The sequence below is a fragment of the Caballeronia sp. ATUFL_F1_KS39 genome (assembly GCF_023630985.1).
Classification (GTDB): Bacteria; Pseudomonadota; Gammaproteobacteria; order Burkholderiales; family Burkholderiaceae; genus Caballeronia; species Caballeronia zhejiangensis.
In genome coordinates this window covers 1-55,785 of sequence record NZ_JALQDZ010000022.1, presented here as the reverse complement: position 1 = coordinate 55,785, position 55,785 = coordinate 1, and the positions used below count along the sequence as shown (strand labels likewise).

Annotated in this window: 58 protein-coding genes, 1 tRNA gene and 1 riboswitch (1 of these 60 only partly in view); of the genes, 52 read left to right on the top strand and 7 right to left on the bottom strand. The window is 63.1% G+C overall.

Translation table 11 applies throughout. The features are described from left to right. Both lysA and lptM read right to left on the bottom strand, forming a co-directional pair. Positions 1-1,038, bottom strand: the 5' portion of a protein-coding gene (lysA, locus tag NCR93_RS12510; protein ID WP_008344066.1) for a diaminopimelate decarboxylase. Its footprint begins 225 nt before the window's first position; only the first 1,038 of its 1,263 coding nucleotides appear in the window; it begins with the start codon at positions 1,036-1,038; its stop codon lies off the left edge, out of view. Between the two features lie 44 nt (positions 1,039-1,082). Further along, complete coding sequence (gene lptM, locus NCR93_RS12505; RefSeq protein ID WP_008344068.1) at positions 1,083-1,364, bottom strand: LPS translocon maturation chaperone LptM; 282 nt, start codon at positions 1,362-1,364, stop codon at positions 1,083-1,085. Between the two features lie 35 nt (positions 1,365-1,399). Here lptM and cyaY point away from each other — a divergent pair, with 35 nt between their 5' ends. Beyond that, positions 1,400-1,717, top strand: coding sequence for an iron donor protein CyaY (cyaY, locus tag NCR93_RS12500; RefSeq protein WP_008344070.1), 318 nt, complete (start codon positions 1,400-1,402; stop codon positions 1,715-1,717). Between the two features lie 62 nt (positions 1,718-1,779). Here cyaY and NCR93_RS12495 read toward each other — a convergent pair whose 3' ends face one another. Further along, positions 1,780-4,188, bottom strand: coding sequence for a penicillin-binding protein 1A (locus NCR93_RS12495; protein WP_034473115.1), 2,409 nt, complete (start codon positions 4,186-4,188; stop codon positions 1,780-1,782). Positions 4,189-4,450: 262 nt separating this feature from the next. Here NCR93_RS12495 and pilM point away from each other — a divergent pair, with 262 nt between their 5' ends. From pilM to ugpQ, 12 genes are all read left to right on the top strand, one after another. Next, positions 4,451-5,452 (top strand): type IV pilus biogenesis protein PilM, encoded by a 1,002-nt coding sequence (gene pilM / locus NCR93_RS12490; protein WP_250478888.1) that lies wholly within the window; start codon positions 4,451-4,453, stop codon positions 5,450-5,452. Next, positions 5,449-6,129, top strand: a complete 681-nt coding sequence (locus tag NCR93_RS12485; RefSeq protein ID WP_033536969.1) for a PilN family protein — start codon at positions 5,449-5,451, stop codon at positions 6,127-6,129. The genes pilM and NCR93_RS12485 overlap by 4 nt, the downstream gene beginning before the upstream one ends. Then, positions 6,126-6,995: a type IV pilus inner membrane component PilO gene (locus NCR93_RS12480; protein WP_008344077.1), complete on the top strand. Its 870-nt coding sequence runs from the start codon at positions 6,126-6,128 to the stop codon at positions 6,993-6,995. Before NCR93_RS12485 ends, NCR93_RS12480 begins: the two co-directional genes overlap by 4 nt. A gap of 53 nt (positions 6,996-7,048) precedes the next feature. Then, positions 7,049-8,503: a type IV pilus secretin PilQ gene (locus NCR93_RS12475; RefSeq protein WP_241484882.1), complete on the top strand. Its 1,455-nt coding sequence runs from the start codon at positions 7,049-7,051 to the stop codon at positions 8,501-8,503. Between the two features lie 93 nt (positions 8,504-8,596). Continuing rightward, positions 8,597-9,142 (top strand): shikimate kinase, encoded by a 546-nt coding sequence (locus NCR93_RS12470; RefSeq protein ID WP_008344080.1) that lies wholly within the window; start codon positions 8,597-8,599, stop codon positions 9,140-9,142. Between the two features lie 16 nt (positions 9,143-9,158). Then, positions 9,159-10,235 carry a 3-dehydroquinate synthase gene (gene aroB / locus NCR93_RS12465; protein WP_034473117.1) on the top strand — a complete coding sequence of 359 codons (1,077 nt, stop codon included), beginning with the start codon at positions 9,159-9,161 and terminating at the stop codon, positions 10,233-10,235. A gap of 44 nt (positions 10,236-10,279) precedes the next feature. Further along, on the top strand, positions 10,280-11,500 hold the full coding sequence (locus NCR93_RS12460; RefSeq protein WP_034473118.1) for a deoxyguanosinetriphosphate triphosphohydrolase: 1,221 nt from the start codon (positions 10,280-10,282) through the stop codon (positions 11,498-11,500). A gap of 29 nt (positions 11,501-11,529) precedes the next feature. Then, positions 11,530-12,855, top strand: coding sequence for a sn-glycerol-3-phosphate ABC transporter substrate-binding protein UgpB (gene ugpB / locus NCR93_RS12455; RefSeq protein ID WP_034473119.1), 1,326 nt, complete (start codon positions 11,530-11,532; stop codon positions 12,853-12,855). 49 nt (positions 12,856-12,904) lie between these two features. Beyond that, positions 12,905-13,789 (top strand): sn-glycerol-3-phosphate ABC transporter permease UgpA, encoded by an 885-nt coding sequence (gene ugpA / locus NCR93_RS12450; RefSeq protein WP_008344088.1) that lies wholly within the window; start codon positions 12,905-12,907, stop codon positions 13,787-13,789. Further along, complete coding sequence (ugpE, locus tag NCR93_RS12445) at positions 13,786-14,631, top strand: sn-glycerol-3-phosphate ABC transporter permease UgpE (RefSeq protein ID WP_008344090.1); 846 nt, start codon at positions 13,786-13,788, stop codon at positions 14,629-14,631. The genes ugpA and ugpE overlap by 4 nt, the downstream gene beginning before the upstream one ends. A 3-nt stretch (positions 14,632-14,634) precedes the next feature. Beyond that, on the top strand, positions 14,635-15,720 hold the full coding sequence (locus NCR93_RS12440) for a sn-glycerol-3-phosphate import ATP-binding protein UgpC (RefSeq protein ID WP_008344091.1): 1,086 nt from the start codon (positions 14,635-14,637) through the stop codon (positions 15,718-15,720). Positions 15,721-15,733: 13 nt separating this feature from the next. Further along, positions 15,734-16,483, top strand: a complete 750-nt coding sequence (ugpQ, locus tag NCR93_RS12435) for a glycerophosphodiester phosphodiesterase (protein ID WP_008344094.1) — start codon at positions 15,734-15,736, stop codon at positions 16,481-16,483. Between the two features lie 10 nt (positions 16,484-16,493). On the opposite strand, the gene NCR93_RS12430 is transcribed toward ugpQ, so the two are convergent. Further along, positions 16,494-16,871 carry an ElaB/YgaM/YqjD family protein gene (locus NCR93_RS12430; protein WP_033536968.1) on the bottom strand — a complete coding sequence of 126 codons (378 nt, stop codon included), beginning with the start codon at positions 16,869-16,871 and terminating at the stop codon, positions 16,494-16,496. Between the two features lie 294 nt (positions 16,872-17,165). Beyond that, positions 17,166-17,891 (bottom strand): OmpW/AlkL family protein, encoded by a 726-nt coding sequence (locus NCR93_RS12425; RefSeq protein ID WP_034473121.1) that lies wholly within the window; start codon positions 17,889-17,891, stop codon positions 17,166-17,168. A 206-nt stretch (positions 17,892-18,097) separates the two neighbouring features. On the opposite strand from NCR93_RS12425, the gene NCR93_RS12420 reads away from it, so the two are divergent. From NCR93_RS12420 to NCR93_RS12410, 3 genes are all read left to right on the top strand, one after another. Beyond that, a complete protein-coding gene (locus NCR93_RS12420) occupies positions 18,098-18,805 on the top strand; it encodes a transposase (RefSeq protein WP_008344100.1) in 708 nt (235 codons plus the stop codon). Positions 18,806-19,135: 330 nt separating this feature from the next. After that, a complete protein-coding gene (locus NCR93_RS12415; protein ID WP_250478887.1) occupies positions 19,136-23,839 on the top strand; it encodes a glutamate synthase-related protein in 4,704 nt (1,567 codons plus the stop codon). Between the two features lie 66 nt (positions 23,840-23,905). After that, the gene (locus tag NCR93_RS12410) at positions 23,906-25,372 is read left to right on the top strand and encodes a glutamate synthase subunit beta (RefSeq protein WP_008344103.1); all 1,467 of its coding nucleotides are present in this window, start codon (positions 23,906-23,908) and stop codon (positions 25,370-25,372) included. A gap of 70 nt (positions 25,373-25,442) precedes the next feature. Here NCR93_RS12410 and NCR93_RS12405 read toward each other — a convergent pair whose 3' ends face one another. Then, positions 25,443-27,185 (bottom strand): ABC transporter ATP-binding protein/permease, encoded by a 1,743-nt coding sequence (locus tag NCR93_RS12405; RefSeq protein ID WP_250478886.1) that lies wholly within the window; start codon positions 27,183-27,185, stop codon positions 25,443-25,445. Positions 27,186-27,416: 231 nt separating this feature from the next. Continuing rightward, a riboswitch (TPP riboswitch) is annotated at positions 27,417-27,541 on the top strand. A gap of 187 nt (positions 27,542-27,728) precedes the next feature. Between NCR93_RS12405 and NCR93_RS12400 the strand changes: the two genes are divergently transcribed. From NCR93_RS12400 to tatC, 29 genes are all read left to right on the top strand, one after another. Then, on the top strand, positions 27,729-28,871 hold the full coding sequence (locus tag NCR93_RS12400) for an FAD-dependent oxidoreductase (protein ID WP_250478885.1): 1,143 nt from the start codon (positions 27,729-27,731) through the stop codon (positions 28,869-28,871). 16 nt (positions 28,872-28,887) lie between these two features. Then, positions 28,888-29,085 carry a sulfur carrier protein ThiS gene (gene thiS / locus NCR93_RS12395; RefSeq protein WP_008344107.1) on the top strand — a complete coding sequence of 66 codons (198 nt, stop codon included), beginning with the start codon at positions 28,888-28,890 and terminating at the stop codon, positions 29,083-29,085. 23 nt (positions 29,086-29,108) lie between these two features. Continuing rightward, positions 29,109-29,915, top strand: coding sequence for a thiazole synthase (locus tag NCR93_RS12390; protein WP_008344109.1), 807 nt, complete (start codon positions 29,109-29,111; stop codon positions 29,913-29,915). Beyond that, the gene (gene thiE, locus NCR93_RS12385; RefSeq protein WP_063936113.1) at positions 29,912-30,985 is read left to right on the top strand and encodes a thiamine phosphate synthase; all 1,074 of its coding nucleotides are present in this window, start codon (positions 29,912-29,914) and stop codon (positions 30,983-30,985) included. The genes NCR93_RS12390 and thiE overlap by 4 nt, the downstream gene beginning before the upstream one ends. 97 nt (positions 30,986-31,082) lie before the next feature. Next, positions 31,083-31,898, top strand: a complete 816-nt coding sequence (locus NCR93_RS12380; protein WP_008344112.1) for an ABC transporter ATP-binding protein — start codon at positions 31,083-31,085, stop codon at positions 31,896-31,898. Then, positions 31,895-32,662, top strand: a complete 768-nt coding sequence (gene mlaE, locus NCR93_RS12375) for a lipid asymmetry maintenance ABC transporter permease subunit MlaE (RefSeq protein WP_008344114.1) — start codon at positions 31,895-31,897, stop codon at positions 32,660-32,662. The genes NCR93_RS12380 and mlaE overlap by 4 nt, the downstream gene beginning before the upstream one ends. Positions 32,663-32,755: 93 nt before the next feature. After that, positions 32,756-33,352, top strand: a complete 597-nt coding sequence (mlaD, locus tag NCR93_RS12370; RefSeq protein WP_008344116.1) for an outer membrane lipid asymmetry maintenance protein MlaD — start codon at positions 32,756-32,758, stop codon at positions 33,350-33,352. Positions 33,353-33,362: 10 nt separating this feature from the next. Continuing rightward, complete coding sequence (locus NCR93_RS12365) at positions 33,363-34,265, top strand: MlaA family lipoprotein (RefSeq protein ID WP_008344117.1); 903 nt, start codon at positions 33,363-33,365, stop codon at positions 34,263-34,265. Between the two features lie 124 nt (positions 34,266-34,389). Next, complete coding sequence (locus tag NCR93_RS12360) at positions 34,390-35,019, top strand: MlaC/ttg2D family ABC transporter substrate-binding protein (RefSeq protein WP_008344118.1); 630 nt, start codon at positions 34,390-34,392, stop codon at positions 35,017-35,019. Further along, positions 35,016-35,303: an STAS domain-containing protein gene (locus NCR93_RS12355; RefSeq protein WP_081851876.1), complete on the top strand. Its 288-nt coding sequence runs from the start codon at positions 35,016-35,018 to the stop codon at positions 35,301-35,303. The genes NCR93_RS12360 and NCR93_RS12355 overlap by 4 nt, the downstream gene beginning before the upstream one ends. Before the next feature lie 198 nt (positions 35,304-35,501). Further along, positions 35,502-36,428 (top strand): ABC transporter ATP-binding protein, encoded by a 927-nt coding sequence (locus NCR93_RS12350; protein WP_008344124.1) that lies wholly within the window; start codon positions 35,502-35,504, stop codon positions 36,426-36,428. Then, complete coding sequence (locus NCR93_RS12345) at positions 36,425-37,180, top strand: ABC transporter permease (RefSeq protein WP_250478884.1); 756 nt, start codon at positions 36,425-36,427, stop codon at positions 37,178-37,180. The genes NCR93_RS12350 and NCR93_RS12345 overlap by 4 nt, the downstream gene beginning before the upstream one ends. Before the next feature lie 20 nt (positions 37,181-37,200). Further along, on the top strand, positions 37,201-37,440 hold the full coding sequence (locus NCR93_RS12340) for a BolA family protein (RefSeq protein ID WP_008344127.1): 240 nt from the start codon (positions 37,201-37,203) through the stop codon (positions 37,438-37,440). Positions 37,441-37,591: 151 nt separating this feature from the next. Beyond that, positions 37,592-38,863, top strand: coding sequence for a UDP-N-acetylglucosamine 1-carboxyvinyltransferase (gene murA, locus NCR93_RS12335; protein ID WP_008344128.1), 1,272 nt, complete (start codon positions 37,592-37,594; stop codon positions 38,861-38,863). After that, entirely contained in the window at positions 38,860-39,552 is a 693-nt protein-coding gene (gene hisG, locus NCR93_RS12330; protein ID WP_034473124.1) for an ATP phosphoribosyltransferase, read from the top strand. Before murA ends, hisG begins: the two co-directional genes overlap by 4 nt. Positions 39,553-39,598: 46 nt before the next feature. Then, on the top strand, positions 39,599-40,921 hold the full coding sequence (gene hisD / locus NCR93_RS12325; RefSeq protein ID WP_034473125.1) for a histidinol dehydrogenase: 1,323 nt from the start codon (positions 39,599-39,601) through the stop codon (positions 40,919-40,921). 75 nt (positions 40,922-40,996) lie between these two features. Further along, a complete protein-coding gene (hisC, locus tag NCR93_RS12320; RefSeq protein WP_034473126.1) occupies positions 40,997-42,073 on the top strand; it encodes a histidinol-phosphate transaminase in 1,077 nt (358 codons plus the stop codon). Positions 42,074-42,089: 16 nt separating this feature from the next. Next, complete coding sequence (hisB, locus tag NCR93_RS12315) at positions 42,090-42,677, top strand: imidazoleglycerol-phosphate dehydratase HisB (protein ID WP_008344136.1); 588 nt, start codon at positions 42,090-42,092, stop codon at positions 42,675-42,677. 41 nt (positions 42,678-42,718) lie between these two features. Then, positions 42,719-43,339 (top strand): YchE family NAAT transporter, encoded by a 621-nt coding sequence (locus tag NCR93_RS12310; protein ID WP_008344137.1) that lies wholly within the window; start codon positions 42,719-42,721, stop codon positions 43,337-43,339. Next, positions 43,336-43,977 carry an imidazole glycerol phosphate synthase subunit HisH gene (gene hisH, locus NCR93_RS12305; protein ID WP_008344139.1) on the top strand — a complete coding sequence of 214 codons (642 nt, stop codon included), beginning with the start codon at positions 43,336-43,338 and terminating at the stop codon, positions 43,975-43,977. Before NCR93_RS12310 ends, hisH begins: the two co-directional genes overlap by 4 nt. A 152-nt stretch (positions 43,978-44,129) precedes the next feature. Continuing rightward, positions 44,130-44,882: a 1-(5-phosphoribosyl)-5-[(5-phosphoribosylamino)methylideneamino]imidazole-4-carboxamide isomerase gene (gene hisA / locus NCR93_RS12300; protein WP_008344140.1), complete on the top strand. Its 753-nt coding sequence runs from the start codon at positions 44,130-44,132 to the stop codon at positions 44,880-44,882. Between the two features lie 77 nt (positions 44,883-44,959). Continuing rightward, on the top strand, positions 44,960-45,733 hold the full coding sequence (gene hisF, locus NCR93_RS12295) for an imidazole glycerol phosphate synthase subunit HisF (protein ID WP_008344141.1): 774 nt from the start codon (positions 44,960-44,962) through the stop codon (positions 45,731-45,733). A 16-nt stretch (positions 45,734-45,749) separates the two neighbouring features. Beyond that, positions 45,750-46,142, top strand: a complete 393-nt coding sequence (gene hisI, locus NCR93_RS12290; protein ID WP_174447750.1) for a phosphoribosyl-AMP cyclohydrolase — start codon at positions 45,750-45,752, stop codon at positions 46,140-46,142. Next, complete coding sequence (locus NCR93_RS12285) at positions 46,139-46,507, top strand: phosphoribosyl-ATP diphosphatase (protein ID WP_008344143.1); 369 nt, start codon at positions 46,139-46,141, stop codon at positions 46,505-46,507. The genes hisI and NCR93_RS12285 overlap by 4 nt, the downstream gene beginning before the upstream one ends. Positions 46,508-46,539: 32 nt before the next feature. Further along, on the top strand, positions 46,540-46,932 hold the full coding sequence (locus NCR93_RS12280) for a DUF4870 family protein (protein WP_008344144.1): 393 nt from the start codon (positions 46,540-46,542) through the stop codon (positions 46,930-46,932). 30 nt (positions 46,933-46,962) lie between these two features. Next, on the top strand, positions 46,963-47,325 hold the full coding sequence (locus NCR93_RS12275) for a histidine triad nucleotide-binding protein (protein WP_008344145.1): 363 nt from the start codon (positions 46,963-46,965) through the stop codon (positions 47,323-47,325). Between the two features lie 155 nt (positions 47,326-47,480). Then, on the top strand, positions 47,481-47,717 hold the full coding sequence (tatA, locus tag NCR93_RS12270; RefSeq protein WP_008344146.1) for a Sec-independent protein translocase subunit TatA: 237 nt from the start codon (positions 47,481-47,483) through the stop codon (positions 47,715-47,717). A 36-nt stretch (positions 47,718-47,753) separates the two neighbouring features. Continuing rightward, positions 47,754-48,281 carry a Sec-independent protein translocase protein TatB gene (tatB, locus tag NCR93_RS12265; RefSeq protein ID WP_008344147.1) on the top strand — a complete coding sequence of 176 codons (528 nt, stop codon included), beginning with the start codon at positions 47,754-47,756 and terminating at the stop codon, positions 48,279-48,281. A gap of 44 nt (positions 48,282-48,325) precedes the next feature. Then, positions 48,326-49,102 carry a twin-arginine translocase subunit TatC gene (gene tatC / locus NCR93_RS12260; protein ID WP_008344148.1) on the top strand — a complete coding sequence of 259 codons (777 nt, stop codon included), beginning with the start codon at positions 48,326-48,328 and terminating at the stop codon, positions 49,100-49,102. 97 nt (positions 49,103-49,199) lie between these two features. Here tatC and NCR93_RS12255 read toward each other — a convergent pair whose 3' ends face one another. Continuing rightward, positions 49,200-50,417, bottom strand: coding sequence for a S1C family serine protease (locus tag NCR93_RS12255; protein ID WP_008344149.1), 1,218 nt, complete (start codon positions 50,415-50,417; stop codon positions 49,200-49,202). A 20-nt stretch (positions 50,418-50,437) separates the two neighbouring features. Here NCR93_RS12255 and NCR93_RS12250 point away from each other — a divergent pair, with 20 nt between their 5' ends. The 7 genes from NCR93_RS12250 to NCR93_RS12220 all read left to right on the top strand — a co-directional run bounded on the left by NCR93_RS12250 (position 50,438) and on the right by NCR93_RS12220 (position 55,529). Continuing rightward, entirely contained in the window at positions 50,438-51,184 is a 747-nt protein-coding gene (locus NCR93_RS12250; protein WP_008344150.1) for a Nif3-like dinuclear metal center hexameric protein, read from the top strand. 218 nt (positions 51,185-51,402) lie between these two features. Continuing rightward, the gene (gene petA / locus NCR93_RS12245; RefSeq protein WP_008344151.1) at positions 51,403-52,023 is read left to right on the top strand and encodes a ubiquinol-cytochrome c reductase iron-sulfur subunit; all 621 of its coding nucleotides are present in this window, start codon (positions 51,403-51,405) and stop codon (positions 52,021-52,023) included. Then, positions 52,024-53,406: a cytochrome b gene (locus NCR93_RS12240; RefSeq protein WP_008344152.1), complete on the top strand. Its 1,383-nt coding sequence runs from the start codon at positions 52,024-52,026 to the stop codon at positions 53,404-53,406. It abuts the gene before it with no gap. 23 nt (positions 53,407-53,429) lie between these two features. Beyond that, positions 53,430-54,185: a cytochrome c1 gene (locus NCR93_RS12235; protein ID WP_008344153.1), complete on the top strand. Its 756-nt coding sequence runs from the start codon at positions 53,430-53,432 to the stop codon at positions 54,183-54,185. Positions 54,186-54,278: 93 nt separating this feature from the next. Next, positions 54,279-54,890: a glutathione S-transferase N-terminal domain-containing protein gene (locus NCR93_RS12230; RefSeq protein ID WP_008344155.1), complete on the top strand. Its 612-nt coding sequence runs from the start codon at positions 54,279-54,281 to the stop codon at positions 54,888-54,890. A gap of 62 nt (positions 54,891-54,952) precedes the next feature. Then, entirely contained in the window at positions 54,953-55,435 is a 483-nt protein-coding gene (locus tag NCR93_RS12225) for a ClpXP protease specificity-enhancing factor (protein ID WP_008344157.1), read from the top strand. Between the two features lie 18 nt (positions 55,436-55,453). Continuing rightward, a tRNA-Thr gene (locus tag NCR93_RS12220) sits at positions 55,454-55,529 on the top strand. The last annotated feature ends 256 nt before the right edge of the window (positions 55,530-55,785 follow it).

The window sequence follows — 55,785 nt, the reverse complement described above, 5'->3', positions numbered from 1 at the left end:
TACCGGACCGACGACATCGTATGTATGCGCTTTCTCGTCGCGCTTCACGACCGGCACGATGCGATGAAACGCCTCGTACATCGCGGGACGCGCGAGGTCGTTCATCGCGGCATCGACGATGGCGAAGTTCTTTTCCTCGCCCGGCTTCAGGAACTCGACGCGCGTCAGCAGCACGCCCGCGTTGCCGACGAGCGAGCGCCCCGGCTCGAAATACACTTCGCGCTGACCGTGGCCGCGCTTCTCGATGTGATCGAGCAGCGTCTTCACGAACACGCCGATATCGGGCGGCGTTTCGTCGTCGTAGGTGATGCCGAGACCGCCGCCGACATCGACGTGACGAATGCTCATGCCGTCCGCTTCGATCTGCTCGACGAGTTCGAGCAGCTTGTCGAGCGCGTCGAGATACGGGCTGATTTCGGTGATCTGCGAGCCGATATGGCAATCGATGCCGACGACATCGAGATTCGGCATGGCATGCGCTTGCGCGTACGTCGCGCGCGCATCGCTGAACGCGACGCCGAACTTGTTCGACTTGAGGCCGGTGGAGATGTACGGATGCGTTTTTGCATCGACGTCGGGATTCACGCGCAGCGAAACCGGCGCTTTCTTGCCGAGCGACTTCGCGACTTCGTTGAGCGCGTGCAACTCGGGAATCGACTCGACGTTGAAGCACTTGACGCCCGCTTCGAGCGCCTCGCGCATTTCGGCCACCGTCTTGCCGACGCCCGAAAACACCGTGTTCTCCGCCTTGCCGCCGGCCGCGAGCACGCGCGCGAGCTCGCCCGACGACACGATGTCGAAGCCCGCGCCCATGCGCGCGAACACGTTGAGCACCGCGAGATTGCTGTTCGCCTTCACCGCGACGTGCACCGTTGCCTTGCGGCCGGCGCAGGCATCGGCGTAAGCGTGATAGGCGCGCGTGAGGGCATCGCGCGAATAGACGTAGAGCGGCGTGCCGAACTGGTCCGCGAGCGACGCGGCTGAGACGCCTTCGACGTGCAACACGCCGTCGACGTAGTGGAATGCGGAATCACTCATGCGTGGAATCGAAAGTGCGCCACGAAGGCGTTAAGGCTCGAGGATCAGTAAGCGGACGACGCGGCTTTCGGCGCCGATGCACCATTGGGACTGGTTTTGAGATCGGTCTCGGGCGAAAGCGAGAGCGGCTGTCTCGATGCCGTTTCGCTGTCCGGAGCGACGTTCGAAGGCGGCGTATTCTGGAGGTCGTTGGGACGTTGCGGCAGCGGCGGCACTCTTGGCAGATACAGCGGACCGCGTTGCCCACAACCGCCGAGCGAGAGCGTTGCCGCGGCGCCGATGCTCAAAGCCGCTACAATCGCGCTCATCTTGAAAACGACTCGCATGACCGTCCCTATACGTTTAATCGATGGAGTTTAGCATGACAGACCAGGAATACCTGACGCTGGCGGAGGCCGCGCTGACGGCCATCGAGCGCTCGGTGGACAACGCCGAAGCGGACATCGAATTCGAGCGCAGCGGCAATGTGCTCACGCTGGAATTCGAGAATCGCACGAAGGTGATCGTCAACTTGCAGCCGCCGAAGCACGAAATCTGGCTCGCGGCGAAGGCGGGCGGATTCCACTACAAATACGTCGACGGCGCCTGGCGCGACACGCGCGACAACAGCGAATTCTTCGCGACGCTGAGCAAATATTCGAGCGAGCAGGCCGGCGAGCCGATCCGCTTCAAGGCATAAATCGAGGCGTAAAAAAAACGAGCGGCCTTTCGGTCCGCTCGCTTTGCTTTGCAGGGGCCGGGTTACTGCCCCTTGAACAGATTCATGATGTCCTGCTTTTCCTGCTCGCCAACCTCGGGCGCGGGCGCAGTCACGCCTGACACGCCTTCCTGCGGCGGCGCCTGGCTCACACCGATCGTTGCGACGAAGCCGCGGCCCGGCGTCATGTCGTCGTAGTACAGCTCGTTGCCGAGCGACGTGATATCGGGCGGCATCATCGGCTTGTACTCGGGCACGCCCTTCAGCGCGCGGCCCATGTAATCCATCCACACCGGCAGCGCAAGACCGCCGCCCGTTTCCTTGTCGCCGAGGCTGCGCGGATTGTCATAGCCGATCCACGCGATCGCCACGAGCGTGCGCTGATAACCGGCGAACCACGCATCGCGCGAATCGTTCGTCGTGCCCGTCTTGCCGGCCAGATCGCCGCGCTTCAGTTGATTCGTCTTCGCGCCCGTGCCGTGCTGCGCGACGCTCTGCAACAGGCTGTTCATCACGAAAGCGTTGCGCGGCGTGATCGCGAGCGGCGCGCTTTGCTGCGCGACGAGCGGCTGCGGATGCGACACGACGCGCCCGTACGGATCGGTGATATCGGCGATCAGATACGGATTCACACGATATCCACCGTTCGCGAACACCGCGTAACCGGCTGCCATTTGCAGCGGTGTGACGAGGCCGGCGCCGAGCGCCATCGGCAGATAAGCGGGATGACGGTCCGCATCGAAGCCGAAGCGCGTGATGTACTGCTGCGCGTACTTCGTGCCGATATGACTCAGGATGCGGATCGACACCATGTTCTTCGAGCGCTGCAACGCGGAGCGCATGGTCATCGGGCCGTCGAAGCCGCCGCCGTAGTTCTTCGGCTCCCACGCCTGGCCGCCCGTCTCGGCGGCGCTGAAGAAAAGCGGTCCGTCGTTGATGATCGTCGCGGGCGAGAGACCCTTTTCGAGCGATGCCGAATAGATGAACGGCTTGAAGCTCGATCCCGGCTGGCGCCATGCCTGCGTGACGTGATTGAACTTGTTCTTGTTGAAGTCGAAGCCGCCGACGAGCGCACGGATCGCGCCGTCCTGCGGCACCATCGACACGAGCGCGCCTTCGACTTGCGGCAATTGCGTGATGATCCAGTCGCCGTCGTCGTCCTTCATGAGACGCACGATCGCGCCCGGACGAATGCGCGAGTTCGGCTGCGCGCGCGACGAGAGCGCGAACTGCACGAAACGCAGATCGTTGCCGCTGATGGTTGCCGTGTTGCCGTCGATGAAGCTCGCCTTCACTTCCTTCGGACTCGCCGACGTCACGACCGCCGCGACGATCTCGCCGTTGTCGGGATGCTCGGCGAGCGCATCGTCGATGGCCTGCTCGCGGTCATCCGCGTTCGCCGGCAGATCGATGTAACCTTCCGGCCCGCGATAGCCGTGCCGGTGCTCGTAATCCATCAGGCCCTTGCGCACCGCGCGATACGCGGCGTCCTGGTCGGCGGAATCGATCGTCGTCACGACATTCAGGCCGCGCGTGTACGCTTCTTCGCGGTATTGCGCGTACAGCATCTGACGCACCATTTCCGCGACGTACTCGGCGTGCACACTGAATTCGCGGCCCTGTCCCTTCACGACGAGCGGCTGCTGCACGGCCTGCTCGTACTCAGCCTGCGTGATGAAGTTCAGCTCCCGCATGCGTTGCAGGATGTACTCCTGCCGCACCTTCGCGCGCTTCGGATTGACGACCGGGTTGTACGCCGAGGGCGCTTTCGGCAGACCCGCGAGCATCGCCGCCTCGGCGAGCGAGACGTCCTTCAGATCCTTGCCGAAATAGACCCGCGCCGCGCTCGCGAAACCATACGCGCGCTGCCCGAGATAGATCTGATTCATATAGACCTCCAGAATCTGATCCTTCGTCAACGCGCGCTCGATCTTGTACGCGAGCAGCATTTCATAAATCTTGCGCGTGTAGGTCTTCTCGCTCGACAGGAAGAAATTGCGCGCGACCTGCATCGTGATCGTGCTCGCGCCTTGCGACGCGTGGCCGTTGGTCAGGGCGACCGAGCCCGCGCGCAGAATGCCGGTGAGATCGACGCCGCCGTGATCGTAAAAGCGCGCGTCTTCGATGGCGAGCACGGCTTTTTTCAGATGATCGGGCACGTCCTGAATGCGCACGACACTGCGGCGCTCTTCGCCGAATTCGCCGATCAGAACGTGATCGGCCGTGTAGATGCGCAGCGGCACCTTCGGCTTGTAATCGGTGAGCGCTTCGAGCGACGGCAGGTTCGGCATCGCAACGACGAGCGCGTAGCCGAGCACCAGACCCGCGCAGACGACGAGCGCGAAAACGCTGACGAAAAATCCGAGCATGAGCCTCCCCCACCATGGGCGTTTGGCTTTTTTCGGCTTCTCGGGCGGCGTGGACGGCGGGTTGGACGGGGAAGAGGATTGCATAGCACCACCAAAAACAGTCACGCGATTATAGCTGCCCGGGTTTCGGACTTTTCTTGACGCACACGGCGCACGCTGCCGCCGTGTGCGCCTGCACACGCGTCTGCCGTTGTCTTCAAGATACGCGCGATCCTGCGCGGAAGCATCCCTCCGACGCGAGCGTTGGCCATTCGGCCGAGTGTTCGCCGCGATCGGCGCTCGCGACAATTCTTCCGACATCAAGCGCCCGAACGGTTCGGTGCGCGATCGAATGGAAGGAGCGGTCATGAGCAAGGAAAACATGCTGCGCGGCACGATGCTGACGGTCACGCGGCGCTACGCGGCGGGCATCAACGTGAGCGAGGACGCGGTGCGCCTCGCCATCGTGAGCAGGCGGTTGAGGGCGAATGCGGCGGTGTGTGTCGAGCATCTGGAGTCGGTGGCGCTGCCGTCGGGTGCGGTGGTCGGCGGCGATTTCGTCGATCGCGCGCCTATCGTCGCGGCGTTGCGCGAGGCGTTCGGGCGGCTGCCGGAAAGCGGCGCTTGGCGTGCGCTGCGTTGCGCGATGGGCTTGCCGTCGTCGGCGACGCTTACGACGCAAGTTCCGCTCGCCCGACTCATCGACACCCACGAGCAGCTCGCAGCCCCGATCGGCGGCGATCCGCGCGGCTTGCTCGAGCCGGCCGTACTCGCCGAAGCCGAGCGCGCGGCGGGCATCGAACGCGGCGCGCTGGCGGTCGACTGGTCCGTGCAGACGCGGGAAGACGGCGACGCGCTGGTCGCGATAGCGGCGACGGCGCGGCGACACGTCGAGGCGCGAGTCGAGACCGCGGCGGAGGCGGGCATCGCGCTATCGGCCATCGACAGCGAGCCGGCCGCCGCATTGCGCGCGATGCGCCATGCAGGTTCCGTCGAACTGGACGCCGACGCGCGCTATCTCGTCTGCTGGCTGGAAAGCAGCGGCTTGCACGGCTGGCTCGTCGGCTCGCGCGGCGTCGAAAACGAAGTCCGGTATCCCGCGCCCGAGCATCGGAGCATTTCGGACGCGTTGCACGAACTCGCTGGCGAACACGCGCCGCTCGATTGCATCTACGTCGGCGGGCAGATCGAGTTGATGGCGCACGCGGGCCTTCCGCTTCCCGTGCTCGGCAAGACTTTCGGCTGCGCGGCATTGCCGTTCGAAGCCGCGCCTTATTGCAACGGGGTGGCCGAGATTCAGACGGTGCACAAGCATTCGCCGCGTTTCGCGGTTGCGGTAGGCCTGGCGTTGCGCGAGGTGATGCAATGAACGCTGCCATGCTCGACGGATTCAATCTGTTGCCTTATCGCGCGCGAAAGCGACGCGAGCTACGGCGGCAGCGGCTCGCGCTGATCGGCGCGGTGACGCTCGCGGGCTGCGCGGCCGTTGGCGCCGTCGCTGGCCGCGACTTGTTCGAGCGCGCGCGACTGGATGAACGGCGTGTCGCGCTGGAGACGTCGCTGCGTGCTTCGAGCGCGCAGATCGACGAACACGCACGGCTCGTGCGCGCAGAAAGCGAACGGCGGCGCGCGCGTGAGGCCGCGCAGCCGTTGGCGTTGCCGCGCGAGCGTTTCCTCGCGCTGCTCGAAGCGCTCGCCGACTCGCCTCTTCAACGCGGCGTCGCGCTTCAACGCGTGTCGCAGCGAACGAATGAGGTCGAGCTGGCGGCGCTCGCACCCGATTCGCAGGCAGCGTCGCAATGGCTCAAGCGGCTGGAGCGCCTGCGCGGCGTGCAGGCGGTGGAAGTGATCGAAATGAAACGGCGCGCGAACGGAATTCCGTCGACGCAGCCTGCCAGGCGCGCTGCATCGACGGCCTCCGACGAGCACGCCGCGCGATTCGAGTTCGTCGCGCTGGTGCGCTATGCGCCGGATCATTCGCGCGATGAAACGGCGTCGCGTCAGGCACGTCCGGTTTTGGCGGCAACGCAGGGGGAACGCCCATGAGCACGATTCCGATGGACATCGCCATGAAGACGCGCTCGCGCGGCGCGCTCTCCATCCTGCAACCGCTCGACGACTGGTCGAGGCGACGGACCGCGTGTGTCGCGCTCGCGTTGAGTGTCGTCGTGTTTGCGTTCGGCCTGCGCGCGTGGCGCATGTCGGACGCGAGCCGGCTCGATGAAAGCCGCGTCGCGTTGGCCGCGGCACAAGCGAAGGCGCAGGACGCGGCGCGCATTGCCGACGAACTGTCCGGCTTGCGAGCGCGCGCGTCGTCGGGGCGCCTCGATCCGGAGCACTGGAGCGCCGCCGACGCGTTGCGCGCGGTCGCGGATCTGGCCGCCCAGAGCGGCGTGCGCGTCGCGGACATCGAGCCTGTCGCCGTCAAAGGCGGGGCGCCGAAGCAGCGAGAGCCGTTTCCTGAGCGCGCGCTCAAGCTGCGCGCGGACGGCAGCTTCGCGGAGCTACGGCGCTTTCTCGATGCGCTCGCCGGCCTGCCGCGACTCGTCGTTCCCGAGAACGTGCAGATCAAGCGGCAGGCGAACGCGCTCGCCATCGAAGCGACATTGCGCATCTTCGAAACGTTGCCGGCGGTCGCGCCCGCCGCAGTGTCGCGCGCCAACGCGTTCGTCATCGATCCGTTCGGCAGCGCGGACGCCGCCGCGCAGGGAAGCGACATGCTGCTGGTGGGCACGTTCGTCGCACGGCGTCGCGCGATGGCGCTTTTGCAAAGCGGCCGCGACGTCGACAGCTTCGCGCCGGGGCAGAAAATCGGCGACGAACGGCTCGGGCGCGTCGTGCCGCGCGCAATCGAACTCGCCCGAGAAGACGGCATGTCGCGCAAGCTGACTTTCGCGGAGGATCGCACGTGAGCCGGTTCGCGAAGCTTTCAGGCAGATTCATCGGAATGGCGGCTGCGCTGTCGATGTCTGCGCACACGGCGTTTGCCGCCGATAGCGCCGATGCGATCGTCCCGCCGCTTCCGCCGCTGCCCGCATCGTTCGACGCGCAGGCTGTCGACCCGCCTATCGTCGCGACGTCCGACGCGCAGCCCGCGAAGCCCGCGGCGGAGCAGGCGGAAACGGAGAAGACAGAAACGGCAGAGGCGCTGGAAGGCCCGCCCGTGCCTTTGCCGAAACTCGAGCGTCTGAGCGACGCATCGCAGAGCGACGACGACGGCAAGCCGATCACGCTCGATCTGAAAAACGCCGACTTGAGCGCCGCGCTGCACGCATTCGCGCGCTTCACCGGCCTGAACATCGTCGCGAGCGAAAAGGTGCGCGGACAAGTGTCGATGAATCTCGTCGCCGTGCCGTGGCGGCGCGCGTTCGACACGTTCCTCGAAGTCCACGGACTCGCGATGGAGCGGCACGGCAATGTCATTTGGGTCGCGCCGCTCGCGGAACTGGCGGCGCGCGAGAAGCTGCGGTTCGAGGCCCACGCGCGCGCCGCGGACCTCGAACCGCTCGCGAGCCGTACGTTCGTGCTGCGCTATTCGCGCGCGGAAGAGCTGCGCAAGATGCTGTCCGGCTCGGGCAGCCAGCGCGTGCTGTCGAAGCGCGGTTCCGCCATCTCCGATGCCCGCACGAATCTGCTCTTCATCACCGATCTCGACGCTCGCGTGCGGCAGATCGCCGAACTCGTCGCGCTGATCGACAAGCCGACGCCGCAGGTGATGATCGAGGCGAAGATCGTCGAGGGCGAGGCGGGACTGTCGCGCAATCTCGGCGTCAAGCTGGGCATCGCGGCGCAGAACGATCCGGCGACCGGGTTCGCGGGCGGCGCGGACGGTGTGGTATACGATTTGTCGGCGGGGCCGATCAACGGTTTCGACGCGGCGACGGCCGGGCTCACGTTGTTCGTCGCGCAGGCCACCCGGCTGCTCAACGTGCAACTGAGCGCGCTGGAGGCGCAAGGGCGCGGACAAATCGTTTCGCGGCCGCGCGTCGTGACGGCGGACCGCGTGAAGTCGATCGTCGAGCAGGGCATGGAAGTGCCGTATCAGGCGAAGGTTGGCAATGGCATGTCGGGCGTGCAGTTTCGGCGCGCAACGCTCAAACTGGAGGTTGAGCCGCAGATCACGCCGCATGGCCACGTCATTCTCGATCTCGACATCACGAAAGACAGTGTCGGCGAGCAGACGGCGAACGGGCCGGCAATCCATACCAAGCATATCCAGACGCGCGTGGAAGTGGAAAACGGCGGCACCGTGGCGATCGGCGGCATTTATTCCGATGACGAACACGAAGACACGACCGGCGTGCCGGGACTGTCGAAATTGCCGCTGATCGGCTGGCTGTTTCGCAACGACGCGCGGCGCAGCTCGAAGAGCGAGCTCGTCATTTTGATTACGCCGCATGTGATCGCGTCGAGCGGCTAGGCCCGTCACGAGGGCCGCGAAACTCGACAAAGCGGGCGGTTTGCCCTTAAGCTGCCGCACGAACAAATTGCATCGAACTAGAAGGAAACCGAGTTGCAGGAAGGGCACGCGAACGCGAACATTTTTTTCGTCGGACTCATGGGGGCGGGTAAAACCACCGTGGGACGTGCGGTTGCGCGCCGTCTGCAGCGCTCCTTCATCGATTCGGATCATGAGATCGAGGCGCGCACGGGCGCCCGCATTCCGGTGATCTGGGAACTCGAGGGCGAAGCGGGTTTCCGCCAGCGCGAGGCGAACGTCATCGACGAGCTGTCGCAGCGCGATGGCATCGTGCTCGCGACGGGCGGCGGCGCGGTGCTGCGCCCCGACAATCGCGAACATCTGAAGAATCGGGGCATCGTCATCTATCTGCGCGCCAATCCGCACGATCTCTGGCAGCGCACACGGCGCGACAAGAATCGCCCGCTGCTGCAGACCGAAGATCCGCGCGGCAAGCTCGAAGCGCTCTTTCAGGCGCGCGATCCGCTGTACCACGAATGCGCGCATTTCGTCGTGGAAACCGGACGGCCGACCGTGAACGCGCTCGTCAATATGGTCCTGATGCAACTGGAGGTCGCCGGCGTCGTCAAACCGGCCTGAAGATCACATGTCCGCCATGATTACCGTCAACGTCGAACTGGGCGAGCGCGCCTATCCCATTCATATCGGTGCAGGGCTGATCGGCCGCACCGAGCTCTTTGCTCCGCACATCAAGGGCGCGTCCGTGGCGATCGTCACGAACTCGACCGTCGATCCGCTCTACGGCGAGCAGTTGCGCGCGGCTCTCGCGCCGCTCGGCAAGAAAGTCACGACCGTCGTGCTTCCGGACGGCGAAGCGCACAAGAACTGGGAAACGCTCAACACGATCTTCGACGCGCTCTTGACCGAGCGCGCCGACCGCAAGACGACGCTGATCGCGCTAGGCGGCGGCGTCGTCGGCGACATGACGGGCTTCGCGGCCGCATCGTACATGCGCGGCGTGCCGTTCATCCAGGTGCCGACCACGCTGCTCTCGCAAGTGGATTCGTCGGTGGGCGGCAAGACGGGCATCAATCATCCGCTCGGCAAGAACATGATCGGCGCGTTCTATCAGCCGCAAGCGGTAATCGCGGACATCGGCGCGCTGCACACCTTGCCGGAGCGCGAGCTGGCGGCGGGCATCGCGGAAGTCATCAAGACGGCCGCCATCGCGGACGCCGAATTCTTCGACTGGATCGAAAGCAATATCGACGCGCTGAATCGCCGCGACGACGACGCCCTCGCGCACGCGGTGAAGCGTTCGTGCGAGATCAAGGCGTCGGTGGTGGCATCCGACGAGCGCGAGGGCGGGCAGCGCGCGATTCTCAATTTCGGCCATACGTTCGGTCATGCGATCGAAGCCGGTCTCGGCTACGGCGAATGGCTGCACGGCGAGGCGGTCGGTTGCGGCATGGTGATGGCGGCGGATTTGTCCGTGCGCCTCGGCAGGCTCGACGAAGCTGCGCGCCAGCGTCTCGTGCGCGTGATCGAAGCGGCGAAGCTGCCGGTCACGGCGCCGAAGCTCGGCGACGACCGCTACGTCGATCTGATGAAGGTCGACAAAAAGGCCGAAGCCGGTGAAATCAAATTCATTTTGCTGACCCGCTTCGGCGCGACCGAGATCACGAGCGCGCCAGATCAGGCCGTGCGCGCGACGCTCGCAGCCAGCGTCTGATCCGCGCGAGCGGCGGCCAGAACCATGACGATGCGGAGCAGCCGGTGAGCGAAGAAGAGCATCAAGTTTTGCCGGGCGCGCCGTCGACGCTCGCGCTCGAAGCGCATCTCGCGGCGTACGCCGCGCACGCGTCGCAATCGCGCGGACGGCGTTTCGCCGAAGCGCCCCCGGCGGCGCGCACCGAGTTCCAGCGAGATCGCGACCGCATCGTGCATTCGACCGCGTTTCGGCGGCTCGAATACAAGACCCAGGTCTTCGTCAATCACGAAGGCGACCTGTTTCGCACGCGCCTCACGCACAGCCTCGAAGTCGCGCAGATCGCGCGTTCCGTCGCGCGCAATCTGCGGCTGAACGAGGATCTCGTCGAAGCCATTTCGCTCGCGCACGATCTCGGCCATACGCCGTTCGGTCACGCCGGACAGGACGCGCTGCACGACTGCATGCGCGATCACGGCGGCTTCGAGCACAACCTGCAAAGCCTCGCGGTGGTCGATCAGCTCGAAGAGCACTACGGCGCGTTCAACGGCCTGAACCTGTGCTTCGAGACGCGCGAAGGCATTCTCAAGCATTGCTCGCGCGAGAACGCGCGCAAGCTCGGCGATCTCGGCGAGCGCTTTCTCACGGGCAAGCAGCCTTCGCTCGAAGCGCAGATCGCCAATGTCGCCGATGAAATCGCGTACAACAATCACGATGTCGACGACGGCCTGCGCTCCGGCCTCATCACGCTCGAGCAGCTTTCCGAAGTGAGCCTCTGGCACACGCATTTCGACGCGGCGCGCGCGGAGTATCCGGACATCGAAGGGCGCAGGCTCATTCACGAAACCATCCGCCGCATCATCAATACGCTGATCGTCGATCTGATCGAGGCGACGAGCCGCAATCTCCAACGCGTCGCGCCGCAATCGCTCGACGACGTGCGCAACGCGCCCACGCTCGTCGCGCACAGCGATGAAGTCGCGGCACAGGCGGCGCAACTCAAGCGTTTCCTGTTCAAGAACCTGTACCGGCACTATCGCGTGATGCGTATGGCCAACAAGGCGAAGCGCGTCGTGACGGGCCTTTTCGAAGCCTTCTCCGACGATCCGCGTCTCTTGCCGCCCGCGTATCAGGCGCGCGGACCGGTGACGGAGGAATCGGCGAACGACGCGGCTTCGTCGAGCCACGACAGTTCGCAGGCGCGGCTCATCGCGCATTACATCGCCGGAATGACGGACCGTTACGCATTGAAGGAATATCAACGACTGTTTGTCATCGATAACAATTAACTTATAACGTTTTATACGGAGACTCATCGATGGTCCGCAAGCCCCTGTTTCGCCTGGTCACGACCGCTGCCGCCTTGACGTTCGGCGTCAGCACCGCCGCGCACGCCGCGACGGAAATCCAGTTCTGGCACGCGATGGAAGCCGCGCTCGGCGAGCGCGTGAACGACATCGCCAACGATTTCAACAAGTCTCAGAGCGATTACAAGATCGTCCCGGTGTTCAAGGGCACGTATGACCAGGCGCTCGCAGCGGGCATCGCGGCGTATCGCAGCGGCAATGCGCCCGCGATCCTGCAAGTCTACGAAGTCGGCACCGCGACGATGATGCAGGCGAAAAAGGCCGTCATCCCGGTCTCCGACGTGTTCAAGCAGGCTGGCGTGCCGCTCGACGAAAAGGCGTTCGTGCCGACCATCGCCGGTTACTACAGCGACGCGAAGACCGGCCATCTCATCTCGATGCCGTTCAACAGCTCGACGCCCGTTCTCTACTACAACAAGGACGCGTTCAAGAAGGCCGGCCTCGATCCGAACCAGCCGCCGAAAACCTGGGCCGATGTCGAAGCCGACGCGAAGAAGCTGAAGGCCGCGGGCTATTCGTGCGGATATTCGTCGGGCTGGCAGAGCTGGATTCAGCTCGAGAACTACAGCGCGTGGCACGCCGCGCCGTTCGCGACGAAGAACAACGGCTTCGACGGCCTCGATGCGAAGCTCGAATTCAACAAGCCGCTGCAGGTCGCGCACATCCAGTTCCTGCAAAACATGGCGAAGGAAGGCACGTTCACGTATGTCGGCCGCAAGGACGAGCCGGTGTCGAAGTTCTATAGCGGCGATTGCGGGATCATCACGAATTCGTCGGGTTCGCGCGCGACCATCGCGAAATTCGCGAAGTTCGATTACGGCGTCGGCATGATGCCTTACGACGCGAATGTGAAGGGCGCGCCGCAGAACGCGATCATCGGCGGCGCGAGTCTGTGGGTTCTGGCGGGCAAGGATCCGGCCGTCTATAAGGGCGTCGCCAAGTTCCTCGCGTATCTCGCGACGCCGGAAGTGGCGGCGAAGTGGCATCAGGACACGGGCTATCTGCCGGTCACGCAGGCCGCGTACGAGCTCACGCAAAAGCAGGGCTTCTACGACAAGAATCCCGGCGCGGACATCGCGATCAAGCAGATGCTGAACAAGCCGCCGCTCGCGTACACGAAGGGCCTGCGCCTCGGCAACATGCCTCAGATCCGCACGATCGTCGACGAAGAGCTCGAGCAAGTTTGGGCCGAGAAGAAGACGCCGCAACAGGCGCTGGACGCGTCGGTGCAACGCGGCGACGAACTGCTGCGCCGCTTCGAGAAGGCGGGCAATTAAGGTCACGCGCCCGCGTGTAGAAGCGCGGGCGCTTCCGGGAAATCAAAGCATGGAAAAGCGCTCTCGTTTCGATACGAGCGTCTTGCCGTATCTGCTCGTCGCGCCACAACTCGCGATCACCGCGCTGTTCTTTCTCTGGCCCGCGGGCGAAGCCCTCTGGCAGGCCACGCAAAGCCAGGATGCGTTCGGCACGTCGAGCGAGTTCGTCGGCCTGCAGAACTTCAAACAACTGTTCGCCGATCCGCTCTACCTGTCGTCGTTCAACACGACGATGATCTTCTGCGCGCTCGTCACCGTGTCGGGCCTCGTGATCTCGCTTCTGCTCGCCGCGTGCGCCGATCGCGTGACGCGCGGCGCGAAGGCGTATCAGACGCTGCTCATCTGGCCGTATGCGGTCGCGCCCGCGATCGCCGCCGTGCTGTGGTCGTTCCTGTTCAATCCGAGCATCGGGCTCGTGACGTATGCGCTGGCGAAGCAGGGCGTCATCTGGAATCACGCGTTGAACGGCACGCAGGCCATGTTCCTCGTCGTGCTCGCGTCGGTGTGGAAGCAGGTCAGCTACAACTTCCTGTTCTTCTATGCGGGTCTTCAGGCGATCCCGAAATCGCTGATCGAAGCCGCCGCCATCGACGGGGCCGGTCCCGTGCGCCGCTTCTTCGGCATCGCGCTGCCGCTCCTGTCGCCGACGTCGTTCTTTCTGCTCGTCGTGAATCTCGTCTACGCGTTCTTCGATACGTTCCCCGTCATCGACGCCGCGACCGGCGGCGGTCCCGCGCAATCGACCAAGACGCTCATCTACAAGATCTTCGCGGAAGGCTTCCAGGGACTCGACATCGGCAGTTCGGGCGCGCAGTCGGTCGTGCTGATGGTGATCGTCGTCGTGCTCACCGTGGTCCAGTTCCGCTTCGTCGAACGCAGGGTGCAATACTCATGATCGAAAACCGTCGCGGCTTCGATATCTTCTGTCACGCGGTGCTGTTGCTCGGCGTCGCGCTGATCGTGTTTCCTGTGTACGTCGCGTTCTGCGCGGCCACGATGAATTCGAAGGAAGTGTTCAGCGTGCCGCTCTCGCTCGTGCCGAGCACGCATCTGTTCGAGAACATCGCGTATATCTGGGCGCACGGCAGCGGCAACGCGGCCGCTCCCTTCGGACGCATGCTGGCGAACAGTCTCGTGATGGCGCTGGTCATCTCCATCGGCAAGATCGCGGTGTCGATCGTGTCCGCCTATGCAATCGTCTTCTTCCGCTTTCCGCTGAAGAACCTCGCGTTCTGGCTCATCTTCATCACGCTGATGCTTCCCGTCGAAGTGCGTATCTTCCCGACGGTGCAAGTCGTTTCGTCGATGCATCTGTCGAACACGTATGCGGGATTGACGCTGCCGCTGATCGCCTCCGCAACGGCTACGTTCCTCTTCCGGCAGTTCTTCATGACGCTGCCCGACGAACTGATGGAAGCGGCGCGCATCGACGGCGCGGGGCCGCTGCGTTTCTTCTGGGACGTTGTGCTGCCGCTTTCGAAGACCAACATCGCGGCGCTTTTCGTCATCACGTTCATCTACGGCTGGAATCAATATCTCTGGCCGATTCTCATCACCAACGAAGTGTCGCTGCAGACGGCGGTGGTCGGCATCAAGAGCATGATCGCGTCCGGCGACACAGCGACCGAATGGCACTACGTGATGACCGCGACGCTGCTCGCGATGCTGCCGCCGCTCGCGGTCGTCCTGACGATGCAGCGCTGGTTCGTGCGCGGACTCGTCGATTCCGAGAAATAAAACATGGCTGCATTGAATCTAAAAAGCGTCAAGAAAACATACGACGGCTCGAACTACGTACTGCACGGCATCGACGCCGCGATCGAGGACGGCGAATTCGTCGTGATGGTCGGGCCGTCGGGCTGCGGAAAGTCGACCTTGCTGCGCATGGTCGCGGGGCTCGAAAGCGTGTCCGAAGGCGCGATCGAAATCGGCGGCAAGGTCGTGAACAAGCTGGAGCCGAAGGATCGCGACATCGCGATGGTTTTTCAGAACTACGCACTTTATCCGCACATGAGCGTCGCGCAGAATATGGCGTACGCGCTGAAGATCGGCGGCGCGGACAAGAAGACCATCGAGTCGCGCGTCGCGAATGCCGCGCGTATCCTCGAACTCGAACATCTGCTCGAACGCAAGCCGCGCGAATTGTCGGGTGGTCAGCGGCAGCGCGTTGCAATGGGCCGCGCGATTGTCCGCGAGCCGGCGGTGTTCTTGTTCGACGAACCGTTGTCGAATCTCGACGCCAAACTGCGCGTGCAGATGCGCCTCGAAATTCAGCGGCTGCACGCGCGTCTCGCGACCACGAGCCTTTACGTTACGCACGATCAGATCGAAGCCATGACGCTCGCGCAGCGCGTCATCGTGATGAACAAGGGTCACGCGGAGCAGATCGGCGCGCCGACCGAAGTGTACGAACGCCCGGCAACCGTATTCGTGGCGAGCTTCATCGGATCGCCGGCGATGAATCTGCTCGAAGGACGTCTGTCCGAAGACGGATCGACTTTCGAGATCGCGGGCGGCGGTCCGAAGCTGCCGGTCGCGGGCGCGAATGGCGTGACGAGCGCGATGCACGGGCGCGAGTGGATCGTGGGCATTCGTCCCGAGCACATGACGCCCGGCAACGAGAACGCGCCAAGCGCCACGCTCGATGTGGATTCGGCTGAACTGCTTGGCGCGGACAATCTCGCGCACGGCAAGTGGGGCAAGCACGACGTCGCAGCGCGCTTGCCGCATGAGCATCGCCCGCAGCGTGGCGAGCGGTTGAGCGTATCGTTGCCCGCGCGGCATCTGCATTTTTTCGATCCGGCAACGCGACTGCGCGCGAACTAAAGGAGGCGATGCGATGAGAACCTGGCCTTATCCCGCGATCGTCGCGCATCGCGGCGGCGGCAAACTCGCGCCGGAGAACACGCTCGAAGCAATCGACGTGGGCGCGCGCTTCGGCCACAAGATGATCGAGTTCGACGCGAAGCTTTCTGCTGACGACATCGTCTTCCTGCTGCACGACGACGCGGTCGATCGAACGTCGAACGGACGCGGCGCGGCAAAAGCGATGACCTACGCACAGTTGCGCGCGCTCGATGCAGGCACCTGGTTCGGCGCCGAATTCGCAAACGCGCGTATGCCGACGCTCGCCCAAGTGCACGAGCGATGCGTGAAGCATGGGCTTGCGGTGAACATCGAGATCAAGCCGAGTCAGGGGCGCGACGTGGAAACAGGCGTGCTCGTCGCGCGTGAGGCGGCGCACTTGTGGGCAGACGCTGAAGTTGCGCCGCTGATGTCGTCGTTCTCATATGCGGCGCTGGAAGCCGCACGCGACGTCGCGCCGAATCTTCCGCGAGGGATGCTTTACGAGCGCGTTCCCGTGAACTGGCGCGCGCAAACTTCAGCGTTATCGTGTGTGTCGCTGCACGCGAACCATCGCACGCTCGATGAAGCGCTCGTCGCGCAGATCAAGGATGCCGGCTTGCGCATTCTCGCCTACACGGTGAACGATCCGGCGCGCGCGCGGTTGCTCGCGCAATGGGGCGTCGATGCGATCTGCACGGATCGCATCGACATTATTGGCGCGGATTTTCTGGAGGCGTCGTAGGGTTGAAATGTCAGCGAACGCGAGCGAGCAGCACGCCCGCAACCAGCGCCAGCCCGCCAACCAATGCAATGGTTTGCCAGGGCTTTTCGTGAAGGAAGGCGTCGGCGTCTTCGAACGCTGCGCCCGCGCGCTCGCGAAGCGCCGCGTGCGTATCGTTCAGACGTGCGCGCGCGCTGACGAGCCGGTCGCTGATCTGCGCGCGTAGCGCAGCCGCATCGGCCGACGTGCCTTCGGCCAGGGTGTTTTCGAGTTCGCTGAGAAGGGTGCGCAGTTCGGAGCCGATATCCTCGGCTGCTTCGCGGCCATGCCGTGCCATGCGTCGTGCGCGGCGGCTCGTCGTGGTCCAGGAATCTCCGATGGCGTCTCGCGTATTAGGCAGTGCGTTCATAGATCGCTCCGTCGATGGATGAGTCGTGGATAGCCCGCGCGAGGTGGCGGGGAAACTTATCATGCAGCAAATTCGATGCCGATGCTTCGACGTTGCGCAAAGCTTCGGTAAGCGCGACCGCGAAACACATTCCGCGCGCGATCGCGCGTAAGAACTGCAAGCAAACCGTTTTTACGAAGGTCACATTTACAAGGGCGATGCAAAAAGTAACGCCGGCATATGTGAATCATGCCGGCGTTATCTCTCTTTTTATGGCGCTTATATCGTCGTTACATGCTTGTGAGCAGTCTCACTTCAGAATCGATAGCCCACTCGCAAATATGTGACGATCGGGTTCAGCGTGATTTTCGCCTGCGATTGAACGTTGAGCGTGCCGACAGGCGTTTGAGCCTGCGTGTTCAACTTCGCGGTGGCCTTCAACGGAATGAACGACACGGAAAATCCGGCGAACCAGTGCTCCGTGAAATTGTAGGTTGCGCCGACATTAAACACGGGCGCCCACGAACTATCCGTGTCGACGGTGGTCGGACCATGCAGGACCGAGCCTTCGAATTGCTGATTCGTGATCTGCGCGTCGGTGAACCAGGTGCGCGTCACGCCAAGACCCACGAACGGACGGAACTTCGCCGTGGGAGCATTGAAGAAGTATTTGAATAGCAGCGTCGGGCTCCACTGCTTCGCGCTGCCGAGCTTTCCGTACTGGGACAAGGTGCCCTTGCCTTCGAGATCGAACGTGGGCGGCACGCCCATTTCGAGTTCGGCGGCAATGTGGTCGGTCGCGAAGTAGCCCAACGTGAAGCCGGCGGTGTCGGCGCTCGAAATGCCTGCGCCTGTGCCGGGAACGTCGATATTGACCGGAGATCCGCCTACACTTGTTTCTTTGAGCGGACCGCTACTGTCTTGCGGGGCGAAGTGAAACCAGCCTGCTGTTGCATAGAAGGATCCAGCAGATTGCGCATGTGCCGCGGTGGACACACACGCTAATGCCGCGATCCCCGTGATGACTTGTTTTATTTTCAATTTGTGCTCCTCCGAAAAAGCACGCTCATTATGAACACAAGATTTCACATTAACCATAGCGGTGCCGTAGAGCATTCTCCCTAGGGCAAAGAGCGGCTTTGGGGTCTGGTTGCACGGCAATTGCATGTGTTCTCTCCACGCTGCCGCAACGGCTCCAAAAGGTCCCCGAACGGGGTAACACAAACGCGACCAACGGAAAATCCAGAATGGCACGGCTTGCACGACTCTACGTTCCCGAACAGCCGCAGCATGTCATCCTGCGTGGTCTCGACCAGCAACCCGCCTTCGTCGACGACCAGGACTACGAGCTCTTCATCGACTGCTTGAGGACTGCTTCACGTGATCATCACCTCTCTATCCACGCCTATGCGCTGATGCCGCAGGCGGTACATCTGCTCGTCACGCCGCGCGACGAATCCAGTCTGCCCAAAGCGATGCAAGCGGTGGGACGTCGTTACGTGGCGCACTTCAATCGCCGATACATGCGACGCGGCACGCTCTGGGAAGGCCGCTATCGCGCGACGGTCATCGAGGGCGAACGATACTTTCTGCTCGCCACGCGCGTCGTAGAAATGGCGCCCGTGCGCGCGCAACTGGTCGCGGCGCCGCAGGACTACAAATGGTCCAGCTTCCGTCATCACATCGGGCTCACGCTCGATAGCCTCATCACCGACCATCCGCTGTTCTGGTCGCTCGGCAATACGCCGTTCGAACGCCAGCACGCCTACAAGGAACTGTGCGAGCAACCGCCCGATGAGCGCGAGGCCAACCGTCTCCTGCAAGCGACACTTAAAGGCTGGGTGCTCGGCAGCGATGCCTATCGGGAATGGGCGTCGCATGCTGCCAACCGCCGGGTGTCGCCGCTGCCGCGCGGACGTCCGCGCAAGATTCGCGAAACTCCACAGACTCAATAACGGCCTTCACGGGCGTTCCTGAAGCAAAAAACGAAACGGCGTCTCGAATTTTCCGAGTCTCGCCGTTTCTTTTTGACTGTCAGCGATGCGGCCCCAATATGTTGGGGCACATTTGCACCATATCGATAATCGGTGTCAGATCATCAAGTTTTATTTGCCATCGCTTTGATTCGTCGCGTATATTTCGATTTCCGGCAATTGCCGCGGTGCAGCGTGCCGCGCACGACCGTGCTTCGTGACACATCAAGTTGAAAGAAACCGTCGCAAGCGACAAGAAAATGGTTCAACGGCCGAGTCGATTCGGCCCCTCACAGTAGAGACGGTGTCCCCATGAACGATCATCAGCAGCCGGCAGCCGGTTCGCTTCCCGCCGCGCAGGGCATGTACGACCCTGCGAACGAACACGACGCGTGCGGCGTCGGTTTCGTCGCCCATATCAAGGGAAAAAAGAGCCACGAGATCATTCAGCAGGGTCTCAAGATTCTTGAGAATCTCGATCACCGCGGCGCGGTCGGCGCCGATCCGCTGATGGGCGACGGCGCCGGCATCCTCATTCAGGTGCCGGACGGCTTCTATCGCGAAGAAATGGCCAAGCAAGGCGTGACCTTGCCGCCTGCTGGCGAATACGGCGTCGGCATGATCTTCCTGCCGAAGGAGCACGCATCGCGTCTCGCGTGCGAGCAGGAACTGGAGCGCACGGTCAAGGCCGAGGGCCAAGTCGTGCTCGGCTGGCGCGACGTGCCGGTCGATTCCACCATGCCGATTTCGCCGACCGTGAAGGCGAGCGAGCCGCTGATCCGCCAGATCTTCATCGGGCGCGGCAAGGACATCGTCGTGACGGACGCGCTCGAGCGCAAGCTGTACATCATCCGCAAGACGGCGAGCCATCGCATCCAGGCGTTGAAGCTCAAGCACGGCAAGGAATACTTCGTGCCGTCGATGTCGTCGCGCACGGTCGTCTACAAGGGTCTGCTGCTGGCCGGCCAGGTCGGCGTGTATTACCGCGATCTGCAGGACGAGCGCGTCGTGTCGGCGCTCGCGCTCGTGCACCAGCGCTTCTCGACGAACACGTTCCCCGCGTGGGAACTCGCGCACCCGTATCGCATGATCGCGCACAACGGTGAAATCAACACCGTGAAGGGCAACGTCAACTGGCTGAACGCGCGCACCGGCGCGATCGCGTCGTACGTGCTCGGCGACGATCTGCCGAAGCTCTGGCCGCTGATCTATCCGGGCCAGTCCGACACGGCTTCGTTCGACAACTGTCTCGAACTGCTCGTGATGGCCGGCTACCCGCTCGTCCACGCAATGATGATGATGATCCCGGAAGCGTGGGAACAGCACACGCTGATGGACGACAACCGCCGCGCGTTCTACGAATACCACGCCGCGATGATGGAACCGTGGGACGGCCCCGCCGCCATCGCGTTCACGGACGGCCGCCAGATCGGCGCGACGTTGGACCGTAACGGCCTGCGTCCGGCGCGCTATCTCATCACCGACGACGATCTCGTGATCCTCGCGTCGGAATCCGGCGTGCTGCCTATTCCCGAGTCGAAGATCGTCAAGAAGTGGCGTCTGCAGCCGGGCAAGATGTTCCTGATCGACATGGAGCAGGGCCGCATCATCGAGGACAAGGAGCTGAAGGACAACCTGTCCAACGCGAAGCCGTACAAGAGCTGGATCGACGCGGTTCGCATCAAACTCGACGAGATCGAGCCGAAGGCGGAAGACGTCGAAACGCAGCGCCGCGAAGCCGCCGCACTGCTGGACCGTCAGCAGGCGTTCGGCTACACGCAGGAAGACCTCAAGTTCCTGATGGCGCCGATGGCGCAATCGGGCGAAGAGGCCGTCGGCTCGATGGGCAACGACTCGCCGCTCGCGGTCATGTCCAACAAGAACAAGACGCTCTACAACTACTTCAAGCAGCTGTTCGCGCAGGTGACGAACCCGCCGATCGACCCGATCCGCGAAAACCTCGTCATGTCGCTCAACTCGTTCATCGGCCCGAAACCGAACCTGCTCGACACGACGAACATCAACCCGACGATGCGCCTCGAAGTGTCGCAGCCCGTGCTCGACTTCAAGGACATCGCGAAGATCCGCGCGATCGACAAGTACACCGGCGGCAAATTCAGCTCGTATGAGCTGAACATCTGCTATCCGGCGGCGTGGGGCAAGGAAGGCATCGAGGCGCGTATCGCGTCGCTGTGCGCGGAAGCCGTGGATGCCGTGCGCTCCGGCTACAACATCCTGATCGTGTCCGATCGCAAGATGGACCGCGACAACGTCGCGATCCCGGCGCTGCTCGCCACGTCCGCGATCCACTCGCATCTCGTCGCGCACGGTCTGCGCACGAGCACGGGTCTCGTCGTGGAAACGGGCTCGGCGCGCGAAACGCATCACTTCGCGCTGCTCGCGGGCTACGGCGCGGAAGCCGTTCACCCATACCTCGCGCTGGAAACGCTCGCCAACATGGCCGAAGGCCTGAAGGGCGATCTGTCGGCGGACAAGGTCATCTACAACTTCACGAAGGCGGTCGGCAAGGGCCTGTTGAAGGTCATGTCGAAGATGGGCATTTCGACGTACATGTCCTACACCGGCGCGCAGATTTTCGAAGGCGTCGGCCTGTCGTCGGAACTCGTCGAGAAGTATTTCAAGGGCACGGCGACGAAGGTCGGCGGCATCGGCATCTTCGAAGTGGCGGAAGAAGCGATTCATCTGCATCGCGAAGCGTTCGGCGACAACCCGGTCCTCGCGAACATGCTCGACGCGGGCGGTGAATATGCGTATCGCGTGCGCGGCGAAGAGCACATGTGGACGCCGGATGCGATCGCCAAGCTGCAGCACTCGGCGCGCAGCAACTCGTATCAGACGTACAAGGAATACGCCCACATCATCAACGACCAGACGAAGCGTCACATGACGTTCCGCGGTCTGTTCGAGTTCAAGGTGTCGCCGTCGAAGGCGATTCCGCTCGATGAAGTCGAATCGGCGAAGGAAATCGTCAAGCGCTTTGCGACGGGCGCGATGTCGCTCGGCTCGATCAGCACGGAAGCGCACGCCACGCTCGCCGTCGCGATGAACCGCATCGGCGGCAAGTCGAACACGGGCGAAGGCGGCGAGGACGAAACGCGTTATCGCAACGAACTGCGCGGCATTCCGATAAAGAACGGCGACACGCTGCAATCGATCATCGGCAAGGAGGTCGTCACCGACATCCCGCTGAAGGAAGGCGATTCGCTGCGCTCGAAGATCAAGCAGGTCGCGTCGGGACGTTTCGGCGTGACGGCGGAGTATCTGTCGTCGGCGGACCAGATCCAGATCAAGATGGCGCAGGGCGCGAAGCCGGGCGAAGGCGGTCAGCTGCCGGGCCACAAGGTGTCCGAATACATCGGCAAGCTGCGTTATTCGGTGCCGGGCGTCGGCCTCATTTCGCCGCCGCCGCACCACGACATCTATTCGATCGAAGACCTCGCGCAACTCATTCACGATCTGAAGAACGTGAATTCGTCGTCGAGCATTTCGGTGAAGCTGGTGTCGGAGGTCGGTGTCGGCACGGTGGCCGCGGGCGTTGCGAAGGCGAAGGCGGATCACGTTGTGATCGCGGGCCATGACGGTGGCACGGGCGCATCGCCGCTGTCGTCGCTCAAGCACGCGGGCACGCCGTGGGAACTCGGCCTCGCCGAAACGCAGCAGACGCTGGTGCTGAACCGTCTGCGCGGGCGCATTCGCGTGCAGGCCGACGGTCAGATGAAAACCGGCCGCGACGTCGTGATCGGCGCGCTGCTCGGCGCGGACGAATTCGGCTTCGCGACGGCGCCGCTCGTCGTCGAAGGCTGCATCATGATGCGCAAGTGCCATCTGAACACGTGCCCGGTCGGCGTCGCGACGCAGGACCCGGTGCTGCGCGCGAAGTTCTCGGGCCAGCCGGAACACGTCGTCAACTTCTTCTTCTTCGTTGCGGAAGAAGTGCGCGAAATCATGGCGCAGTTCGGTATCCGCAAGTTCGACGACCTGATCGGCCGCGTCGATCTGCTCGACATGAAGAAGGGCATCGAGCACTGGAAGGCTAAGGGCCTCGACTTCTCGCGCATCTTCTATCAGGTGCCGGTGGGCGAAGACGTCGCGCGCAAGCACGTCGACGTGCAGGATCACGGTCTCGACAAGGCGCTCGATCACGTGCTGATCGAGAAGTCGAAGGCGGCGATCGAGAAGGGCGAGCATGTGTCGTTCATCCAGCCGGTGCGCAACGTGAATCGCACGGTCGGCGCGATGCTGTCCGGCCTCATCGCGAAGACGCACGGTCACGACGGCCTGCCCGACGACTCGATTCACATCCAGTTGAAGGGCACGGCGGGCCAGAGCTTTGGCGCGTTCCTCGCGAAGGGCGTGACGCTGGATCTCGTCGGCGACGGCAACGACTACGTCGGCAAGGGCCTGTCGGGCGGGCGCATCATCATTCGCCCGACCAACGACTTCCGCGGCAAGTCCGAGGAAAACATCATCTGCGGCAACACGGTGATGTACGGCGCGATCGAAGGCGAATCGTATTTCCGCGGCGTCGCGGGCGAGCGCTTCTGCGTGCGCAACTCGGGTGCGACGGCGGTCGTCGAAGGCACGGGCGATCACGGCTGCGAATACATGACGGGCGGCACGGTGGTCGTGCTCGGCGAGACGGGCCGCAACTTCGCGGCGGGCATGTCGGGCGGCATCGCGTTCGTGTACGACCCGGAAGGCGCGTTCGCTGGCAAGTGCAACAAGTCGATGGTCGCGCTCGATCCGGTGCTGCAGCAGGCCGAACAGGAGCGCACGGTGGATCGCACGCTGTGGCACGCCGGCAAGACCGACGAAGCGCTGCTCAAGGGGCTGATCGAGCGTCACTTCCAGTTCACCGGCTCGCCGCGCGCGAAGTCGCTGCTGGAAAACTGGGATTCGGCTCGCCGTCAGTTCGTCAAGGTGTTCCCGACCGAGTACCGTCGCGCGCTCACCGAAATGGGCGCGAAGAAGGGCAAGGAAGCGGTCGCGGCTTAAGCCTCGTTCAATCAGACAGACGCGCGCTCCGGGAGCGCGCGATCCTCACCAAATACAGAGAAAGAAATGGGCAAGGCAACCGGTTTTCTCGAGTTCGAACGCCGCCACGAGGCGTACGAAGCTCCGCTTACCCGCGTCAAGCATTACAAGGAATTCGTCGCCGCGCTGACCGATGAAGACGCGAAGGTTCAAGGCGCGCGCTGCATGGACTGCGGCATTCCGTTCTGCAACAACGGCTGCCCGGTCAACAACATCATTCCGGACTTCAACGATCTCGTGTTCCAGCAGGACTGGAAGAGCGCGATCAACGTGCTGCATTCGACCAACAACTTCCCGGAATTCACGGGCCGCATCTGCCCGGCGCCGTGCGAAGCGGCGTGCACATTGGGCATCAACGACGATCCGGTCGGCATCAAGTCGATCGAGCACGCGATCATCGACAAGGCTTTCGCCGAAGGCTGGGTCGTGCCGCAACCGCCGAAGCACAAGACGGGCAAGAAGGTCGCCGTCGTCGGTTCGGGGCCCGCGGGTCTCGCGGCCGCGCAGCAACTCGGACGCGCGGGCCATGAAGTCGTCGTGTTCGAGAAGAACGATCGCATCGGCGGTCTGCTGCGTTACGGCATCCCCGATTTCAAGCTGGAGAAGTGGCTGATCGATCGCCGCATGCGTCAGATGGAGGCGGAAGGCGTGTCGTTCCGCACGAACGTGTTCATCGGCAAGGATGCGCTGCCGGAATACATCGCGAATACGGCGAAGGAAACCATCACGCCCGACGAGCTGAAGGAACAGTTCGACGCGGTCGTGATCGCGGGCGGCTCGGAAACGCCGCGCGATCTGCCGGTGCCGGGGCGCGAGCTCGAAGGCATCTACTACGCGATGGAATTCCTGCCGCAGCAGAACAAGGTCAACGCGGGCGACAAGCTGCCGGATCAACTGCTCGCGAAGGGCAAGCATGTCGTCGTGATCGGCGGCGGCGATACGGGTTCGGATTGTGTGGGCACGTCGAATCGTCATGGCGCGAAGAGCGTGACGCAGTTCGAACTGCTCGCGCAGCCGCCCGAGGAAGAGAACAAGCCGCTCGTGTGGCCGTACTGGCCGATCAAGCTGCGTACGTCGTCGTCGCATGAAGAAGGTTGCGAGCGCGACTGGTCGGTTGCGACGAAGCGCTTCGAAGGCAAGAACGGCAAGGTCGAGAAGCTGATCGCCGTGCGCGTCGAGTGGAAGGGCGGCAAGATGCAGGAAGTGCCGGGTTCCGAGTTCGAGATGAAGGCCGATCTCGTGCTGCTCGCGATGGGCTTCACGCAGCCGGTGTCGCCGGTGCTGGATGCGTTCGGCGTCGAGAAGGATGCGCGCGGCAACGTGCGCGCCGCGACCGAAGGCGACAAGGCGTATTACACGTCGGTCGATAAAGTCTTCACCGCCGGCGATATGCGTCGCGGGCAGTCGCTGGTCGTCTGGGCGATTCGCGAAGGACGTCAGTGCGCACGATCGGTGGATGCGTATCTGATGGGATCGAGCGAGTTGCCGCGGTAAGCGTCGCTCGACGCTTCATGCAAAAAGGCCACGCGATTGCGTGGCCTTTTTGCTTCTGAGCGCGGACGGGTCAAACCTCCGCCATCGCCCTCTCGATCTCGATCTTGTAATCATGGAACATCGCGACCGACTCGCGATGCGCCACGCTCACAATCGCCGCCTTCGGCAGCCGCTCGACCAGCATGTTGTAGATATGCAGCTCGTTCTCGGCGTCGAGCGCGCTCGTGGCTTCGTCGAGGAACACGAAGTCCGGCTTGTGCAACAGCACGCGCGCGGCAGCAAGCCGTTGCTGCTCGCCCGGCGACAGACTCCGCGCCCAATGCGCGCTTTCCTCCAGCCGATCCGCATACGCCTCGAGATTGCACAGACGCAGCGCGTCGCGCGACTCTTCATCGCTGAACGTTCCGCCCGCCGACGGATACGAAAGCGCCGCGCGCAACGTGCCGATCGGCAGATAACTCATCTGCGGGACGAACATCATCTTCGCGTCGACGGGCGCGTCGATCGTGCCGTCGCCGAACGGCCAAAGACCCGCGAGCGCGCGCATCAACGTGCTCTTGCCCGAGCCCGATGGACCGACGACCAGCCAGCGCGAACCCGGCTCGATCGACACGTTCGCCACGCGCGAAAGCGGCGTGCCGTTGGGCAGCGCGAGCATGAGCCCGTTCGTCGTGAGCGACGGCGTGCTCGTGTAGTGCAGGTTGATGCCGCCGCGCTCCGTCGCCGGCGACGTTTCTTCGCGGATATGCGTCGAGCGCATCACGCGCTTGAATTCGCGCAGACGATTCACGGTCGCGCGCCATTCGACCAACGTCGAATAACTGTTGATGAACCACGAAAACGAATCGCTGACCGTGCCGAACGCCGATGAAATCTGCATCAGCACGCCAAACGAAAACGCGCCCGCGAAGTAGCGCGGCGCGGCGACCATGATCGGGAAAATGATCGCGATCTGCCCGTAGAACGACAGCACGAAGGTCATGCGCTTCGTGTACTTCATGATCATCCACCAGTTGTCGCGAATGCGCTGGAAGATGGTCTTTGCGTTCGCCGTTTCGGTCGCGATGCCGTCATAAAACGCAATCTGTTCGGCGTTCTCGCGCACGCGGATCAGGCCGAAACGGAAATCGGCCTCGACCTTCTGCTGCTGATAGTTGATCGACACGAGCGGATGCCCGACCTTCTGGATGATCAGCGAGCCGAGAATCGCGTAGAGCGCGGCGGCCCAGACCATATAGCCCGGAATCGTGATCGGCGTGCCGCCGAGCGAGAAGGTCAGCGCGCCCGCGATGGTCCAGAGAATCGTGATGAAAGTGACGAGCGTGACGAGCGTCGAAAGCAGATCGAGCGAGAGCGAAAGCGTGGTGGTGGCGAAGGATTGCAGGTCGTCGGAAATACGCTGGTCGGGGTTGTCGGCGAGGCGGTCGCGCTCGATGCGGTAGAACGCCTTGTCACCGAGCCATTGTTCCAGAAAGCGGTTGGTGAGCCATTGACGCCAGCGAAACGCGAGCATCTGCCGCAGATATCGACCGTACACCGCGAGCAGGATGTACGCGAACGCGAGGCCCGTGAAGATCAGCAGCAGATGCGGAAAGTCCTTGACGTTCTTGTTCTGCAGCGCGTTGTAGAAGTCGGCGTTCCAGCTGTTGAGCCGGACGTTGATCCACACAACGGTCATGTTGATCGCGATGATCGCGACGAGAAGGCCCCACGCGAAGCCGCGCTCCTCCGACACCCAGTAGGGCTTGATGAGGCTCCACGCCGAGACTTCGTCGGCCTTCTGCTGCGTGCTATCGGTATGCGTGTTGGTCATGAGCTTCCTGCTGATGCGCCTCGTGGCGCCCGATTGTTACGTCCGCGGCCGGGCCGCGCGCGGCGTTTTCCGGCTCCGCAGATTGTTCCGGGGTTCGCTTAACGCTCACTTAATTTCGGGCGATCGTCCTGCGAACCATGTTCGCGGCATTGTGCCAGAGTGCCGCCGCGCACGATAAAAGGCGGGGAATCCCGGTTTGCAGCGCCTTCGCCTTTCATGTTTTAATGACCCTCGACGAAACAGGGGTGCTTCGCGTGCATCGGCGGCCGGAACGGTCGGCAGCGCGGCGAGGCTGAGAGAGACCCTTTGCACCCGATCCGGGTAATACCGGCGAGGGAAGTTTCCGGAGACCGCGCGAGCCTCGCGCCATTCCTCCAGTCTCTTCCAGTCCTTTCTTCGCGCCCGGCGCGCTTCATGCGCTGCCGAGCCGGTCTCTCCCGCTGATTTCGTCCTCGTGATGTGGCGCCGCGCCAGCACGATCGGGATCGCGTCTTTCGTCTCCATCGTGCAGCGCAGCGTTACGCGTATGGAGACATCGAATTGATGAACAGAATCGATCAGGGCGCCGCGCGCCGGCCGGATTTCGCCGTCGTCGGCGGCGGGCTCGTCGGACGGCTCGCCGCCTGGCAACTCGCGGGCGCGGGCCACGACGTCGCGCTTTACGAACGCGGCGACGCCGCCGGCACGCAGTCGGCCGCGTGGGTCGCCGCCGCCATGCTCGCGCCGCTCGCGGAAGCGGCGAGCGCGGAGCCGCTCGTCGTCGGGCTGGGGGCGGCATCGCTCGAACGCTGGCCTGAACTCATCGCGCAATTGCCCGAGCCGGTTTTCTTTCAGCGCAACGGCACGCTCGTCGTCTGGCACGGCGCGGATCGCGCCGAAGCGCCGCTCTTCGAACGCCGTCTCAAGGCCAATTCGCCCGCCGATCTGCTCGACGGCGGCTTCGTCAAGCTCGCGGGCGCGCAAGTCGCGCAAGCCGAACCGGCGCTCGGAACGCGCTTCGCGCAGGGCTGGCTGCTGCCGAACGAAGGCCAACTGGACAACCGTCAGGCGCTTGGCGCGCTCGCCGCCGGACTTGCCGCGCGCGGCGTGCGTACGCACTGGAACACCGCCGTCGATGCGATGCCCGACGCGCGCTGGATCATCGATTGCCGCGGCCTCGGCGGCAAGCCCGCGTGGCCCGCGCTGCGCGGCATTCGCGGCGAAGTCGCGCGCGTGCACGCGCCGGGCATCGGGCTGACGCGGCCGGTGCGGCTCTTGCATCCGCGCTATCCGCTCTACATCGCGCCGAAGGAGAACGATCTCTACGTGATCGGCGCGACGGAAGTCGAGGGCGAGGACATGTCGCCCGTGAGCGTACGTTCGGCGCTCGAGCTGCTGAGCGCCGCGTTCGCGGTGCATCCGGGTTTCGGCGAGGCGCGCATCCTCGAACTGAACTCGCATTGCCGGCCGACCTTGCCGGATCACCGGCCGGCGATCGTCTGGGACGGGGCGCGGACCTTGCGCGTGAACGGCTTGTACCGGCACGGCTTCATGATCGCGCCCGAAGTCGCGGATGCCGCGTGCCGTCTCGCCGACGCGCTCGCTTCCGGCGATATCGCCGATGCCGAGGCCTTCTCCGATTTCCGCAGCGCCGCGCGCTGGCCCGAACTGCTGCACGGCGAGTTCGCGGTTGCGCCAGCGCTCTAGTCATCAGGAAACAACCATGAACATCCACATCAATCAGCGCGTCTTCGATTTGCCCGACGCCACCACCGTCACCGACGCGCTCGCCGCGTTCGGCGCGAAACCGCCGTTCGCGGTCGCGCTGAACGGCCAGTTCGTCGCGCGCGGCGAACACGCCACGAAAACGCTCGCCGCCGGCGACAAGCTCGACGTCGTGTCGCCCGTCGCGGGCGGCTGAACTCCGAACCGAAGGATCGAACCATGACCATTTCCACCGCCGACGTCCTCACGCTCTACGGCGAGACGTTTCCGAGCCGCGTGCTGCTCGGCACGTCGCGTTATCCGTCGCTGCAATCGCTTTCCGACTCCATCGACGCCGCTCGGCCGGGCATGGTCACGGTCGCGCTGCGCCGTCAGTCGGAGACCGGGGAAGCCGGCTTCTTCGATGTGCTCAAGCGCCACGGCGTCGCGCTTTTGCCGAACACGGCGGGCTGCCAGAGCGTCGACGAGGTGCTCACGACCGCGCACATGGCGCGCGAGGTGTTCGAGACGCCGTGGATCAAACTGGAATTGATCGGCGACGACTACACGCTGCAGCCCGATCCGATCGGCCTCGTCGAAGCGGCGGCCAAGCTGATCCGCGATGGCTTCAAGGTGCTGCCTTACTGCACGGAAGATCTCGTCATCGGCCGGCGTCTGCTCGATGCCGGCTGCGAAGCGCTGATGCCGTGGGGCGCGCCCATCGGCACGGGCAAGGGCGTGACGAATCCATACGGGCTGCGCACCTTGCGCGAGCGTCTGCCGGATGTGCCGCTGATCGTCGATGCCGGTCTCGGCGTGCCGTCGCATGCGTGTCAGGTGATGGAATGGGGCTTCGATGGCGTGCTGCTCAACACGGCCGTCTCGCAGGCAACCTTCCCGCCGCAGATGGCGCGCGCGTTCGCGCTCGGCGTCGAAGCGGGGCGCACCGCGTTCCTCGCGGGCCCCATGGCCGAGCGCGACAGCGCGCAGGCGAGCACGCCGGTCGTCGGCATGCCGTTCTGGCATCAGGACGGAGGCGCGGCATGAGCTTGTTGAATCGTGAAGTGTTCTGGCCGCCGGCGGACGAGCTGACTGAAGTCGCCGAGCGGATTCGCGCGCGTCTCGGCGAATGGCCGACGGCGGAAACGCGCTGGCGCATCTGCCTGACCGCGCCGGAATCGCCGCAGGCGAGCGACATCATCGTGTTCAACGAGCCGCACGATGTGGCCGCGAACGGCGCCGCGGCAATCCTCGAAGCGCATGGCGATCGCGTCACGCTGCGTCGTGGCGACGAGCGTTTCGCGCTCGAAGGCGAATGGTCGGATGATTGGCTGTCCGCGCTCGCCGCTTTCCTCGACTGCAACTTCGAGCCGCACGACGCGCTGACGCTCGCGCTCGCCTGGCGCGCGGGCGATGAGAACAAGGACGACGCGTGGCCCGTCGAATTCGCGACGTTTCCGCGCGTCGCCGATCTGCCCGCCGCGCCCGAAGGCGGATTCCCGGCCTGCCCCGATCGGCTCGGCCTGTATCCGGTGCTGCCGAGCGCCGACTGGGTCGAGCGCGTGCTCGGTCTCGGCGTCCGCACGACGCAACTGCGCCGCAAAACCGCCGACGCCGCCGACTTGCAGCGCGAAATCTCGCGCTCGGTCGAGGCGGGACGTCGGCATGACGCACAGGTTTTCATCAACGATCATTGGCGCGAGGCGATTGCGGCGGGCGCGTACGGCGTGCACCTCGGACAGGAAGACGTGCAGACGGCCGACCTGAGCGCCATCGCGAAAGCCGGCGTGCGGCTCGGTCTGTCGACGCACGGCTATTACGAGATGTTGCGCGCGCTGCACTTCAAGCCGAGCTACCTTGCGCTCGGCGCCGTCTTCCCGACCACGACGAAAGTCATGCCGACCAAGCCACAAGGATTGGCGCGCCTGTCGCGCTACGTGCAACTGCTGTCGGGCCGGGTGCCGCTTGTCGCCATTGGTGGAATCGACGCCAAGGCGATGCCGGGCGTGCTGGAAACCGGCGTGCGCAGCGCGGCGGTCGTGCGCGCGGTCACCGAGGCACCGGACACAGCCGCGGCGGTTTTGTCACTGCAAAAAATGTTCGCAGGTCAACGGTGAAAAGTCCCAAAAGCAAGGGGATACACGCCTAGGCAAAGCACCGATTGCGCGCAGGCCCTATAATTCGGCCTCTTGCGCCAACGGAATCTCTTACCCAGTGCCTGCTTTCTCCGAGACTCTGCTAGAGCTACGCGACGTCGACTTCGGCTACGGCGACCGGCTCGTCCTGTCGAACCTGAACATGCGATTCACGCGTGGGCAGGTGGTCGCGGTCATGGGCGGCTCAGGCTGCGGCAAAACCACGACCTTGCGTCTGGTCGGCGGTCTCGTGAAGGCGAGTCGCGGCAAAGTCATGTTCGACGGACAGGACGTCGGCGCCCAGACGCGCGACGGTCTGTACGCGCTGCGCCGGAAGATGGGCATGCTGTTCCAGTTCGGCGCGTTGTTCACCGACCAGACGGTGTTCGAGAACGTCGCGTTCCCGCTGCGCGAACACACGGACCTTCCGGAAGCGCTGATCCGCGATCTCGTGCTGATGAAGCTGAACGCGGTCGGCCTGCGCGGCGCGCGCGATCTCGCGCCGTCGGAGATTTCGGGCGGCATGGCGCGCCGCGTGGCGCTCGCCCGCGCAATCGCGCTCGATCCCCAGTTGATGATGTACGACGAGCCGTTCGCCGGCCTCGATCCCATTTCGCTCGGCATCACGGCGCAGCTCATCCGCACGATCAACGACGCGCTCGGCGCAACGTCCATTCTCGTTACGCACGACGTACCGGAATCCTTCGCGATCGCGGACTACGTGTATTTCATCGCGAACGGCGGCATTCACGCCGAAGGCACGCCGGCGCAACTGCGCGCATCGCAGGATCCGACCGTGCGCCAGTTCATCGACGGCACGCCCGACGGCCCATTCAAGTTCCACTATGCGAGCACGCCGCTCGCCGCAGATTTCGGCATCGGAGGGCAGGCATGATCAGCGCGCTCGGACGCTGGGTGCTCGACGGTTTCGGCACCGCAGGCTACGCAACGCGCATGTTCCTGCGCCTCGTGGTCGAATTTTTTCCGCTGTTGCGCCGCCCGCGCCTCGTCACGAAACAGATCCACTTCGTCGGCAATTATTCGCTCGTCATCATCGCGGTGTCGGGTTTGTTCGTCGGCTTCGTGCTCGGCTTGCAGGGCTATTACACGCTGAGCCGCTACGGTTCGGAACAGGCGCTCGGGCTTCTGGTGGCGCTCTCGCTCGTGCGCGAGCTCGGGCCGGTCGTCACGGCGCTACTGTTCGCGGGGCGCGCGGGCACGTCGCTGACCGCCGAAATCGGCTTGATGAAAGCCGGCGAGCAACTCACCGCAATGGAAATGATGGCGGTCGATCCGCTCAAGGTGGTCGTCGCGCCGCGCATGTGGGCGGGCATCGTCGCCATGCCGGTGCTGGCGGCCATTTTCAGCGCGGTCGGCATCATCGGCGGCTACGTCGTCGGCGTGATGCTGATCGGCGTCGATCCGGGCGCGTTCTGGTCGCAGATGCAAGGCGGCGTGGACGTGTGGCGCGATGTCGGGAACGGCGTCATCAAGAGCATCGTGTTCGGCTTCGCGGTGACGTTCATCGCGTTGTTCCAGGGCTACGAAGCACGGCCAACGCCCGAAGGCGTGTCGCGCGCGACGACGAAAACGGTCGTATATGCGTCGCTCGCCGTGCTCGGGCTCGATTTCCTGCTCACCGCACTGATGTTCAGCTAATGAACCAAGCGCAGGCGCCGCACGAGGCGCAGGCGTTGTGAAGGGCACAGACCGTCACGCGCCATCTGCGAAAAGATTCTCTTTGGGAAGACGATGAAAAAGACTGCTCTCGACTTTTGGGTCGGCCTCTTCGTGGTGCTCGGTTTCGTGGCGCTGCTCTTTCTCGCGCTGAAGGCGGGCAACATGAGCTCCCTGTCGTTCCAGCAAACCTACGCGGTGAAACTGAAGTTCGACAACATCGGCGGACTGAAGGCGCGCGCGCCCGTGAAGAGCGCGGGCGTGACGGTCGGGCGCGTCGGCAGCATCGGCTTCGATGCGAACACGTATCAGGCCGTGGTCACGATCGATATCGACAAGCAGTATCAGTTTCCGAAGGATTCGTCCGCGAAGATCCTGACTTCCGGCTTGCTCGGCGAGCAATACATCGGCCTCGAGCCGGGCGGCGACGATCAGATGCTCAAGAACGGCGACACCATCACGATGACGCAATCGGCCGTGGTGCTCGAAAACCTGATCGGCCAGTTCCTCTACAACAAGGCGGCGGATTCGGGCGCCTCGAAATCGTCGGGGGCGCCGGCTGTGCCCGAGCCCGCACCCGCGCCGGCTTTCCCGGGCGCGGCGAGCGCGATGGGCGCATCGGGTGCGGCGGGCGCGGCAGGTGCGAGCGCCGCATCGGGCGCCGCTCAATAAGGAGAAGAACATGCAGGCGATTGGGATGCGGCGCGCAATCATGGTGGCGGGCGTCGTTGCGCTCACCGGTTGCGCGACGGTGACGACGCCGACCAAAGGGGACCCATTCGAGAGCTATAACCGGACGATGTTCACGATCAACGACACTGTTGATCAGTACGCGGTGAAGCCGGTGGCGAAGGGTTACGTGTGGCTCGTACCGGAGCCGGTGCGCAACAGCGTGACCAACTTCTTCTCGAATATCGGCGACGTGTACATCGCCGCGAACAATCTGGCGCAACTGAAAATTGCGGACGGCGTGTCGGACATCATGCGCGTCGCGATCAACACGCTGTTCGGCGTCGGCGGCCTGTTCGACGTCGCGACCATCGCGCGGCTGCCGAAGCATTCCGGCGATTTCGGGCTGACGCTCGGCCACTATGGCGTGCCGTCCGGTCCGTACGTGGTGCTGCCGCTGCTCGGGCCGAGCACGGTGCGAGATTCCGCCGGACTCGTGGTCGACTATTTCGGCAATCCGCTCACCTACGTGAGCCCGGATTCGGTGAGCTGGGCGCTCTATGGCGTGAACCTCGTCAACGTGCGCGCGAATCTTCTGGGGGCGACCGACGTGCTCGCCGATGCCGCGCTCGACAAGTATTCGTTCGTCCGAAACGCATACTTGCAGCGTCGTCAGTATCTGATTTCGGGCGGCGACGGCAGCATGCCGGACTACGGCGAAGCGCCGCTGCCGAATTACGGCGATGAAGGCACGGAAGGCGCATCGGCGACGGCGGCGCCTGCCGCGGCCGCATCGGCGGCTTCGGGTACGGCGGCGGCACCCGCACCGGCGAGTGGTAGCGCCAACACCGTGCCGGGCAACCAGTATGTTCCGCCGCGCGCGCCGCCGGGTTTCCCTTCATTCCGCTTGCGTTGAGCGGCCTGTCGCTAACGCGCGGTAACATATCTAACGATATTTCTTACGCTTTGGATGCCGCGTCGCCTGAACTCGAATCGGGCGGCGCGCTCAAACCGGAGCATCTACTTTTGCAGGGTCCGTGATGAAAAAATTCTTGCTTCTCCCCATCTTCGCGATGTTCGTCGCGTTTTGTGGCACAGCGTCGGCGCAAAGCGTCGATACGAGCTCGCCCGACACGATGATCAAGACGGTCACGCAACAAGTCCTCGACGAAATCAAGTCGGACTCGAAGATCCGCTCGGGCGACATCAACAAGATCACCGAGCTCGTCAATCAAAAGATCCTGCCGTACACGGATTTCACGCGCACGACGCGTCTCGTGATGGGCCGCAACTGGAATTCGGCGACGCCCGAACAGCAGAAGCAGATCGTCGAGCAGTTCAAGATGCTCCTGATCCGCACGTATTCCGGCGCGCTCGCGCAAGTGCGCGACCAGACGGTTCAATACAAGCCGTTCCGCGCCAATCCGGACGACACCGACGTCGTGGTCCGCTCGGTCGTGATGAACAACGGCTCGCCGGTCGAGCTCGACTATCGCCTGTACAAGACGGCGCAAGGCTGGCGCGTGTACGACATCAACGTGCTCGGCGCGTGGCTGATCCAGGCGTATCAGCAGCAATTCAACGAGCAGATTTCGCGCAATGGCGTGAGCGGCTTGCTGCAGTTCCTGACGCAGCGTAACGAGCAACTCGCGAGCGGCAAGGCATCGTGAGCACGCCAGCCACAGGCGGCCGTTTTCAGACGGCCGCGACGCTGACCCACGAGAGCGCGAAGGCCGCGCTCGAAGCGGGTCTGTCGCGCATCGCTGCGGGCGCGACCGAAGTCGATTGCGCGCCGCTCACGCAGTTCGATTCTTCCGCGCTCGCCGTGCTGCTCGCATGGCAGCGCGCAGCCACCGCGCGCGGCGCCGCGCTCGGCGTCGTCAATCTTCCTTCCGGGCTCGTCAGTCTTGCGCGAGCCTATGGCGTCGATACGCTCCTCTCGTTCCGACATTGATCCTGTTCTGACTCCGCGCAGAAGCGGCGGCGCTGCGTCGCCGCAATCAGGATCGCTCCGAAGTCGGCTCCAACGGCTTTGCCCTATAATCAAACGTTTTTTTCGCAGCCGCTCCCGGCCCTTTTTGTCTGAGGAAGGGAACGTCAGTCGAAAGTCCGCACAATCGAGGCGCGGCCGCACGAGGCGCGCGCACTGTCCATGTCAGCCATAGAAATCCGAAACGTCAGGAAGCGCTACAAGGATCTCCAGGCGCTCAAAGGCGTGAGCCTCACGGTGGAAGAGGGCGAGTTCTTCGGCTTGCTCGGCCCCAACGGTGCGGGCAAAACCACGTTGATCAGCATTCTGGCCGGTCTGGCGCGCGCCGATAGCGGCACGATCTCCGTGCGTGGCCACGATGTCGTCAGCGACTTCCGGGCCGCGCGCCGTGCGCTCGGCGTCGTGCCGCAGGAACTGGTGTTCGATCCGTTCTTCACCGTGCGCGAGTCGTTGCGCATCCAGTCGGGCTATTTCGGCTTGCGCAACAACGACGACTGGATCGACGAGGTCATGGCCAATCTCGATCTCACCGAGAAAGCCGACGTCAACACGCGCGCCCTCTCCGGCGGGATGAAGCGCCGCGTGCTCGTGGCGCAGGCGCTCGTGCATCGGCCGCCGGTGATCGTGCTCGACGAGCCCACCGCCGGCGTCGATGTCGAACTGCGTCAGACACTCTGGAAATTCATCTCGCGCCTGAATCGCGAGGGCCACACGATCGTCCTGACGACGCACTATCTCGAAGAAGCCGAGTCGCTGTGTCATCGGCTCGCGATGCTTCGTCGCGGCGAAGTCGTCGCCCTCGAACGCACGAGCACGCTGCTGCAGCGCTTTTCAGGCATGCAACTGTATCTGCGTCTGTCGAACGGCGCGTTGCCGGCGGACTTGCGCGCGCTCGAAGTCGATCCGCACGCGGTGATGGGCGCGCAACATCTGCTGCGTCTCGCGAGCTATGACGACGTCGAGCCGATTCTCGCGAAATGCCGCGCGGCCGGCTGCACGTTCGATGAAATCGAAGTGCGCAAGGCGGATCTGGAAGACGTGTTCGTGCAGGTGATGAACGAGCCGGAAGTGGTCGAGGGACTTTCATGAGCGGCTTCCAGACGTTGTTCTACAAGGAGCTGCTGCGCTTCTGGAAGGTTTCGTTTCAGACGGTCCTCGCGCCGATCGTGACGGCGCTTCTGTACCTGACGATCTTCGGTCATGCGCTTTCCGGCCGCGTCGAGGTGTATCCCGGCGTCGGTTATACGAGTTTTCTCGTGCCCGGCCTCGTGATGATGAGCGTGCTGCAGAACGCGTTCGCGAACAGTTCGTCGTCGCTGATCCAGTCGAAGATCACCGGCAATCTGGTGTTCGTGCTGCTGCCGCCGATCGCGCATTGGGAGATGTTCTTTGCGTATGTGCTGGCGTCGGTCGTGCGCGGCCTGTGCGTCGGCTTCGGCGTGTTCGTCGTGACGATATGGTTCATCCCGATGTCGTTTTCCGCGCCGCTCTACATCATTGCGTTCGCGATCCTCGGTTCGGGCATTCTCGGCACGCTGGGTCTGATCGCGGGCATCTGGGCCGACAAGTTCGACCAGCTGGCCGCGTTCCAGAACTTCCTCATCATGCCGCTCACGTTTCTTTCAGGCGTGTTCTACTCGACACATACGCTGCCGCCCGTGTGGCGCGCGGTGTCGCATCTGAACCCGTTTTTCTACATGATCGACGGCTTTCGCTATGGCTTCTTCGGCCTGTCCGACGTGAATCCGTTGATGAGCCTCGGCATCGTCGGCGGATTTTTGGCCCTGCTGGCGTTGATCGCCGTGCGACTGCTCGCGAGCGGCTACAAGCTGCGTCACTAATTCTCAAGGAGACTTCCACCATGTTGCCGACTCCGGAGCAGGTGAAGGATTACATCGCCAAAGGCCTCGCTTGCCAGCATTTGGAAGTGGAGGGCGACGGCCAGCATTTTTTCGCGACCATCGTGAGCGACGCGTTCGTCGGCAAGCGGCTGATCGCGCGTCATCAACTGGTTTATGCGGCGCTCGGCGAGCGCATGAAACAGGAGATTCATGCACTCAGCATGAAGACCCTGACCCCCGACGAGTGGAAATCGGCCTGAGTCCACCCGGCGAAGCCAAATCAGGTCATACGACTCAACACACGTAACACCGGCATCACCGGAAAGACAAAGGCAGTAAAGAGTGCGATTCATTCAAGACAACGGCGGCGCTGAAAAGGGCACCGCAGGCAGCTCGGTCGAAGGACAAGCCATGGATAAACTGGTCATCACGGGAGGCGCGAAGCTCTCCGGCGAAATCACCGTTTCGGGTGCGAAGAACGCGGCGCTGCCGATTCTTTGCGCAAGCCTTCTCACCGCCGACGACGTCCATCTGTCGAACGTGCCGAATCTTCAGGACGTTCGCACGATGGTCAAGCTGTTGCGCCAGATGGGCGTACAGTCCGAAGTGTCCGGCGACGGGCGCGTGAACCTCAACGCGTCGAAGGTCGACAAGCTCGTCGCGCCGTACGAAATGGTCAAGACGATGCGCGCGTCGATTCTCGTGCTCGGTCCGCTCGTCGCGCGCTTCGGCGAAGCGAAGGTGTCGCTGCCCGGCGGCTGCGCGATCGGCGCGCGTCCGGTCGATCAGCACATCAAGGGCCTGCAGGCGATGGGCGCCGAGATCAACATCGAGCACGGCTTCATCGAAGCGCGCGCGAAGCGTCTGAAGGGCGCGCGCATCATCACCGACATGATCACCGTCACCGGCACCGAGAACCTGCTAATGGCGGCGGTGCTGGCCGACGGCGAGACGGTCATCGAGAACGCCGCGCGCGAACCCGAAGTGAGCGACCTCGCGCATCTGCTCGTGAAGATGGGCGCGAAGATCGACGGCATCGGCACCGACCGTCTCGTGATTCAGGGCGTCGACAAGCTGCACGGCGCGAAGCACGACGTCGTGCCGGACCGCATTGAAGCGGGCACGTTCCTGTGCGCGGTCGCGGCCGCGGGCGGCGACGTCACGCTGCGTCGCGTGAGCTCGCATCTGCTCGACGCCGTGACGGCGAAGCTGCGCGAAGCCGGCGTGACGATCGAGGAAGGCGACGACTGGATGCGCGTGCGTATGGGCAAGCGCGCCGAAGCGGTGAATATCCGCACGTCCGAATACCCGGCGTTCCCGACCGACATGCAGGCGCAGTTCATGGCGCTCAACACGATCGCGAAGGGCACGTCGCAAGTCGTCGAGACGATCTTCGAGAACCGCTTCATGCACGTTCAGGAGCTGAATCGTCTGGGCGCGAGCATCACCATCGACGGCAACACGGCGCTCATCGCCGGCGTCGAGAAGCTGTCCGGCGCGAAGGTCATGGCGACCGATCTGCGCGCGTCGGCGAGTCTCGTGATCGCGGCGATGTGCGCGGACGGCGAAACGCTGATCGACCGCATCTACCATCTGGATCGCGGCTACGACCGCATGGAATCGAAGCTGACGGCGGTCGGCGCGAACGTGCGCCGCATCAAGGGCAGCGGGAGCGAGCAATGAGTTCGCTGCCGCAGACGTCGTCGTCGGTGCAGCCGAGCGCGACCCTCACGCTCGCGTTGTCGAAAGGGCGTATCTTCGAGGAGACGCTGCCGCTGCTCGCCGCCGCGGGCGTGCAGGTGGCCGAAGATCCGGAAAGCTCGCGCAAACTGATCCTTCCGACGACGAATCCGAATCTGCGCGTGATCATCGTGCGCGCGACCGATGTGCCGACTTACGTCGAGTACGGCGCGGCCGATTTCGGCGTCGCGGGTAAGGACGTGCTGATCGAGCACGGCGGCAGCGGCCTGTATCAGCCGGTCGATCTCGATATCGCGCGCTGCCGTATGTCGGTGGCCGTGAAGAACGGGTTCGACTATGCGAGCGCGGTGCGCCAGGGCGCGCGTCTGAAGGTCGCGACGAAGTACACGGAGACCGCGCGTCAGCATTTCGCGGCGAAGGGCGTGCACGTCGATCTGATCAAGCTGTACGGATCGATGGAACTCGCGCCGCTCGTCGGCCTGGCCGATGCGATCGTCGATCTGGTCAGCTCGGGCGGCACGCTGCGGGCGAACAATCTCGTCGAAGTCGAAGAGATCATGCAGATTTCCTCGCGCCTCGTCGTGAATCAGGCGGCGCTGAAGCTGAAGCGCGCGGCGCTCAAGCCGTTCCTCGACGCGTTCGAGCGCGCGACGGTCAGCAAGGGAAATTAGGCGGGCCGCACGACGCGGCGCGCCAACAGCAAAACGGAAAACCAGCATGTCTATCAAGATTCGCAAACTCGATTCCAGCGCCGACGGTTTCCAGAAGGCGCTGCGTGCGGTCCTCGCGTTCGAAGCGAGCGAGGATGAGGCGATCGAGCGCTCGGTCGCGCAGATTCTCGCGGACGTGAAGGCGCGCGGCGACGAAGCCGTGCTCGAATACACCAACAAGTTCGATCGTCTGAAGGCGGACAGCGTCGCGGCGCTCGAACTGCCGCTCTCGGAGATGGAAGCCGCGCTCGAAGGGCTCGGACCGAAGCGCCGCGCGGCGCTCGAAGCGGCGGCGGCGCGCGTGCGCGGCTATCACGAGAAGCAGCGCATCGAATGCGGCAGCCATAGCTGGCACTACACCGAAGCCGACGGCACCGTGCTCGGCCAGAAGGTCACGCCGCTCGATCGCGCGGGCATCTATGTGCCGGGCGGCAAGGCGGCGTATCCGTCGTCCGTGCTGATGAACGCGATTCCGGCGCGCGTGGCGGGCGTGAAGGAAATCGTGATGGTCGTGCCGACGCCCGATGGCGTGAAAAATCCGCTGGTGCTCGCGGCGGCGCTGCTCGGCGGCGTGGATCGCGTGTTCACGATCGGCGGCGCGCAAGCGGTGGCCGCGCTCGCGTACGGCACGCAAAGCGTGCCTGCCGTCGACAAGATTTGCGGTCCGGGTAACGCGTATGTCGCGTCGGCGAAGCGGCGCGTGTTCGGTACGGTCGGCATCGACATGATCGCGGGGCCGTCCGAAATTCTCGTGATCTGCGACGCCACCACCGATCCGCGCTGGGTCGCGATGGACCTCTTCTCGCAGGCCGAGCACGACGAGCTCGCGCAATCCATTCTGCTGTGCCCGGACGACGACTTCATCCAGCGCGTGGAAGACGCGATCGTCGAGCTGCTGCCGGCGATGCCGCGTCGCGACGTCATCCAGCGCTCGCTCGAAGATCGCGGCGCGCTCATCAAGGTGAAGGACATGGCCGAGGCGTGCGCGATCGCCAACGATATCGCGCCGGAGCATCTTGAGATTTCCGCGCTCGATCCGCATCAGTGGGCCGCGCAAATTCACAACGCAGGCGCGATGTTCCTCGGCCGCTACACGAGCGAAAGCCTCGGCGATTACTGCGCGGGCCCGAACCACGTATTGCCGACGTCGCGCACCGCGCGCTTCTCGTCGCCGCTCGGCGTCTACGACTTCATGAAGCGTTCGAGCGTGATCGAAGTGAGCGCGGACGGCGCGCAGACGCTCGGCGAAATCGCGGCGGAACTGGCGTACGGCGAAGGCCTGCAGGCGCACGCGAAGAGCGCCGAATACCGGATGAAAAAAGTCGGCTGAAGCGAAAACCGGCCCGAATGAACGAGGCGGCCTGAGAGCCGCCACCCGAACCGGCGAGAGAGACGCCGGGAAAACATGACGACATCACAAGACATCATCCGACCCGACGTCCTCGCGATGACGAGCTATCCCGTGCCCGATGCCACGGGCCTCATCAAGCTCGACGCGATGGAAAATCCCTACACGCTGCCCGTCGACCTCGCCAAAGCATTGGGCGAGCATCTCGCGGGCGTCGCGCTGAACCGTTATCCCGCGCCGCGTCCGGCGGAATTGCTCGCCAAGATCAAGCGCACGATGAACGTGCCCGACGCCTGCGACGTGCTGCTCGGCAACGGTTCGGACGAGCTCATCAGCATGATGTCGGTCGCGTGCTCGAAGCCGGGCGCGAAGGTCGTCGCGCCGGTGCCGGGCTTCGTGATGTACGAAATGTCGGCGAAATTCGCGCATCTCGAGTTCATCGGTGTGCCGCTGAAGGCCGACTTCACGCTCGACGCCGACGCGCTCGTCGCCGCCATCGATGAGCACGCGCCGGCGCTCGTCTATCTGGCGTATCCGAACAACCCGACCGGCACGCTCTACGACGACGCCGACATCGAACGCGTGATCGCCGCGTCGAAGAAGAGTCTCGTCGTGATCGACGAGGCGTATCAGCCGTTCGCCGAAAAAAGCTGGATGCCGCGCGCGGCGGAGTTCGACAACGTCGTCGTGATGCGGACTGTCTCGAAGCTCGGGCTCGCGGGCATCCGTCTCGGCTACATGGCGGGCCGGCCCTCGTGGATCACGCAGTTCGACAAAGTGCGCCCGCCGTACAACATCAACGTGCTGACGCAGGCCACGGCCGATTTCCTGCTCGATCACGTCGACGTGCTCGACGCTCAAGCGGCCGAACTGCGCGCGCAACGCACGAAACTCGCACGCGAAGTGGCGGCGCTGCCCGGCATGACGGTATTCCCGAGCGCGGGCAATTTCCTGCTCGTGCGCGTTCCGGACGCCGCCGTTGCTTTCGAAACCCTTCTGACTTCGCGGGTTTTGGTAAAAAACGTGGGTAAAATGCACCCATTGCTGGCTAACTGCGTGCGTTTGACGGTCGGCTCTGCCGAAGAAAACGCGCAAATGGTCGCCGCGCTCAAGAAGCTCCCCACTCTCGATTAAGTCTCAAGGAATCACCATGCGTATTGCGGAAGTCGTTCGCAACACCAGCGAAACGCAGATCCGTGTGAAGCTCGATCTGGACGGCACCGGCAAGCAGAAGCTCGCCACCGGCGTCCCGTTCCTCGATCACATGCTCGACCAGATTGCCCGTCACGGGCTCATCGATCTCGACATCGAAGCGCATGGCGACCTCCATATCGACGATCACCATACGGTAGAAGACACCGGCATCACGCTCGGAATGGCCATCGCGAAGGCCATCGGCGACCGCAAGGGCATTCGCCGTTACGGGCATTCGTACGTACCGCTCGACGAAGCGCTGTCGCGCGTCGTCATCGATTTTTCGGGGCGTCCGGGGCTCGAGTTCCATGTGCCGTTCACGCGCGCGCGCATCGGCACGTTCGACGTCGATCTGACCATCGAATTCTTCCGCGGATTCGTGAATCACGCCGGCGTGACGCTGCATATCGACAACCTGCGCGGCATCAACGCGCATCATCAGGTCGAAACCGTGTTCAAGGCGTTCGGCCGCGCGCTGCGCATGGCGTGCGAAGTCGACGAGCGCGCGGCGGGGCAGATTCCGTCCACCAAAGGCAGTCTCTAAGCCGACTGACCGGTTCGGCGCGTTGCTGCGCCGGAAAAAAGATGGATTTGTTCAAGTCGTTTATCTCATTGCTCGCGCTGATCAACCCGATCGGCGCGATACCGTTTTTTCTCAGCCTGACCTCGCAGCAATCCGATCTCGAAAGACGCAACACGATTCGCGTCGCTTCGATTTCAGTCTTCTGCGTGATCGCGGTGACGGCGCTGCTCGGCCAGCAGATCATCGCGTTCTTCGGGATTTCGGTCGGGTCGTTCGAAGTGGGCGGCGGCATCATCATGCTGCTCATGGCGATCAGCATGTTGAACGCGCAGGTCGGCAATGCGCGTTCGACGCCGGAAGAACGCATGGAAGCCGAGGAGCGCAATAGCATCGCGGTCGTGCCGCTCGCGATTCCGCTGCTCACCGGTCCCGGCTCGATCAGCACGGTGATCGTCTATGCTGCGAATGCGCAACACTGGTACGACCGCTTCGGGCTCGTCGTGCTGGGCGCGATCATCGCGGGGCTGTGCTTCGGCGCGCTGAATCTCGCCGAGCCGATCGCGCGCGTCGTCGGGCGCACGGGAATCAACATCGGCACGCGTCTCATGGGTTTGATGTTGTCCGCATTGGCGGTGGAGTTCATCGTCGACGGGTTGAAGGCCTTGATGCCATCTTTGAAATGAATACTTCGATTGCGATTGTTGATTACGGAATGGGCAACCTGCGCTCGGTCTACCAGGCGCTGAAGAAGGCTGCACCCGAAGCGAACGTGGCGATCGTCGATCAGCCGCAAGGCATTCACGCGGCGGATCGCGTCGTGCTGCCGGGCCAGGGCGCGATGCGCGACTGCATGGGGCATCTCGCCGAATCCGGTTTGCAGGAAGCGGTGATGCAGGCGGCGCGCGAAAAGCCGATGCTCGGCGTGTGCGTCGGCGAGCAGATGCTCTTCGACTGGAGCGAGGAAGGCGACACGAAGGGCCTCGGTCTTCTGCCCGGCAAGGTCGTGCGCTTCCAGCTCGACGGTCTGCTGCAGGACGACGGCTCGCGCTTCAAGGTGCCGCAAATGGGCTGGAATCGCGTGCGTCAGACACAGGCGCATCCGGTCTGGGACGGCGTCGCGGACGGCGCGTTCTTCTACTTCGTCCACAGCTACTACGTGGTGCCGGACAATCCGGCTCACACATCCGGCGAAACCGTGTACGGCAGCGCGTTCACGTCGGCGGTTGCGCGCGACAATATCTTCGCGACCCAATTCCACCCCGAAAAGAGCGCGGACGCAGGATTGCGTCTCTATCGCAATTTCGTGCACTGGAACCCGTGAAATACCGTGCCCGCTAGCGTTTTCGCCTATTACTACGGGCGCATGACCGTTGCAAGACTTGTACTACACTAGCGAGACGGCCCGCGGCACAGGCACGAAAGACCGCACGCGCGCCGTTTTGATCAACTTCACCCAGAAAATACGCGATACCTATGCTGCTCATTCCGGCCATCGATCTTAAGGACGGTCAGTGCGTGCGCCTCAAGCAGGGCGATATGGACCAGGCGACCATTTTTTCAGAGGATCCGGCGGCCATGGCCCGACATTGGGTCGATCGCGGCGCACGGCGATTGCATCTGGTCGATCTGAACGGCGCGTTCGCCGGCAAGCCCAGAAACGGCGACGCGATCCGCGCGATCCTCGATGAAGTCGGCAGCGAGATTCCCGTGCAGTTGGGCGGCGGCATCCGCGATCTGGAAACCATCGAGCGCTATCTGGACGACGGCCTGTCGTACATCATCATCGGCACGGCGGCGGTGAAGAATCCGGGCTTCCTGCAGGACGCGTGCAGCGCGTTCGGGGGACACATCATCGTCGGGCTGGACGCGAAGGACGGCAAGGTCGCGACGGACGGCTGGAGCAAGCTCACCGGTCACGAGGTCGTCGATCTCGGCCGCAAGTTCGAAGACTACGGCTGCGAATCGATCATCTACACGGACATCGGTCGCGACGGCATGCTTCAGGGCCTCAACCTCGAAGCGACGGTGCGTCTCGCGCGGGCGGTGAAGATTCCGGTGATTGCGAGCGGCGGGCTGTCGAGCATCGCGGACATCGAATCGCTCTGCGAAGTCGAGGACGAAGGCATCGAAGGCGTGATCTGCGGCCGCGCGATCTACTCCGGCGATCTCGATTTCAAGGCCGCCCAGACCCGCGCCGACGCGCTGCGCGAGGCCGACGGCGCCTGATACGCCCGAGCGCGAGCACATCTGAGCAGCACTCCGGGCGGCCGCGGCGCCGCCCTTACTCCGTAAGTGGCAAGAACATGGCTCTCGCAAAACGCATCATTCCCTGTCTCGACGTGACCGCCGGCCGCGTCGTGAAGGGCGTCAATTTCGTCGAACTGCGCGACGCGGGCGATCCCGTCGAAATCGCGCGGCGTTACGACGATCAGGGCGCCGACGAACTCACGTTCCTCGATATCACCGCGACTTCCGATCAACGCGATCTCATTCTGCCGATCATCGAATCGGTGGCGTCGCAGGTGTTCATTCCGCTGACGGTCGGCGGCGGCGTGCGCGCGGTCGAAGACGTGCGGCGTCTGCTCAACGCGGGCGCGGACAAGATCAGCATGAATTCGTCGGCGGTCGCGAATCCGCAACTCGTGCGCGACGCGTCGGACAAGCACGGCTCGCAGTGCATCGTCGTCGCGATCGATGCGAAACGCGTGTCGGCCGAAGGCGAAACGCCGCGCTGGGAAGTCTTTACGCACGGCGGCCGCAAGGCGACGGGCATCGACGCGATCGAATGGGCGCGCAAGATGGCCGAATTCGGCGCGGGCGAAATCCTGCTCACCAGCATGGATCGTGACGGCACCAAAGCCGGCTTCGATCTCGCGTTGACGCGCGCCGTGTCGGACGCGGTGCCGGTGCCGGTGATCGCGTCGGGCGGCGTCGGATCGTTGCAGCATCTGGCGGATGGCATCGTCGAAGGTCACGCGGACGCGGTGCTTGCCGCGAGCATCTTCCACTACGGCGAGCACACCGTCGGCGAAGCGAAGCGCTTCATGGCCGATCACGGCATTTCGGTGAGGACTTGAAACCGTGAGCGATCAGATGATCTGGCTCGACAAAGTCAAGTGGGACGCGAACGGCCTCGTGCCGGTGATCGCGCAGGAAGCATCGACCAACGACGTGCTCATGTTCGCGTGGATGAATCGCGAGGCGCTCGCAAAGACCATCGAACTGAAGCGCGCGGTGTATTTCTCGCGCTCGCGGCAGCGCCTGTGGTTCAAGGGAGAAGAGTCGGGCCACGTTCAGCACGTTCACGACGTGCGCCTCGATTGCGACGAAGACGTGGTGCTGCTCAAGGTCGAGCAGGTTTCGGGCATCGCGTGCCACACCGGCCGCCATTCCTGTTTTTTCCAGAAATTCGAAGGCACGGCGGAGAACGGCGAGTGGGTCGCCGTCGAGCCGGTCCTGAAAGACCCAGAAAGCATCTACAAATGACGCAAGCCAATACGCTGGACACGCTGCTGCGCCTCGCCTCGGTCATCGACAGTCGCAAGGGCGGCGATCCGGAACAATCCTACGTTTCCCGACTCTTTCACAAGGGCGACGATGCGGTCCTGAAGAAGATCGGCGAGGAAGCGACGGAAGTCGTGCTTGCCGCGAAGGACGCCCGTCATGGCGGCGCGCCGAAGGCGCTCGTCGGCGAAGTCGCCGATCTGTGGTTTCATTGTCTCGTCATGCTGTCCCATTTCGATCTGAGCCCCGCCGACGTGGTCGCGGAACTGGAACGTCGCGAAGGTCTGTCGGGAATCGAGGAAAAGGCGCTGCGCAAGTCGCGCGAGCGTGAGCAGAACGGCGGCTGACGAGCGTCTGGCATCAGCGAAGGAGGGCACGAATGAACCGGCAATATGAACCCTATCCGCCGCCCGTCGTTCAGAACGCGAACGATCCCGAACGCCTGCGCAACATGCGCACGTTCACGCATGTTCTGTACGGCTTGTACGCCGTCTATTGGCTGACCGGCGGTCTCACGGGACTGGTCGCGATCATCCTCAACTACATCAAGCGCGGCGATGCGGCGGGCACGCCGTACGAAGATCACTTCACCTGGCAGATCCGCACCTTCTGGTGGGCGGTGCTGGGCCACGTGATCGGTTTCGCGACGATCTGGATCGGCATCGGCTTTCTGATTCTCGGTGCGGTCAGCATCTGGACGCTTTATCGCATCATCAAAGGCTGGCTGTTTCTCTACGAGAACAAGCCGATCGAACCGCGCGCGTGGTTTTGATCACATCCGTCAACGAAATCCGGCAACTCAATGAGTCAAGACAACTGCATTTTCTGCAAGATCGCTTCCGGGCAACTGCCGAGCACGAAGGTCTATGAGGACGATGAGTTCGTCGCCTTCAACGACATCAATCCTGCCGCGCCGGTGCACGTGCTGGTCATTCCGCGCAAACATATTGAAACACTTTCCCACTGCACAGAAAGTGACAGTCCGCTACTTGGTAGAATGGTGAGTCTCGTCGGACGGTTGGCGAAAGATCTGGGTGTCTCCTACACGGGAGGCGACACCGGCTTTCGAACGGTAATCAATACCGGTCCGGGCGGCGGGCAAGAGGTGTATCACATCCACGCGCATTTGCTGGCCGGCGAGCGCCCGTGGCGCCGAATGGGGTAATGCTGCAATCTTTGTTTGCATTCTCCTTTCCAATGAAATATTGGGCGAGCAAAATCGATAGTTGAGCCGAGGCGACGTGCCTCGGCCGGGGCCGCCAGGCCGATCTTCCGTCATCGGTACCCAAATCGGGGCGGAATCACGGAGAGTTTTCATTCATGGGTTCGTTAAGCATTTGGCATTGGTTGATCGTTCTGCTGATCGTAGCGCTCGTGTTCGGCACGAAGAAGCTGCGCAATATCGGCGGCGATCTGGGCGGCGCGGTGAAGGGCTTCAAGGAAGGCATGCGCGAGGGCGACACGCCGGCGAATTCGGCCGATCAGCGCGAACTGCCGCGTAACGGCGCCGTGGACGTCGAGGCGAAAGACAAGTCGCGCTCGGGCGACTATCGCTGATCCGTCTGCCGACGGTAACTCTCCACTTTTCGTTCAATGCTCGATCTCGGTCTGACCAAAATGGCGGTCATCGGCGTCGTGGCGCTGGTGGTCCTCGGGCCGGAGCGCCTGCCCGGCGTCGCACGTACGGCGGGGGCGCTCTTCGGGCGCGCGCAGCGCTATATCAACGACGTCAAATCGGAAGTCGCGCGCGAGATGGAACTCGATGAGCTGAAGAAAATGCGGACCGAGTTCGAAAACGCGGCGTCGAATGTCGAATCGACGATTCACGACACGTTGAAGCGCCACGAATCCGAGCTGAACGATGCCTGGAAAGACGGCACGTCGGTCGCGCCGAGCATCGCTGGCGGCGCTGATTCAGCGGACAGCGCCGCGTCGGACAAGCCCTGGGCCGCTACGTCTTCATCGACGTCGACCCGGCGCAAGAACTGGCGCGTGAAGCAGGCGGCGATTCCCAACTGGTACAAGCGCACGACCTCGCGTCGCACGCGGGTTCAATCGGGCGCGGCGCGCGTCGCTCGCCACACGCCCGCCACCCTGCGCCGGCAGACGAAGTTCTTCTGAGCGTGCCGCGATTCCTTCATCGATGATTTCTACCGAGGGCCGGCGTGAGCGACCCGCAACACACTAAAGAAGAGCCCGTCGAAGAGACGTTCATTTCGCATCTGGTCGAATTGCGCGACCGCATCATCCGCGCGGGCGCATCGGTCATCGTCGTGTTCATCGCGCTTGTGTATTGGGCGCCGGACATCTTCAAGCTGCTGGCGCGTCCGCTGATGCAGAACCTGCCCGCGGACGGCAAGATGATCGTCACGGACGTCACCGGCTCGTTCTTCGTGCCGATGAAAGTCACGATGCTCGTCGCCTTCGTGATCGCGCTGCCCTTCGTGCTGTATCAGGTCTGGGCGTTCGTCGCGCCGGGTTTGTATCAGCATGAAAAGAAGCTCGTCGGGCCGCTCGTTTTCAGCAGCTATACGCTTTTTCTGTGCGGCATGGCGTTCGCGTACTTCGTCGTGTTCCCGACCATCTTCCGCGTGATGGCGCACTACAACGCGCCGCTCGGCGCGGAGATGACCACGGATATCGACAATTACCTGAGCTTCGTGCTGACGATGTTCATCGCGTTCGGCGTGACGTTCGAGGTGCCGATCGTCGTCGTGCTGCTTGCGCGCATGGGCGTCGTGTCGATTCAAAAGCTCAAGCAGATTCGTCCTTACGTGATCGTCGGCGCGTTCATCATTTCCGCGGTCGTCACGCCGCCCGACGTTTTCTCGCAACTCATTCTCGCGATTCCCCTCGTCATTCTTTATGAAGCGGGGATCATCGCGGCGCGGCTCGTCGTCGGCAAGGAACAGGTCAAGAACGAGGAGCCGGCGGCGGAGTAAGGTGCGGCGTATTGTCGCGCCAGAGCGAGTGTTCGAGATAAGAAAAAGGCAGCTTCGAGCCATCGAAGCTGCCTTTTCGTTTTACGGACGTCGCGTTTTACTCGTCGCCCTGATCGCCTTGATCGTCATCCGGCATTTGCGGTGCGCGCGGCGGCGCGGGGCGCTTGCCGATCATCACGTTGAGATCCAGTTCCTTGTTCTTGCGCATCAGATGGACCTTCACCGACGTGCCCGGCTTGATCTGCGCGACGACGTTGAGCAGGCGCGTCGTGTCGGTGATCGTGTCGTCGTTGATCGACACGAGGATATCGCCCGGCTTGATGCCCGCCTTGTCCGCCGGGCCGCCCTGCAGCACGCCCGCGACAATCGCGCCGGACTTCTGATCCAGCCCGAACGATTCGGCGATCTCCGGCGTCACGTCCTGCGGTTCGACGCCGATCCAGCCGCGCGTCACGCTGCCCGTCGTGATGATGCTTTCCAGCACGCTGCGCGCGGTCGACACGGGAATCGCGAAGCCGATGCCGAGCGAGCCGCCGCTGCGCGAATAGATCGCCGTGTTGATGCCCAGCAGGTTGCCGTTCACGTCGACCAGCGCACCGCCCGAATTGCCGGGGTTGATGGCGGCGTCGGTCTGGATGAAGTTCTCGAACGTGTTGATGCCGAGGTGATTGCGCCCGAGCGCGCTGACGATGCCCATCGTGACCGTCTGGCCGACGCCGAACGGATTGCCGATCGCGAGCACGACATCGCCGACGCGCGTCTGATCCATTCGCCCGAGCGTGATGGTCGGCAGGTTGGTCATGTTGATCTTCAGCACGGCGAGGTCGGTTTCCGGATCGACGCCGATCACTTTCGCGCTGGACGTGCGACCATCGGCGAGCGCGACTTCGATTTGATCCGCCCCGTCGACGACATGCTGGTTCGTTAGAATGTAACCTTCCGAGCTGACGATGACACCGGAGCCGAGATTCGACGCGGGCGGCTCGTCGCTCTTGCGCTTGTTCTTGTCGCCGAAGAAGTAGCGGAACAGCGGGTCTTTCGCGCGCGGGTCGGGCGGCAGATTGCCGTCCTTGCTGGAGAACACGTTCACGACGGCCGGCATCGCCTTTTGCGCGCCTTCCGAAAAGGACGACTGAACGGGGCGCGAGCCGATGCTCGGCGCCACTTCCTGCAACGCGACGATCGGCTCGGCAAGCTGCTTGCCGAATTGACCCTGACGTTGAAGCCACTGCGGCTTCAAGGTCGCGATGATGAACATCAGGGCCAAAAGCACGGTGACCGCTTGGGCAAAAAATAGCCAGAAGCGTCTAAGCATTTGAAGGGATAGAGGAATTCATGGATCGGATCGAACTCGAATTGTATCTGAACAATCTGCTGGAAATCGGCCGCTTCAAGGACTATTGCCCGAACGGTCTGCAGGTTGAAGGCGCGCGCCGCGTGCAGAAGATCGCAACCGGCGTGACCGCCTCGCAAGCCTTTCTCGAAGCCGCGCTGGAGTGGGGCGCGGACACGGTGCTCGTGCATCACGGCTACTTCTGGCGCAATGAGGCGCCGCAGATCACCGGGCGCAAGCATCGAAGATTGCGCACGCTGATTGCCAACGACATCAATCTCTTCGCCTATCATCTTCCGCTCGACTCGCATCCGGAACTCGGCAACAACGCGCAGATCGGCGCACGCCTCGGACTGATCGCGGACGCGCGCTTCGCGAATCAGGATCTCGGCTGGATCGCGACGCTCGGCATGCCGCTCCCGCTCGAGCACTTCAGCGCGATGGTCGAGAACGCGCTCGGCAGGAAGCCGCTCGTGTTCGGCGACACAGACAAGGAATTGCGCCGCGTGGCGTGGTGCACGGGCGGCGCACAAGGTTACTTCGAAGAGGCCATCGCGGCGGGCGCGGACGTGTATCTGAGCGGCGAAGTCTCGGAGCAAACCATGCATATCGCGGCGGAATCGGGCGTGGCGTACATCGCGGCCGGGCATCACGCGACGGAGCGCTATGGCGTGCAGGCCGTGGGCGCGCATCTGTCCGAGCAATTCGATATCGAGCATCTTTTTATCGATATCGATAATCCGGTTTAATGACCGATTAAGCTGTGGGCGCGATTATCTGCGCTTGCGGTTGCCTTAAATGAACGCTTCACGATGTTGCGCGAAAAACGTGGGGAAAACCCTGAAGCATCAATCACTTCGAGTGATTTTTGCTAGTCAGCCCTTGTAAATGCCAACTCCATTCGCGCACACTAACGGCGGAACAACTGATGTGACGGTATAAATCCAACTCAGAAGTGGGGCGTGTGATGCGAGACAAGGATGAAAAACGCGTCGACGGCGGCCGCCGTACCTGGCTGATTGCGACGACCGCAGCAGGTGGTTTCGGAGCAGTGGCAACCGTAGTTCCCTTTGTAGGTTCGTTTGCTCCATCGGAGAAGGCCAAGGCGGCGGGCGCGCCAGTCGAGGTCGATATCAGCGGACTGAAGCCGGGCGACATGATGACCGTCGCCTGGCGCGGCAAGCCGGTGTGGATCGTGAATCGCACCGACGAAATGCTGGCCGACGTCAAGAAGGCCGACAACGAAGTAGCCGACCCGAAGTCGAAGATGGAATTCTCGATGCCGTTGCCGGAGTACTGCAACAACGAGTATCGTTCGCGCGCGGATCACAAGAACATTTTCGTGGCGGTTGCCGTGTGCACGCATCTGGGCTGCACGCCGACGCCGCGTTTCACCGAGGGTCCCCAACCCAATCTCCCCGATAACTGGCCGGGCGGCTTCCTTTGCCCGTGCCACGGCTCGACCTATGACATGGCCGGCCGCGTCTTCAAGAACAAGCCCGCGCCGCAGAACCTGGACATTCCACCGTTCATGTTCACTTCCGCGACGCAACTCGTGATCGGCAAGGACGAAAAGGGAGAGGCGTAAATGGCGACCGCAGACAAGGAAGTAGAGACAACGGGCCTGACCGGTTGGATCGATCGCCGGTTTCCACTGACCTCGACCTGGAAGAAACACGTATCCGAGTATTACGCGCCGAAGAACTTCAACTTCTGGTACTTCTTCGGCTCGCTCGCGTTGCTGGTGCTGGTGAATCAGATCGTCACCGGTATTTTCCTCACGATGAACTACAAGCCCGATGCGACGCTCGCGTTCGCCTCGGTCGAGTACATCATGCGCGAGGTGCCGTGGGGCTGGCTCATTCGCTACATGCATTCGACGGGCGCGTCGATGTTCTTCGTCGTCGTGTATCTGCACATGTTCCGCGGGCTGATGTACGGGTCGTATCGCAAGCCGCGCGAACTCGTGTGGATCTTCGGTTGCGCGATCTTCCTGTGCCTCATGGCCGAAGCGTTCTTCGGCTATCTGCTGCCGTGGGGGCAGATGTCGTTCTGGGGCGCGCAGGTGATCGTCAACCTGTTCTCGGCGATTCCGTTCATCGGTCCGGATCTGTCGCTGTGGATTCGCGGCGATTACGTCGTTTCCGATGTCACGCTGAACCGCTTCTTCGCGTTCCATGTCATCGCGATTCCGCTTGTGCTGATCGGACTCGTGGTCGCGCACCTCGTCGCGCTGCACGAAGTCGGCTCGAATAATCCGGACGGCGTCGAGATCAAGGCGAAGAAGGACGCGAACGGCATTCCGCTCGACGGCATTCCGTTTCATCCGTACTACTCGGTGCACGACTTCATGGGCGTGTGCGTGTTCCTGCTGATCTTCGCGGCGATCATCTTTTTCGCGCCGGAAATGGGCGGCTATTTCCTCGAAGCCAACAACTTCGTGCCGGCCAATCCGTTGCAGACGCCGCCGGAAATCGCGCCGGTGTGGTACTTCACCGCGTTCTACGCGATGCTTCGCGCGACGACCGATCCGTTCAAGATCGTGCTGATGATCGTGATCGCGCTGCTCGGCGTGCTCGCGCTCGTCAAGGCGCGCGGGAAATGGAAGCTCGGCCTGCCGGTGCTCGCCGCGGTGGTGCTGGTTTTCATGGCGCTGACGGAATCGAAGTTCTGGGGCGTCGTCGTGATGGGCACGGCGGTCGTGTCGCTGTTCTTCCTGCCCTGGCTGGACCGCAGTCCGGTGAAGTCGATTCGCTATCGGCCGCTCTTTCACAAGGTCTTCTACGCGATATTCGTGTTCGCGTTCCTGATGCTCGGCTTCCTGGGCACGCGACCGCCATCGCCGGCCGCGACGCTGATCGCGCAGATCTGCGCGCTGATCTACTTCGCGTTCTTCCTCGGCATGCCTTTCTGGACGCCGCGCGGCAAATTCAAGACGCCGCCTGAGCGAGTGCACTACAAACCTCACTGAGCGCACGTCCGGAGACGAATACGATGAAAAAATGGCTCTCTACAATAGCGATGATCGGTGCGGCGATGCTCTCGTTCTGCGCACCGCCGGCGTTCGCGCAGGAAGAAGCGGTGCTCGATCGGGCGCCCGACAGTTCGGACAATCTCGCGTCCTTGCAGCACGGCGCACAAGTTTTTGTAAACTACTGCCTGAATTGCCACAGCGCGACGTTGATGCGGTACAACCGGCTGACCGATATCGGCATCAGCGAGAAGCAGATTCGAGAGAATCTGCTCTTTACTACGGACAAGGTCGGCAACACGATGTCGATCGCGATGCGCCCGGAAGATGCGAAAGCGTGGTTCGGTGCGTCGCCGCCGGATCTGTCCGTCGAAGCGCGGGCGCGCGGCAGGGACTGGCTCTACACGTACCTGCGGAGTTTCTATCACGATCCGACGCGGCCGACCGGCTGGAATAATCGCGTCTACGAAAACGTCGGCATGCCGCACGTGCTTTGGACGCTCCAAGGCGTCCGGGACGCGAAATTCGAGACCGATACGGACGAAAAGACGGGCGAAAAGGTACGAAGATTCGTCGGTTACACTCAGGTTACACCTGGTGCCATGTCGTCCGTGGATTATGATTCAACTGTGGCCGATCTCGTTTCGTACATGTCGTGGATGGCGGAACCCGCGCAGCAGACGCGCAAGCGGCTCGGCGTCTGGGTTTTGCTGTTCCTGGCGTTCTTGAGCTTCCTCGCGTGGCGCCTGAACGCGGCATACTGGAAAGATATCAAATAGCGCGCCTTCGAAGGCGTGGGTCGGCGCGACGGCGTTTTCCGCGAGGAAACGCCGCGGCCGGCCCTTCGAGTTTACTGAAGGAACTTTAAAAACATGATGGTTCTGTATTCCGGCACTACTTGCCCCTTCTCCCAGCGCTGCCGGCTGGTGTTGTTCGAAAAGGGCATGGATTTCGAGATTCGCGACGTTGACCTGTTCAACAAGCCGGAAGACATCGCGGTGATGAACCCTTACGGACAGGTCCCGATCCTCGTCGAGCGCGACCTGATCCTGTACGAGTCGAATATCATTAACGAATATATCGACGAGCGTTTCCCGCATCCGCAACTCATGCCGGCCGATCCGGTGCAGCGCGCCCGCGCACGCCTGTTCCTGCTGAACTTCGAAAAGGAACTGTTCGTTCACGTCGGCACGCTGGAAAACGAAAAGGGCAAGGCCGCCGAGAAGAATCACGAGAAGGCGCGCAGCGCGATCCGCGATCGCCTCACGCAGCTCGCCCCGATCTTCCTGAAGAACAAGTACATGCTGGGAGAGGAGTTCTCGATGCTCGACGTCGCGATTGCGCCGCTGCTGTGGCGTCTGGATCACTACGGCATCGAACTGTCGAAGAACGCAGCACCGTTGATGAAGTACGCCGAGCGGATTTTCAGCCGTCCGGCCTATATTGAAGCGCTGACGCCTTCCGAAAAGGTGATGCGTCGATAGTTTGAGTGCGTTGGGACGCGGCGGCGCGCGTTGCGCGGCCGCATTCCGACAGAGGAAAGTTGATGCAAGAGATTTCCACCAAGCCGTATTTGTTGCGCGCACTGTACGAATGGTGCACGGACAATGGTTTTACGCCTCACATCGCCGTTCGGGTCGATGCGGCTACGCGCGTGCCGCGCCAGTTCGTCCGCAACGACGAGATCGTGTTGAACATCAGTTTCGAGGCGACGAGCCAGTTGCAGATGGGCAACGAGTGGATCGAGTTCAGCGCGCGTTTCTCCGGCAAGTCACACAAGATCGAAGTGCAGGTCGCGAACGTGCTCGCTATCTACGCACGCGAGAACGGACAGGGGATGGCGTTCCCGGTCGAGCAGTCGCATTCCGGCTCGGATTTGACGAGCGCTCCCGTGGGCGCGCGATCGGCCGAGCGCGATACGCGGCAGATCGAGGAACCCGCAGACACCGCGCCGAAAGAGGATGCGCAAACTGCAGCGGATGACGATTCGAAATCGCCTGCGAGGTCTCACCTCAAAGTCGTTAAATGAAGTAGAATTCCGTGCTTCGCCGGCTTAGCTCATCTGGTAGAGCAGTTGATTTGTAATCATCAGGTGGCGGGTTCGAGTCCTGCAGCCGGCACCAAGACTTATGTCGACGGGTCGTGCGATGTCCGCACGACCCGTTTGCTTTGAGTCGGGAAGACGAGTAGGTCGAATCGATAAGAAACGTTTCAAAAACTTGTTGACACGAACCGAAGCGTTCTTCATAATTTCGTTTCTCTGCTGCTGATGCAGCGGCGCAAGACGGAAGTTGAAGTAAGACTTGTCTTGCGATGTGCTCTTTAAAAACTAACAGCCGATAAGTGTGGGCGCTTGATGGCGAGTGCGGCTGGTTCTTC

What these genes read in the sequence shown, in the direction of transcription:
- lptM (WP_008344068.1), bottom strand. Translation starts at nt 1,364, where the DNA reads ATGCGAGTCGTTTTCAAGATGAGCGCGATTGTAGCGGCTTTGAGCATC.
- cyaY (WP_008344070.1), top strand. Translation starts at nt 1,400, where the DNA reads ATGACAGACCAGGAATACCTGACGCTGGCGGAGGCCGCGCTGACGGCC.
- NCR93_RS12495 (WP_034473115.1), bottom strand. Translation starts at nt 4,188, where the DNA reads ATGCAATCCTCTTCCCCGTCCAACCCGCCGTCCACGCCGCCCGAGAAG.
- pilM (WP_250478888.1), top strand. Translation starts at nt 4,451, where the DNA reads ATGAGCAAGGAAAACATGCTGCGCGGCACGATGCTGACGGTCACGCGG.
- NCR93_RS12485 (WP_033536969.1), top strand. Translation starts at nt 5,449, where the DNA reads ATGAACGCTGCCATGCTCGACGGATTCAATCTGTTGCCTTATCGCGCG.
- NCR93_RS12480 (WP_008344077.1), top strand. Translation starts at nt 6,126, where the DNA reads ATGAGCACGATTCCGATGGACATCGCCATGAAGACGCGCTCGCGCGGC.
- NCR93_RS12475 (WP_241484882.1), top strand. Translation starts at nt 7,049, where the DNA reads ATGTCTGCGCACACGGCGTTTGCCGCCGATAGCGCCGATGCGATCGTC.
- aroB (WP_034473117.1), top strand. Translation starts at nt 9,159, where the DNA reads ATGATTACCGTCAACGTCGAACTGGGCGAGCGCGCCTATCCCATTCAT.
- ugpB (WP_034473119.1), top strand. Translation starts at nt 11,530, where the DNA reads ATGGTCCGCAAGCCCCTGTTTCGCCTGGTCACGACCGCTGCCGCCTTG.
- ugpA (WP_008344088.1), top strand. Translation starts at nt 12,905, where the DNA reads ATGGAAAAGCGCTCTCGTTTCGATACGAGCGTCTTGCCGTATCTGCTC.
- ugpE (WP_008344090.1), top strand. Translation starts at nt 13,786, where the DNA reads ATGATCGAAAACCGTCGCGGCTTCGATATCTTCTGTCACGCGGTGCTG.
- NCR93_RS12440 (WP_008344091.1), top strand. Translation starts at nt 14,635, where the DNA reads ATGGCTGCATTGAATCTAAAAAGCGTCAAGAAAACATACGACGGCTCG.
- ugpQ (WP_008344094.1), top strand. Translation starts at nt 15,734, where the DNA reads ATGAGAACCTGGCCTTATCCCGCGATCGTCGCGCATCGCGGCGGCGGC.
- NCR93_RS12430 (WP_033536968.1), bottom strand. Translation starts at nt 16,871, where the DNA reads ATGAACGCACTGCCTAATACGCGAGACGCCATCGGAGATTCCTGGACC.
- NCR93_RS12420 (WP_008344100.1), top strand. Translation starts at nt 18,098, where the DNA reads ATGGCACGGCTTGCACGACTCTACGTTCCCGAACAGCCGCAGCATGTC.
- NCR93_RS12415 (WP_250478887.1), top strand. Translation starts at nt 19,136, where the DNA reads ATGAACGATCATCAGCAGCCGGCAGCCGGTTCGCTTCCCGCCGCGCAG.
- NCR93_RS12410 (WP_008344103.1), top strand. Translation starts at nt 23,906, where the DNA reads ATGGGCAAGGCAACCGGTTTTCTCGAGTTCGAACGCCGCCACGAGGCG.
- NCR93_RS12405 (WP_250478886.1), bottom strand. Translation starts at nt 27,185, where the DNA reads ATGACCAACACGCATACCGATAGCACGCAGCAGAAGGCCGACGAAGTC.
- NCR93_RS12400 (WP_250478885.1), top strand. Translation starts at nt 27,729, where the DNA reads ATGAACAGAATCGATCAGGGCGCCGCGCGCCGGCCGGATTTCGCCGTC.
- thiS (WP_008344107.1), top strand. Translation starts at nt 28,888, where the DNA reads ATGAACATCCACATCAATCAGCGCGTCTTCGATTTGCCCGACGCCACC.
- NCR93_RS12390 (WP_008344109.1), top strand. Translation starts at nt 29,109, where the DNA reads ATGACCATTTCCACCGCCGACGTCCTCACGCTCTACGGCGAGACGTTT.
- thiE (WP_063936113.1), top strand. Translation starts at nt 29,912, where the DNA reads ATGAGCTTGTTGAATCGTGAAGTGTTCTGGCCGCCGGCGGACGAGCTG.
- mlaE (WP_008344114.1), top strand. Translation starts at nt 31,895, where the DNA reads ATGATCAGCGCGCTCGGACGCTGGGTGCTCGACGGTTTCGGCACCGCA.
- mlaD (WP_008344116.1), top strand. Translation starts at nt 32,756, where the DNA reads ATGAAAAAGACTGCTCTCGACTTTTGGGTCGGCCTCTTCGTGGTGCTC.
- NCR93_RS12365 (WP_008344117.1), top strand. Translation starts at nt 33,363, where the DNA reads ATGCAGGCGATTGGGATGCGGCGCGCAATCATGGTGGCGGGCGTCGTT.
- NCR93_RS12360 (WP_008344118.1), top strand. Translation starts at nt 34,390, where the DNA reads ATGAAAAAATTCTTGCTTCTCCCCATCTTCGCGATGTTCGTCGCGTTT.
- NCR93_RS12350 (WP_008344124.1), top strand. Translation starts at nt 35,502, where the DNA reads ATGTCAGCCATAGAAATCCGAAACGTCAGGAAGCGCTACAAGGATCTC.
- NCR93_RS12345 (WP_250478884.1), top strand. Translation starts at nt 36,425, where the DNA reads ATGAGCGGCTTCCAGACGTTGTTCTACAAGGAGCTGCTGCGCTTCTGG.
- NCR93_RS12340 (WP_008344127.1), top strand. Translation starts at nt 37,201, where the DNA reads ATGTTGCCGACTCCGGAGCAGGTGAAGGATTACATCGCCAAAGGCCTC.
- murA (WP_008344128.1), top strand. Translation starts at nt 37,592, where the DNA reads ATGGATAAACTGGTCATCACGGGAGGCGCGAAGCTCTCCGGCGAAATC.
- hisG (WP_034473124.1), top strand. Translation starts at nt 38,860, where the DNA reads ATGAGTTCGCTGCCGCAGACGTCGTCGTCGGTGCAGCCGAGCGCGACC.
- hisD (WP_034473125.1), top strand. Translation starts at nt 39,599, where the DNA reads ATGTCTATCAAGATTCGCAAACTCGATTCCAGCGCCGACGGTTTCCAG.
- hisC (WP_034473126.1), top strand. Translation starts at nt 40,997, where the DNA reads ATGACGACATCACAAGACATCATCCGACCCGACGTCCTCGCGATGACG.
- hisB (WP_008344136.1), top strand. Translation starts at nt 42,090, where the DNA reads ATGCGTATTGCGGAAGTCGTTCGCAACACCAGCGAAACGCAGATCCGT.
- NCR93_RS12310 (WP_008344137.1), top strand. Translation starts at nt 42,719, where the DNA reads ATGGATTTGTTCAAGTCGTTTATCTCATTGCTCGCGCTGATCAACCCG.
- hisH (WP_008344139.1), top strand. Translation starts at nt 43,336, where the DNA reads ATGAATACTTCGATTGCGATTGTTGATTACGGAATGGGCAACCTGCGC.
- hisA (WP_008344140.1), top strand. Translation starts at nt 44,130, where the DNA reads ATGCTGCTCATTCCGGCCATCGATCTTAAGGACGGTCAGTGCGTGCGC.
- hisF (WP_008344141.1), top strand. Translation starts at nt 44,960, where the DNA reads ATGGCTCTCGCAAAACGCATCATTCCCTGTCTCGACGTGACCGCCGGC.
- hisI (WP_174447750.1), top strand. Translation starts at nt 45,750, where the DNA reads ATGATCTGGCTCGACAAAGTCAAGTGGGACGCGAACGGCCTCGTGCCG.
- NCR93_RS12285 (WP_008344143.1), top strand. Translation starts at nt 46,139, where the DNA reads ATGACGCAAGCCAATACGCTGGACACGCTGCTGCGCCTCGCCTCGGTC.
- NCR93_RS12280 (WP_008344144.1), top strand. Translation starts at nt 46,540, where the DNA reads ATGAACCGGCAATATGAACCCTATCCGCCGCCCGTCGTTCAGAACGCG.
- NCR93_RS12275 (WP_008344145.1), top strand. Translation starts at nt 46,963, where the DNA reads ATGAGTCAAGACAACTGCATTTTCTGCAAGATCGCTTCCGGGCAACTG.
- tatA (WP_008344146.1), top strand. Translation starts at nt 47,481, where the DNA reads ATGGGTTCGTTAAGCATTTGGCATTGGTTGATCGTTCTGCTGATCGTA.
- tatB (WP_008344147.1), top strand. Translation starts at nt 47,754, where the DNA reads ATGCTCGATCTCGGTCTGACCAAAATGGCGGTCATCGGCGTCGTGGCG.
- NCR93_RS12255 (WP_008344149.1), bottom strand. Translation starts at nt 50,417, where the DNA reads ATGCTTAGACGCTTCTGGCTATTTTTTGCCCAAGCGGTCACCGTGCTT.
- NCR93_RS12250 (WP_008344150.1), top strand. Translation starts at nt 50,438, where the DNA reads ATGGATCGGATCGAACTCGAATTGTATCTGAACAATCTGCTGGAAATC.
- petA (WP_008344151.1), top strand. Translation starts at nt 51,403, where the DNA reads ATGCGAGACAAGGATGAAAAACGCGTCGACGGCGGCCGCCGTACCTGG.
- NCR93_RS12240 (WP_008344152.1), top strand. Translation starts at nt 52,024, where the DNA reads ATGGCGACCGCAGACAAGGAAGTAGAGACAACGGGCCTGACCGGTTGG.
- NCR93_RS12235 (WP_008344153.1), top strand. Translation starts at nt 53,430, where the DNA reads ATGAAAAAATGGCTCTCTACAATAGCGATGATCGGTGCGGCGATGCTC.
- NCR93_RS12230 (WP_008344155.1), top strand. Translation starts at nt 54,279, where the DNA reads ATGATGGTTCTGTATTCCGGCACTACTTGCCCCTTCTCCCAGCGCTGC.
- NCR93_RS12225 (WP_008344157.1), top strand. Translation starts at nt 54,953, where the DNA reads ATGCAAGAGATTTCCACCAAGCCGTATTTGTTGCGCGCACTGTACGAA.